The sequence below is a fragment of the Pseudomonas sp. RGM 3321 genome, from assembly GCF_022836805.1.
Classification (GTDB): domain Bacteria; phylum Pseudomonadota; class Gammaproteobacteria; order Pseudomonadales; family Pseudomonadaceae; genus Aquipseudomonas.
This window is the reverse complement of sequence record NZ_JALHBH010000103.1, coordinates 1-56,704: the sequence shown is the minus strand read 5'-3', so window position 1 is coordinate 56,704 and position 56,704 is coordinate 1. Positions and strand designations below refer to the sequence as shown.

Here is a 56,704-nt window from a genome sequence, read left to right as displayed (position 1 = left end):
TGTCGGCAATTGCACTACTGCTGATTATCTGCAGCGACCTGAGCAATGGACGTATCAACAAGGCAGGCGACATCATGCGCGCCATCGAAAGCCGCAAGTCCCTGCGCCTGACCATCGCTGCCTACCTGCTCGGCTGCTCGATGGTCGCATCCGTGACCGTGCTGATCTACCGCCTGGTCGGGCACTGGTAAAATCCATTCAGCGCCGCTTGCAATGCTTCGACATGACGGGTAGCATAGCCGCCGTTAGTACCAAGCTGAAAATCAATTCCGGTCGACAAGTCCCCCGACAGACACTCCTCCATGCGACGAGAATGTTGGCAACAAGGGATCGACCACCTCGATGGTTTCCAGACATGAACCTTTCGCGCTGATGCACCATTTGGGGTGACAGTGCAGTCATGGCTCTCATGGCCTGCTTCAACCAGCCTGCAATTGATCAGGATCTTCACCCGGAGCGTCGAACCTTTGCTCCTGTTGTGTTGCCTGCCCTCCTAAGTACCTACCGGTCAGCCAGAGCGCCATACGATAAAGCGCGCTTTAACTGCCTGTCTCTATTCCAGTCAGGTTCTCCGCCCAGCCAGGCTTTTGTATCAAATGTCGGCCCGCGTTTACTGGAATCTTTATTTATGCACGGTATTGTTCCGTGTTGTTTCAGGAAACACCTTGAATATGAATACTCAAACCCAACACGCAATTCACACATTGACCAACGCTTTTGCCCCGATGAACTGCCTGATCATGGCCGCTCGCAAAGGCTGCTTCAGTTTCACCATCGTCAACGAACACGGCATCGCCCGCCACAGCGAACGCCTGTACCCCGATCAGTACGCCAGCGCCGAACCGCTGCAGGCCGTGATCGAGCGTACCCGTCAGGCCCTCATCGCCTGACGAAAACGCTGCACCGCAAGCCGAAAGCCCCGCACTGCAAAGGCGGGGCTTTTTTTATGCGCGCTTTATAACGGCGGCATTACGCAAGGATAAGGCTCTGGGCCTGCGCTAATTCGCAGGTCCTACTCCTGCGGCGGGATTGTCCTACAAGAATAGCTCTAAATCGGGCTCCTCAGCCTATAGCGCGCCATCGAAAATGTTGGTAATTTTCGAGCGGTGAACAACAAGGAGTTCTAATAATGAAAATAATGACAAAAGCACTGAACCGGACAACGCTTGGACTCGCACTGGGTCTGGCTTCTTCTCAACTGCTCGCTGCCGGCTTTGCCCTCAACGAACAAAGCATCAGCGGCATGGGCACCGGCTTTGCAGGTCGCTCCTCGTCAGCCGATGACGCAAGCACCGTATTCGGCAACCCTGCCGGTATGTCCCGCCTCAAACGTGAACAAATCAGCGTGGGTGCAGCTGCCGTGATCGCCAAGACCGATATCGACAACGGTCGTGGCACATTCGGCGGCAGCAGCGACGGCGACATGGTTCCAGTGGTCGGCGTGCCAATGGGCTATTACGTCAAACCTATCGATGATCACTGGGCATTTGGTCTGGGCGTGTACGTCCCGTTCGGCCTGGTCACTGATTACGAAAAAGGCTTCGCCGGCCGCTACTGGGGCGACAAGAGTCACGTCCAGGTCGTGACCTTCCAGCCGACTGTCAGCTATGCATTCAATGACAAGGTTTCCATCGGTTTCGGCCCGACCATCAACCGTATCGACGGTGAACTGACCTCGGCAACATTGAACGCCGAAACACCGGGCCGCAATGACGGCAAGGTGAAGATCGAAGGCGATGACACCGCAATCGGCTTCAATGCCGGCATTCTGGTGCAGGCTACCGACACCACTCGTCTGGGCCTGACTTACCACTCCAAGGTCGATTACAAGCTCAAGGGCAAGACCAAGATCGAAGGCTCGGGCTTCGGTCCGTTCGGCGGCCAGAAGTACGATGCTTCGCTGGACATCTCCACGCCTGAGTCGGTGGACTTCTCTATCACCCAGCAACTCGACGAGAACTGGACTGTTTACGCAGGCAGTACCTGGACTCGCTGGAGCCGTCTGCAAGACATCACCGTCAACAACGATGGCGTCCCTGCCCTGCTGGGCGGCTCTGCCGGCCCGATCGGCACCATCACCGAAGAACAGAACTGGCACGACACCTGGGCGCACGCCATCGGTGCTTCGTACAAGGTCAATAAAGAGTGGACCCTGCGCACAGGTTTCTCCGTTGATCAGTCGCCGACCAACAACGTCAACCGCTCCCCACGCATCCCGACCGGCGATCGCAAGATCATCAGCTTCGGTGCAGGCTGGAGCCCGACCGACGACCTGACCATCGACGTGGCGTACTCGTACCTGCGTGAAGACGAAACCAAGATCCGCGACTTCAGCACGAGCAAAGGCTCGTACAGCGCCGACTACCGTAACACCGCTCACGGCCTGGGCACTTCGGTTACCTATCGCTTCTGATAAGCGACTGCCAGGCTGAAAAAAAGCCCGCAACCCGTAATGGCCGCGGGCTTTTTATTGCGCGCCTTGAGCTCTCAGACCTGCATTGATTGACTAGCGTGCAGATACTCCGCGTTATTGACTGACTATCGTGCCGACGCTCCGCGTCGGCATGCAGTTCTGGGCGCTCTGCGCCCTCTATGTGGCGCTCCGCGTCACACAAGGCTTCTGCGATGTCAGGTAGATTCAGATAAGCCCGCCCTAAGGCTTCGACGCAATCGCCTTTTCAATGGCTGCGATCAGCTCAGGATCATCCGGCGCGGTCATGCTAGAGAAATTGGCGACAACCTTGCCATGCCGGTCCACCACATACTTGTAAAAATTCCAGCGCGGCGCACTGCTCTGTTCGGCCAGCACCTTGAACAAATGGATCGCATCATCGCCGCGTACGGCCTGCGGCTCGGTCATGGTGAAGGTCACGCCGTAATTGACGTAGCAGACCTTGGCGGTCTCCTCACCATCCTTGGCTTCCTGTTTGAAGTCTTTGGACGGCACACCCAACACCTCAAGCCCCTGCCCCTTGTAGCGCTTACTCAACTCTTCAAGGCCTTTGAACTGCGGAGCAAAGCCACAGAAACTGGCGGTATTGACCACCACCAGCGGCTTGCCAGCAAAGCGTTTGCACAGGTCGATGTTTTCCTTGGCACGCAGCTTGGGCAATTCGCCTTGCAACAACGGCGGACAGTCGGCGGCCAATGCAGCGCCACTCATGGCCAGCAGCAGAAGAGGAATCGAAACAAAGCGAATGTTCATCATGGCGGCCCTGGATAGTGTTGTCGTTTGTCGACACGCTACCCCATGCCAGGCTGTCTGCCTAACAAGCGCCCATTCCCAGTTGCAACGCGGCCAGCCCAACGTGCTGCCAGGCCCACCAGACCAGCCCCAACACCACCGAGCCTGCCAGCAACGCCGCCAGCAGAGGCCAGCGACGGCTCATGCCAGACTGCCCTGCGCCTGCAACCTGGCCACCGGGCGCTCACGCACCGGCCAGTTCAACGCGGCGGCCAGCAGACTCAGCAGTATCGAGACTTGCCAGACGAGGTCGTAGTTGCCGGTGCGGTCATACACCAGCCCGCCCAACCAGCCGCCGAGGAATGCGCCTAATTGGTGAAACAGGAAGACGATACCGCCCAGCATCGACAGGTTGCGCACGCCAAACAGTGTCGCGACCGTGCCGTTGGTCAGCGGCACGGTGGACAGCCACAGCAGGCCCATTGCCACGCCGAACAGATAGGCAGTGGTCTGGCTCAAAGGAACCCAGAGAAACAACACGATCACCACCGCGCGCAACAGATAAAGCGTGGTCAACAATCGAGGTTTGGACATGCGCCCGCCCAGCCAGCCAGCGGTGTAGGTGCCGAAGATATTGAACAACCCGATCAAGGCCAGCACTGTTGTACCGACCTTGGCAGGCAAGTGTTGATCCACCAGATAGGCTGGCAGGTGCACCCCGATGAACACCACTTGAAAGCCACAGACGAAGAAACCCAGTGCCAGCAGCCAGAACCCCGAATGCGAGCAGGCTTCACGCAGCGCCTCGCCCAGCGTCAGCTCGATACCGGTAGACACGCTCGGCGTATCCTTGAGCATGCCCACCAAGGGCAGGATCAACGCCACCATCACGCCCAGCACCAGCAAGGCACCGGACCAGCCCAACCAGCTGATCAAGCCCAATGTGCCGGGCAACATGGCAAACTGGCCGAATGAACCCGCCGCGCTGGCGATACCCATGCCCATGCTGCGTTTTTCAGCAGGCAGTGCACGCCCCACGACACCCAGAATGACCGAAAAAGACGTGCCGGACAGACCAATACCGATCAGCAAGCCAGCACTCAGGGAAAGACTGAGAGACGAGTCAGCCATACTCATGCACATTAGCCCTACGGCATACAGCACACCGCCGACGAAGACGACTTTGGCCGCGCCAAACCGATCTGCCAGCGCCCCGGCAAACGGCTGCGCCAGGCCCCACATCAGGTTTTGCAAGGCGATGGCAAAGGCAAAGACCTCACGCCCCCAGCCAAAATCCGCGCTCATGGGCGCCAGAAACAGGCCGAAACCGTGCCGCGTTCCCAGCGAAAGCGCAAGGATCAACGCGCTGCCTAGCAGAACCCAGCCGCTGGTACGCCAGATCGATGTCATGGTTAAGCTCCCTGCACTTTGCTACATGGTTTTACCTGCGAATCGCGAAACTACGCGCTGCCGGTAAAAGCTGTCAACAAAGCATTGGTAAGGCTGTTAAAGCAGCGCGAGCGTCAGCAGAACTGCCAGCTCCAACAGTTCGAGCAGCGCCCCGGCGGTGTCGCCCGTGCTACCGCCCAGACGGCGCATCATTATGTGCCGCAACCACAAGAAACACGCCGCACAGACCAGCAGCGCCGCTACGCCTGACCAACCGGCCAGCAGCACACACGCTAGCGCACTGGCCAACAACGCCTTACGCGCGGGGCCATGCGGCAGATGATCTGCAAGAGCCTGCCCCAGTCCGCCGGAACGCACGTAAGGTGTGCCCAGAAAAAGCCCAAGCATGGCCGCGCGTCCGATCAGCGGCGCTAACAGCAGCCCGATACTGCTGTGACTTTCGATCAGCGCAAGAATCGCTGCAAACTTGAGCAGCAGTACCAGCACCAGCGTGACAACGGCAATAGGCCCGCTACGCGGGTCCTTCATGATCTGCAAGGTGCGTTCGCGATCACCAAAACCGCCCAGCCAGGCGTCGGCACTGTCGGCCAGACCGTCCAGATGCAGGCCGCCACTAAGCAGCACCCAGACACTGAGCACCAGCGCGGCATGCAGCATGAGCGGCGTACCATTGAGTAGCGCACTGAAACCCAGCAGCAGCGTGCCGAATACCACTCCTACCAGTGGGTAGAACAATAACGAACGCCCAAGCTCTTCCGGGCGCGGCATGCCGGGCAGACGAATCGGCAGGCTGCCGAGAAATTGCAGGGCGATCCAGAACGGCAGCATCTCAGACCTCCGTGAGTACGCCATCAGCGGCGACCTGAATCGACAGCAGTGCACCATGGCCGACCACTACCTGCAACAATTGCTCACGCGGTAGACCACGCGCCTGCGCCAGCAGCAGGCGCATCACACCGCCGTGACTGACCAGCAACACGCGCTCACCGGCATACGCCTGATGCAGACGCTCCACGGCATTCAGTACCCGTGTCGAAAAGTCGCTCACAGGCTCCCCATTGGGCGGCGTGAAGGCGTAGGGATCAGCCCAGAACAGGCCCAAGCCTTCGGCATCGGTCTCCATGAGCTGCGCAGGGCTGTGGCCCTCCCAGTCGCCGAAGTGTAGCTCCTGCAAACCCGGCTCCAGTTGCATGGGCAGCGACAGGCGCTGCGCCAGCTCTTCGGAAAAACGTGCACAGCGCTGCAAGGGCGAGCTGACAATCCGTTCCCAGGGACCGCCATCGGTCACCGCCGCACGCATCTGCTGCCAGCCGAGTTCGGTCAGAGCATCGTCGAGACTGCCGCGCAGACCACCTCCCAGTTCTGTTTCGCCATGGCGCAGCAAGTCCAGACGCAAGGTCATGCGGGGCGATCCGCCACTGCCGCTTCGGCAAACGTTGCCATGCCGTTGTGCAGCTCGCAGGCCAGACGCACCAGCGGCACCGCCAGCGCTGCGCCACTGCCCTCGCCCAGACGCAAGCCAAGGTCGAGCAATGGTTCGGCCTGTAGCGTTTCCAGCAAGTGCCGGTGGCCCGGTTCGGCGCCACGGTGGCCGAACAACAGCCAGTTGCGGCAAGACGGATTCAGACGCACCGCCACCAGCGCGGCCACGCTGCAAATGAAACCGTCGACCAGCGCCACGATGCCTTCCTGCGCACAGGCCAGATAAGCGCCGGTCAGCGCGGCAATCTCGAAACCACCCAGGCAGAACAGGCTGTGTAGCGGGTCGCCGGCCTGCTCGGCATGCAGCGCCAGTGCGCGCTCGATGACACGGGTCTTGTGCTCGATACCTTCAGCGTTCAACCCGGTGCCGGGCCCGACCAGCAACGGCGCGGCACATTCCAGTACCGAGCAGGCGACGGCGCTGGCCGCCGTGGTATTACCGATGCCCATCTCGCCACCGATGAACAGCTCGGTGCCGACTGCCTTGGCGCGCAACACGCTGTCGCGCCCGGCCTGCAGAGCAGCAAGCCCCTGTTCAGCGCTCATGGCTGGCCCGTGGGCGAAATTGGCGGTGCCCGCGCCGATACGCAAATGACGCACGCCTGGCAAATCCAGAGGCGACACGGTACCCAGATCCACCACGTCCAGCTGCGCCGAGAGCTGGCGCGCCAGCACGCTGATCGCTGCGCCGCCGTTGACGAAGTTATGCAGCATCTGGCCAGTGACTTCCTGTGGATAGGCCGATACACCTTCGGCCACCACACCATGATCGCCGGCAAAGATCGCGATCCACAGCTTGTCGGCAGCCGGACGCTCGCGCCCTTGCAGGCCGGCGAGCTGCACCGCCAGCCGCTCCAGTTGCGCCAGCGAACCCGCAGGCTTGGTCAACTGTTGCTGACGGGCCAGTGCCGCCTCGCGCATTGGTACATCGATAGCCTGTGCGGGCTTGAGCCACCAGGAATTACTCATAGCGCGGTTCCTTTCAAAGTCAGGGGCAAGCCGGCAACGGTCAACACGACACGCTGGCAACGCTCGGCCAGCGCTTGATGCAACAGACCGGCTTCGTCGACATAGCGGCGCGTCAGTTCACCCAGGGGCACGACGCCAAGCCCGGTTTCGTTACTGACAAAAATGATTTCGCCCGGCAAACCGGCCAGGCTGTCGAGCAGGGCTTCTCGCTCCTGAAGCAGACGCTCGGGGTCGTCGAGCATCAACAGGTTAGTGAGCCACAGGGTCAGGCAATCGACCAGCAGGCAGCGGTCTGGCCCAGCATTTTCGTGCAGCACCCGCGCCAGCTCGAGCGGTTCTTCGACCAGCCCCCAGTGCTCGGGACGACGGGCGCGATGGCTGGCCACGCGCTGGTTCATTTCGCCATCGAGAGGCTGGCTGGTGGCAATGTAGATCACCTTCAGCGCTGAGTCGGCGGCCAGTTTCTCAGCCAGTCGACTCTTGCCGGAACGTGCGCCGCCAAGGATTAGTTGCAGCATTTCAGTTTGCCTCCAGGCCACACAGTTCGCGAAGCAATGGGCCGTCCAGGTGCTTTTCCACCAGGTCCGCCAGACGCTCAATGTCGCGCTCGCGCAGGGCGTGATAGTCCACCGACTGAACGTTTTCAAGCCCCGCCCAGCGCAACAAGGCGCTGCAGGCGGCGGGCGCTTCGAACAGGCCATGCAGGTAAGTCCCCAGAATCTGTCCGTCGGCACTTTGCGCGCCATCGCAACGCCCATCGTCCAGTTGAACGACAGCCCGTTCCAGCGCCACCCCTGTTGTCACACCGGCATGAATCTCGTAACCGCTGACCTCGGCGTCTTCCAGGGTCAGACGGCCGCGTACGTTGCGCAGTTGTTTTTCCGCCTCCAGCACCGTGCTCATCGCCAGCAGACCAAGACCAGGACTTGAACCGGCTGCACCTTCCAGCCCCAGCGGGTCGTGCACCTGCTCGCCGAGCATTTGCAGGCCGCCGCATATACCCAGCAGCTTGCCGCCGTAACGCAAATGCCGCTCGATGGCGATGCGCCAGCCGTTGCTGCGCAGGTACTTCAGGTCGCTGCGTACGCTTTTCGAGCCGGGCAGAATGATCAGGTCAGCATGAGGAATGTCCTGACCGGGGCCGACGAATTGCAGGTTGACCTGGGGATGCAGGCGCAACGGGTCGAAATCGGTGTGATTGCTGATGCGCGGCAGCACTGGCACCACCACGTTCAGGACCTGCTCGACCTTGTCGGTCTGGCGCTGATCGAGACCGTCTTCGGCCTCCAGGTGCAGATCCATTACGTAAGGCAACACGCCAACCACCGGTTTGCCGGTTCGCGCCTCCAGCCAGTCCAGGCCCGGTTGCAGCAAGGCGATGTCGCCGCGAAAACGGTTGATGATGAACCCCTTGACCCGCGCCTGTTCGCTGGGCGACAGCAACTCCAGCGTGCCGACCAGATGGGCAAAGACCCCGCCGCGATTGATGTCGGCAATCAACAGCACCGGGCAGTCGACCGCCTCGGCAAAGCCCATGTTGGCGATATCGTTGGCGCGCAGGTTGATCTCGGCCGGAGACCCCGCGCCTTCGACCATAATCACCGGATAGCTCAGGCCCAGCCGTCGATGCGACTCCAGCACCGCCTGCATGGCAATCTCTTTATAGCCGTGGTAAGCCACCGCGTTCATGGTGGTGACGGCGCGACCGTGAATGATCACCTGCGCACCTGTATCACTGTTGGGCTTGAGCAGCACCGGGTTCATGTCGGTGTGCGGCTCCAGAAAGCACGCCTGCGCCTGCACGGCCTGAGCGCGGCCGATCTCGCCGCCGTCTGCCGTCACCGCGCTGTTGAGCGCCATGTTCTGCGGTTTGAATGGCACCACCTTGACGCCCTGTCGGGTCAGCCAGCGGCACAGCGCCGTCACCAGTGTGCTTTTGCCGGCGTCGGAGGTGGTGCCTTGTACCATCAGCGTGGTCATGGGTATTCCTTGCGGTATTCAAGCAGGACAGTGTGCAGGCGCAGCCAGTCGGCCTCGTCGCGGGGCAGACCGAAGCGCAGACTGGCGGACTCGGGTGTGCCACCCTGAAACAGACGCAACAATACGCCACGTCGCGCACAGAACTCATAGAGCGTTTGCGCTTCAGGGGTCATCCGCCACTGAAACAGCGCACAGCCACCCTGCGGGCTCAGACCGTACTGGTCGAGCGAGGCCACCAGACGCTCGCGAGCCTGCTCGCTGCGTTCACGCTGACGGGCCTGCCCTTCCTGATCATTGAGGCACACCTGACCGATAATCCGTGTTGGCCCGCTAACCGACCAAGGGCCGATTTCCTGCGCCAGCATCCTCAGCAATACCGGTTCGGCCATGACAAAACCGAGCCTGACACCGGCCAGGCCAAAAAACTTGCCGAACGAGCGCAGCACAATTAGCCCGGTGCGCCACGTCTCGGCAGCCAGGCTCAGGCCCGGCGTGTTATCCATGAAAGCTTCATCGACGACCAGCCAGCCACCGCGCTCGGCCAGTCGCGCATGCCATTCCAGCAGGCGCTCGGCGCTCAGGTGCAGACCGGTTGGATTGTTCGGGTTGACCACCACCAGCACATCAAGAGTGTCGAGAAAGTATTCGACCTCCTGCTCGCTGACCTCACGGACCACGAAGCCGTTCTTGCGCCATGCGTGTGCATGCTCGGCGTAGCATGGCGACAGCACGCCAACCCGACCTCCGCTGCGTACCCGCGGCAACGCTTGAATTGCGGCCTGCGAGCCGGACACCGGCAATAAGCGAGGCACGCCGTAATAACGGCACGCCGCTGCTTCCAGGCCATCATCGGTCTCGGGCAACCGCGCCCAGGCGTGCATCGGGATCTGCGGTATAGGCCACGACCAGGGTGCAATGCCCGTGGACAGGTCCAGCCAGTCGGCCAGTTCGATACCGTAATGCTGCGCTGCGGCGCGCAACCGACCGCCGTGCTCAAGCATAGAATTCAGCTACCACGCAAATGACCAGCAACCATAACCAGACGCCGCGCTGCACCAGTTGCCAGCCGCGATCAATGGAGTCTGCATCGGCAGGCGCACCTTCACCCAGCTGCGGACGCTGATGCAACTCGCCGTGATAGATCGCCGCCCCGCCCAGTTCGACACCCAGCGCGCCTGCGCCAGCGGCCATCACCGGACCGGCGTTGGGGCTGTCCCAGGTTGGCCCTTGGGTACGCCAGCAGCGCAGCGCCAGCCGGGTCTTGCCCAGCAACGCGTAAGTCAACGCCACAAGGCGTGCAGGAAGGTAATTGAGCACATCGTCGATCTTCGCCGCAGCCCAGCCGAAACGCTCGAAGCGCTCGTTACGGTAGCCCCACATGGCGTCCAGCGTGTTGCTCAGCCGGTACAGCACCACGCCGGGCGCACCGGCCACGACAAACCAGAACAGCGCGGCGAACACCGCATCACTGCCGTTCTCCAGCACTGATTCGGTCGCCGCGCGAGCCACTTCGGTGGCATCCAGTTCGCTGGTCTGGCGACTGACCAGATAACCGACCCGCTGGCGCGCCTCGACCAGATCGTCACTGCGCAGCGCTTGCGCCACCGGCTGAACATGCTCGCCCAGGCTGCGCATGCCCAGTGCGCAATACAGCGCCAGAACCTCGACCAGCCAGCCAATACCGGGCAACCAGCTCAGTAGCGTGGCCAACAGCGTCAACGGCACGACGGTGATAACCCAGGCGGTAACGCCATGACTGCGCCAGCCACGGCCACCGCTGTTGAAACGCTGCTCGACCCGACTGGCAAAGCGTCCGAACGCCACCAGCGGATGCCATCGTTTCGGTTCACCGAGCAACGCGTCCAGCGCCACACCGGCGACGCTCAACAGCGCCACACTCATTGACTCACTCCCCATTGATTCTCATACAGCAACTCATGCAGCGGACGCGTCTGCGCCCAGCCTTCCATGACCAGCATGGGCGCAGGATAAAATTCCTTGACCGGCCCCAGACAGATGATCGCCAATGGCTTGGCCCCGTCGGGCATGCCCAGCAGTTCGGCCAGAGCCTCCGGGTCGAACAGCGACACCCAGCCCATACCAAGCCCCTCGGCACGCGACGCCAGCCACAGATTCTGGATGGCGCAGGACAACGAGGCCATGTCCATTTCCGGCAAGGTGCGGCGGCCGAAAATATGCTGTTCACGCCCTTCCATCAGTGCGGCGACCAGCACCTCTGCGCAGTCATTGATCCCTTCGACCTTGAGCTTCATGAACTCGTCGGTGCGCTCGCCCAGTGCCTGAGCAGTGCGGATACGTTCTTCTTCTACCTGCGCCTGCATTTTTCCGCGCAACACCGGATCGCTGATGCGAATGAAGCGCCACGGCTGCATCAGCCCGACACTGGGTGCCTGGTGTGCGGCTTCCAGCAAGCGCGCCAGCAACTCGGGGGCCACCGTGCCGCCGACGAAGTGGCGCATGTCGCGACGCTCGGCGATGGCCCGGTACACCGCAGCCCGCTCTTCAGGGCTGAACGCTTGTTCGGTCATGGTTTGAACAGCGCCGCAATCGCCTGAGGGCAGGAAGGGAAATAGAAATGCACGTAGGACGCGGTCAGACGACCCAGGCGATAGACTGCCTCTGCGCCACGCCCGCCGTTGGGGCTGACGCCACGGGCAATCGGCTGTAACTCGGTGCTGGTCAGCGAATGGTGATACGTGTGGCCATGCAGCGTGCCCTCGGGCAGCTCAACCGCTTGCAAGGCCAGCGCCGCCAGACGCTTCTGCATGACCGCCTCACCGGACAGCAAGCCGACCAGTTCGGCGCGCACGCCCTCTACATCGGTCAGGGCTTCGAGTAAATAAAGCATGCCGCCGCACTCGGCCAGAATCGGCTTGCCAGCAATATGGTGCGCCCTGATCGACGCCTGCATCGTCAGGTTTTCCGCCAGCGCAACGTGGTGCAGCTCCGGGTAGCCACCCGGCAGGTACAGGCTGTCGGCGTCGGGAAGCTCGCGGTCATGGATCGGCGAGAAGAAACTCAGCTCAGCGCCCATGTTCCTCAGCAGGTCCAGGCTCGCGCCGTACAGAAAGGCAAAGGCCTCGTCGCGGGCAATGGCGATGCGCACACCTCTGAGTAAAGGCTCGACCTGAACCGGGTCAGGCGCGGTGAAGGTTACGGCTGGCGGCAAGGCCACTTCGCAGGTACTGGCCAGCGCGGCGGCAGCCATGTCCAGCCGCACGTCCAGATCGTTGAGTTCGCTGGCCTGAACCAGTCCCAGATGGCGGCTGGGCAATTCGAAACCGACTTCCCGGGACAGTGCGCCATACCAGCGCAGGCCCTCGGTCAGGCTGTTTTCCAGCAACTGCGCGTGTCGTACCGTGCCAACCCGGTTGGCCAGCACGCCGGCAAACGGTAGATCAGGCTGATAACGCGCCAGCCCGAGCGCCAGCGCGCCAAACGTCTGCGCCATCGCCGTGCCGTCGATCACCCCCAACACCGGTACGCCAAAGTGGCGGGCCAGATCAGCGCTGGACGGTGTACCGTCGAACAGCCCCATGACGCCTTCGATCAGGATCAGGTCTGCCTCATCTGCGGCTTCCCACAACAGGCGACGGCTTTCGTCGGCACCAACCATCCACATGTCCAGCTGGTAGACCGGTGCGCCGCTGGCCCGCTCGAGAATCATCGGGTCGAGAAAATCCGGGCCGCACTTGAACACTCGGACTCTGCGCCCTTGATTGCGGTGCAAACGCGCCAGTGCAGCGGTCACCGTGGTTTTGCCTTGCCCGGAGGCAGGCGCAGCGATCAATACCGCCGGACAATCACGCGGGGCTCTCATTGCGATGCGCTCAATAATGAAGGGTTCACAGCTCGATACCTTTCTGCGCACGAATACCGGCCTGAAACGCGTGCTTGACCACGCCGATCTCGGAAACCGTATCAGCCAGGTCGATCAATTCGGGTTTGGCACCGCGGCCGGTCACCAGCACATGCTGCATCGGCGGGCGGGCCTGCAAATCACTCAGCACCTGTTCAAGGTCGAGGTAGCCATGTTTGAGAGCGATGTTCAGTTCGTCGAGCACCACCAGACCAATGGCCGGATCGCGAAGCATTTCCTGAGACACGGCCCAGGCGGCCTCAGCGGCGGCGATGTCACGCTGGCGATCCTGGGTTTCCCAGGTGAAGCCCTCGCCCATCACGTGATAGCGCACCTGCTCGGGGAAACGGCGGAAAAACATTTCTTCGCCAGTGCTGTTGCGGCCCTTGATGAACTGCACCACGCCGCACTGCATGTCGTGGCCCATGGCCCTGGCAAGCATGCCGAATGCCGAGCTGCTCTTGCCCTTGCCGTTGCCGGTCAAGACCAGCAGCAGGCCGCACTCGTTGGGTGAGCTGGCAATGCGCTCGTCCATCACGGCTTTCTTGCGCAGCATGCGCGCCAGATGGCGTTCGTCGCGTTCGGGGGATTCGTTCATCCGGGTTCTCCGCTCGTGGCAGTCGACAACAGACGGAAGGACAGCACTGGACAGCACGGCAACGCCCTGCACAGAGCACCACCCTCCGTGATGCCATTGAGTGGTTCAGGCCGGTCTCCGGGCTCATGAGCGGGTTACCCCGGCTGCGCGCCTTCCCATGTCGAAACACAGTGGCGTCAGGCACAGCCTTGACTCATTTACCGTTGCGGGGGCAGCGCCGGGATCGGATCTGTCAACCCACACCGGCTTCCCTGTTTCACCCTGCCAATCGAGGATTGCAGAGCACCTGAAACAAACCGCGAAGGGTAGAGTGTTGGGCTGGGAGCGTCAATCGACACCGTCGCCGCGGAACGTGATTGAACCTAGCGGGTTGGCGGTGCCTCTATCAATTATCGGACCACGCCCTTGTTTATGGAGATTCACCATGTTCAGACTCAGACCCCACTACGCAGTGTTGCTTCTGGTTGCCGGTGGCCTTGCTGCCTGCGGCGAGTCTTCGACCCTGCAAGTCTCGGATGGAACAGGCCCCTCGCCCAAACTGCCGGAGCCCAACAAGACGCTCATCCCGACCGTCAACATCGCCCCTGCCATCGGCTGGGAAAAAGGCGCCAAACCGGTGGCCGCACCCGGCACTCAGGTGGCGGCCTTCGCTGAAGGCCTCGACCACCCGCGCTGGCTGTATGTATTACCCAATGGCGACGTGCTGGTGGCGGAAACCAATTCGCCGGCCAAACCGGATGATTCCAAGGGTATTCGCGGCTGGGTAATGGAAAAAGTCATGGGCCGCGCCGGTGCGGGCGTGCCAAGCGCCAACCGCATTACTCTGCTGCGCGACGTGGACAAGGACGGCGTCGCGGAGACCCGCACGGTTTTCCTGCAAAACCTCAATTCTCCGTTTGGCATGACCCTGGTGGGCAACAAGCTGTATGTCGCCGACACCGACCGCCTGATCAGCTTCCCCTATGAAGCGGGCCAGACCTCGATCAGCGCGCAAGCGACCAAGGTCGTCGACCTGCCGGGCGGTACGCTCAATCACCACTGGACCAAGAACGTCATCGCCAGCAAGGATGGCAGCAAGCTGTACGTAACCGTGGGCTCCAACAGCAACGTGGCCGAGAACGGCATGGACAAGGAAGAAGGTCGTGCAGCCATCTGGGAAGTGGACGCTGCCACCGGCAACCACCGCATTTTCGCCTCTGGCCTGCGCAACCCCAACGGCATGGACTGGGAGCCCAAAACCGGCAAACTGTGGACGGCAGTCAACGAGCGAGATGAAATCGGCAGCGACCTGGTGCCTGACTACGTGACCTCGGTGCAGGATGGCGCTTTCTACGGCTGGCCCTACAGCTATTACGGCCAGCACGTCGACGAGCGCGTCAAGCCACAGAACCCGGCACTGGTCGCCAAGGCGATTGCCCCGGATTACGCAGTCGGTCCGCACACCGCTTCGCTGGGCCTGGTGTTCGCCGACGGCAAGACACTGGCTGCACCGTTCAACGAAGGCTTGTTCATTGGCCAGCACGGCTCCTGGAACCGCAAACCGCACAGCGGCTACAAGGTGGTGTTCATTCCATTCAGCGGCGGCAAACCCAACGGCACCCCGGTCGATGTGTTGACCGGCTTCCTCAACAAGGATGAAAAAGCCATGGGTCGCCCGGTTGGCGTGGTCAATGACCAGCGCGGCGGATTGCTGGTGGCCGACGACGTCGGCAACAAGATCTGGCGCGTGACATCCGCCAAGGCTGCTCAGTAACGCCGAGCCTAGAGGTTTGACGCAGAGCGTTGCACGATAGTTGAGATCATCGTTCCCTACGCTCCAACACTCGGCGTTACACACAAGTCCTGAAGAGCCCGGAATACGTGCCTTTCAGGGTTCTGCCCGAAGGGCGTAGGAGCGAACTTGTTCGCGAAGGCGGTGTTTCAGAAGATGCATTTTCGGCGATCATACAAGCCCTTTCGCGAACAAGTTCGCTCCTACGGCCTGCGGCCAGAATCTAAAGTAAAGTTGAGCGCTCCGCGTGGGCGTGGGCATGCAGTTCTGGACGCTCTTGAGTGCGCGCAGAGCAATCAGCGCGAAGCGCTTAAGGCCGATTCTGCGCCAGGCTGGACGGCTGAATCACGCGTTTGGCGTTGAGATAGGCTTTCTGCCAGTAAGGCTTGTCGAGGCTGTCGAGCTTGACCGTGCCGCCGCTGGCCGGCGCATGCACGAAGCGGCCTTCGCCGACGTAGATGCCCGCGTGGGACACCTGCGAGCCGCCCGAGGTGGCGAAGAACACCAGATCCCCTGACTGCAATTGCTCGCGACGGATATTCGGCACGCCCATCACGATCATCTCGCGCGTGGAACGCGGTAGGGAAATGCCCGCTGCATCACGATAGACATAACCTATAAGACCGCTGCAATCAAAACCGGAGTCAGGCGTGTTGCCGCCCCAGCGATAAGGCGTGCCAACCAGCCCCAACGCACGAAACAGCACGTCTTCGGCAGCCGGAGAAAGAATCTGAGGGGGAGCAGTGACCACCGGACGCTGAACGATCCGGGGTGCTTTGGGCGGTGGCGGCGCGCTGGCGCAAGCCCCCAGCAACGCAGCAACAGAGATGACTATCAGGCGCAACGCAATCGACATAACCACAACAACCTATCCGGATGCGGCTTACGCTGCCGAGAAGCTCAAAAACGCAGAAAGACCCGAAGGTCTTGTTCTGCGCGTTCTATTTTATTTACGCCGCTTGGGCGCGGTCTTGACTGTAGTCGAAGTCATCGCCGTTGTCTGCGTTACTTCAGGTGTCGATTTTACTGCAACAGTACCCGGGGCCATCGCCAGAGGCCGCTTGGCCTCGATGAAGGTCTTGCTCCAGTAGGCGTCATCGAGGCTGTCGATGCGCACACCGCCGCTGCGGCGACTGCTGGAGTGGATGAACTGCCGATTACCGGCGTAGATCGCTGCATGGCTGACCTGACCGCGACCGCGAGTACTGAAGAACAGCACATCGCCCGGCTGAAGCTTGTTGCGCGCCACCAGAGGTGCGTTGACGTTGATCATTTCACGCGTGGAACGTGGCAGGCTCATGCCGGCCTCTTCGCGAAACAGATAACCGATGAAGCCGCTGCAATCGAAACCCGAAGAAGTCGACGTGCCGCCGAACTTGTAGCGTGTGCCGATCAGCGACTTGCCACGCTCCAGGATGCTGTCGGCCAGGGCCGGCAGTTGGTAAGACTTGTTATCAGCGAACTGGGACAGTTCGTCTTCGGTAGCGAGCTCGTCCTGCAGGACTGCCGCGTCGGCGCGACGGGCTGCGGACTGGGCATTTGCATTGATTGCGCTCTGATAGCGTGGAACTGGCTGGACCTGTTCCTGCTGTGCGACCGGCATATTGGCCGAGCAACCGAAGAGGAATGTAACGAGTGCGAGAGGCACGAGGGGTGCAAAGCGAACAACCTGCATGGGCACAACCGTGGCTGACTAGTTAAGATGGCGAGACTATGCCTTTTATGAAGGTGATTTGCAAATTCAATCGAACTAGATGTGACTTATGAGTTCCGCCATGACATGTGCTGCACGGCATTGCAAAAAGACGTCCATCTGCGCGCTGTGATCGGTCGGCTGCGGATTGATTTCCGCCGTAAAACCCCCGGAAACTCTGGTGCGAATGACCGGTTCGTGAATGTAGGGGAAGCTTGCCGTGGTACCAATACTCAGGACTGCGTCATAGCCTTTAGCCAGTTGTTCATACAGTGTTTCCAGTGCCCTTTCAGGGAGCATTTCCTGAAAAAGAACGACGGGCGGTCGCATAACGCCACTACATGCCGGGCATAAAGGGGGCAAAGGACGCTGCAAGTGCTCACTCAATTGCGGATCTTCAGCGCCGCAGGATTGGCAAAACAGTGGCGAGAGCTGCCCGTGAATTTCGATCAGGCGCTCCGGCGGGCTGCCAGCGGCGCGATGATAGCCGTCGACATTCTGGGTCAGCACCCAGCACTCGGGCTTGATGCGCTGCAACTGCGCGATGGCGTAATGCGCGACGTTGGGCTCACCTCCCAGGCAGGCCTTGCCCAGCTCGGCAATATATTTCCAGCACAGCTCGGGGTCACGGCGCAGCATCGGCCCGGACAGGGCCATTTCGATAGGCAAGCCATCGTCGGTCTTGCCGTTGTACAGCCCGCCAACGCCGCGATAGGTCGGCAAGCCCGAATCAGCCGACAGTCCTGCCCCGGTGATCACCAGAATCCGTTGTGCATGGCGCAAGGCTGCCGCCGTTTGCATCAACAGCGCCTGATCTACCACCCCAGCGTCTCTTTAAGGAAGGGAATGGTCAGCTTGCGCTTTTCCTGGAGTGACGCCTGATCAAGGCGCTCAAGCAATTCGAACAGCGCGCTCATGCTGCGTGTACCACGCGTCAGGATGAAATGGCCTACCTCATCGGTAAGGTGCAGGCCGCGCCGTGACGCACGCAGTTGCAGCGCACGCAGCTTGTCTTCGTCGGAAAGACCACGCATCTGGAATACCAGGGCCATGGTCAGACGGGATTTCAGATCGGGGAGCTTGACCGGCAGTTCGCGGGGCGATTTGGACGCTGCAATAAGCAGACGACGCCCGCTGTCACGCAAACGGTTGAACAGGTGAAACAGGGCTTCTTCCCACTCCGGCTTGCCGACAATGGCTTGCAGGTCATCCAGGCACACCAGTTCGTACTGTTCAAGATGGTCGAACAGCTCGATACCTTCATCGATGACTTCGGCAAGCGGCAGATACACCGCTGGCTCGCCCAGTTGCTCGAAACGCAGGCACGCAGCCTGAAGCAGGTGCGTGCGCCCTACTCCATCCTTGCCCCACAGATAGATGAGGCTTTCCGTCCACCCAGCGTCGGCTTCGCACAGCCGCTCGACATAGCCGAGTGCAGCGGCATTGGCGCCTGGATAGTAATTGACGAAAGTGGCGTCATCACGCAGACGCACACTCAGGGGCAGCTGAATCGGTTTCATGCTGACTAACGGCTCATGCAAACCGTCAAGGGCCTCTGTGTAAAGAGCGCAAAGTTTATACCCGTGAAGCGGGTCGCACAATGCGACAGACCTCAAGCAAAATCAAAGGTTTGCGTCAGGGTGCGTAAAGCGCAGGTCGAGAAAGGGCGTTTTGACGTGACGCATGCATTGCCTGGACAAGCCTCTTCACCGGGCAGTGAAGAGGCGTGCGTACGCCTACAGCTCTGGATCTTCCGCACCGGCATAGATTTCCGAGTCTTTATAAACGTCATGCATGTGCCGCACCAGCACCATGATCACCGCAGCGACCGGCAACGCCAGCAGAATGCCGGTGAAGCCGAACAGCTCGCCACCCGCCAGAATCGCAAAGATCACCGCCACCGGGTGCAGACCGATGCGATCCCCTACCAGTAATGGCGTCAGCACCATACCTTCGAGTGCCTGACCGATCATGAATACGGCAACGATGCCCATCATCGGGTACAGGTCACCACCAAACTGGAACAACCCGGCGACCAGTGCCGAACCAATGCCGATCACAAAGCCCATATAAGGCACGATGGCAGCCAGACCGGCGATCACTCCGATCAACAGGCCCAGCTCCAGCCCGACCAGCATCAGACCGGCCGCGTAGATCACTCCGAGACCGACCATGACCAGCAGTTGCCCGCGTATGAACGCGCCCAGCACCTCGTGACACTCGCCCGCCAGCTTGACGATTTGACCTTCACGCTGACGTGGCAGCAGACCGCGGATCTTGCCGGTCATGATGTCCCAGTCACGCAACAGGTAGAAACACACCACCGGGATCAGCACCAGATTGGTCAGCCAGCCGATCAGCGCCAGGCTCGACGCCGTAGCCTGGGACAGCACGACAGAGACGATATCCCCGGCCTGCCCCATGTGTTCGGAGATGGCTGCCTTGATCTTGTCGAACTTCCAGAACCCGTCTGCCAGACCGAACTTGGCCTGCACCCACGGCAACGCCGAGTGTTGCAGCCAGTCGAGGATCTGCGGGGCCAACTCATAGAGACGAAACAACTGTTTGGCCAGCATCGGCACCAGCACCAGCAGCAAGGCCATCAGCACCAGTATGAACAGACCGAACACCGCCACCACGCTCAAGGTTCTGGACAGCCCGGCACGCTCCAGACGATCCACCAGCGGATCGCCCATGTAGGCCAGCAGCAGCGCTACCAGAAAAGGGGTGAGGATCGTGTGCAACAGCACCACGAATGCGACCAGCAAGGCCAGGCCGCCGATCCAGAACCAACGCCGTGTATCAGTCATCAACATCCCTCAACCCAATGGAAAAGCGCTTTGCCGGATTACCAGCGGAAATAAAGCTGTGGCGCGGACGCCGGAACAATCATCGGTGCGGGCGCAGGTGCCGGAACAGCAGCAGCTCCATTGGCTGGCGCAACCGGCGCAGTCGCATCGACAGGCGCAGCAGGCGGTGTTGGGGCAGCGGCTGCCTCGGCTGCGGGCACTTCCTGCAATTTGGCCAGCGACAACTGCGAGCGTAGCTGGTCGGTGCTGCCACTGACCTCAAACACCACTTTGTCGCCGTCAACAGAACTCAGACGCACGTCGAACGGATCAAGTAACTGAAGCAGTTGTGCATAGCGCTCCAGTGTCATGCCCTGAACCTGCACCAACAGGCCCGTCGAGGCACCGGGCTTGGCGACAAAACGCGGGGCCAGACGCTGGCTGACCGACAGCAACACCGCATCGGCCAACGCTTCGGAACTAGCCCCGGTCGCGGTGCCCTGCTCGCGCTGATCGCCCAGCCACAAGCGCCATTTGCCCTGCCACTGGCCTGCATCTTCCTTGGCGTGCACCGCCAGTATCGCGTCAGCACCGTAACGCTCGGAAGCTTCCTTGAGCGGCGCGGCATCAGTGCCTTCAAGTGTCTTGGCGTTACCGATGCCCTGCTCGCTCAAATCCGCCAGCGGCAGACGCAGCGGCAAACCGCGGTGTTGCGCAGCGCGGCGCAGTGGTTCAGCGGCGGCCTGACCGTCACCGACCAGATTCGAGCCTTCGACCGAGTCGTTCAGCCACCAGCCGAGGATCGACGGGCGATTACTGCCCCAGATCGACAGGCCGGCATCACGCAACGCACGGTCGGTGGTCGCTGGATCGAAGTCCACCAGCAGGGTTTCCGGCGGACCGGCCTCATAGCCGTACTGGCTGATGATTTGCTGCGGGTCTTTGCGCAGCGCGGCGATGGCCGAACCCTGCGCGGCCTTGGCGTCGCCGGTCAGGCGCAGCACCAGCGTTTCGACCGCGGCCTGGGTAGCCCGTGTGCGCTCATCGGGCGACTGGCCAGTAACCGGCTCGCGGACCTGATAAAGGTTGCTGACTGTTTCGGCAAGGCTGGGGAGGCTGATCAGGGACAGGCAGCCGACTAAAAGAATTCTGGAAAAACGCATGGACAGTTCCCGAACGGAAAAAAGTAAAAAGAAGCTGTTTCAGGAGGTGTACAAGTCTGGGACAGCCTTGAACCACCAATCATTCAATTTGCGCATAAAGTACACCTTAAACGGCGGCACTCGCACTGACGGGAGGCGCCGGATCAGGTTTATTTGGCGCAACACCGCCCTGTTGTCGGCGCAAGGATGGCCCCTGGGGAGCAAGCCTGATAAAATCGCGCGCCTTCGCAGACCGGCAATCGCCACGGCCCAACATTACCATCGCATGACAGCGCGGTGCTGAACGGGTCCCAACGCAGCGGTCGATACCTCCGAATCCCCCCTAAAGGCCTGGATTTTCTATGAGCAAGCAACCCTCCCTGAGCTATAAAGACGCCGGTGTAGACATCGACGCCGGTGAAGCATTGGTCGAACGCATCAAGAGCGTCGCCAAGCGCACCAAGCGTCCGGAAGTCATGGGCGGCCTGGGAGGCTTCGGCGCCCTCTGCGAAATCCCGGCTGGCTACAAGCAACCGGTCCTGGTTTCCGGCACCGACGGCGTGGGCACCAAGCTGCGTCTGGCCCTGAACCTGAACAAGCACGACACCATCGGCATCGATCTGGTCGCCATGTGCGTCAATGACCTGGTGGTCTGCGGTGCAGAGCCGCTGTTCTTCCTCGATTACTACGCCACCGGCAAGCTGAACGTCGACACCGCTGCCCAGGTCGTCACCGGTATCGGTGCTGGCTGCGAACTGGCTGGCTGCTCGCTGGTCGGCGGCGAAACCGCTGAAATGCCGGGCATGTACGAAGGCGAAGACTACGATCTGGCTGGCTTCTGCGTCGGCGTCGTGGAAAAGGCCGAGATCATCGACGGTTCGAAAGTCGCTGCCGGTGATGCCCTGCTCGCCCTGCCATCGTCCGGCCCGCACTCCAACGGTTATTCGCTGATCCGCAAGATCATCGAAGTGGCCGGTGCCGATATCGAAAGCATCCAGCTGGACGGCAAGCCATTGACCGAGCTGCTGATGGCGCCAACCCGCATCTACGTCAAGCCGCTGCTCAAGCTGATCAAGGAAACCGGCGCGGTCAAGGCCATGGCCCACATCACCGGTGGCGGCCTGCTCGACAACATCCCGCGTGTTCTGCCGCAAGGCGCTCAGGCCGTTGTCGACGTCGCCAGCTGGCAGCGTCCGGCCGTGTTCGACTGGCTGCAGCAGCAAGGCAACGTCGCAGAAAACGAAATGCACCGCGTGCTGAACTGCGGCGTCGGCATGGTTATCTGCGTTGCTCAGGAACACGTTGAAGCCGCGCTGAAGGTTCTGCGCGAAGCTGGCGAGCAGCCATGGGTGATCGGTCAGATCGCTACCGCTGCCGAAGGTGCGGCACAAGTCGAGCTGAAAAACCTCAAGGCGCATTGATGCCAGCCACCTGCGATGTCGTGGTGCTGCTGTCCGGCACCGGCGGCAACCTGCAAGCGATGATCGACAGTTTCAAGGACGGGGCCAGCCCGGTCCGCATCCGCGCGGTGATTTCCAACCGCGCAGATGCGTTCGGCCTGCAACGCGCCAGAGACGCAGGCATCGAAGCCTGCGCGCTGGATCACACTGTTTATGAAGGCCGTGAAGCCTTCGATGCAGCGCTGATCGAACTGATCGACACTTTCCAGCCACAGTTGGTGGTACTGGCCGGGTTCATGCGCATTCTCAGCGCAGGCTTCGTGCGCCATTTCCATGGCCGTCTTCTGAATATTCACCCTTCCCTGCTGCCGCGGTATAAAGGCTTGCACACGCACAAGCGTGCGCTGGAAGCTGGTGACACCGAGCATGGCTGCAGCGTGCATTTCGTCACCGAGGAACTCGATGGCGGCCCACTGGTCGTACAGGCAGTTATTTCGGTACAGTTGCACGACACGCCCACAACGCTCGCGCAACGGGTTCATGTTCAAGAGCACCGTATTTACCCACTGGCCATTCGCTGGTTTGCCGAGGGCCGACTGAGCCTTGGTGAACAAGGTGCGTTACTGGATAGCCAGTTACTCCCGGCCAGCGGCCATCTGATTCGACATTAGGAGATATTATGCGTCGCGCTCTGCTCTTCGCTTTCGCTCTGCTCGCATTGCCTGCCGTACAGGCCGCAGAACTTCAACCCTTCTCCGCCAGCTATACCGCCGACTGGAAACAGCTGCCCATGAGCGGCACGGCTGAACGCAGCCTGGAAGCCGGAGCCAATGGCACCTGGACCCTGAGCTTCAAGGCCTCGATGATGATTGCCAGTCTGACTGAAGTCAGCACACTGAAGGTCGACAAGGAAACCTTGCTGCCTCAGACCTACAGCTTCGAGCGCAGCGGCCTGGGCAAATCCAAGAAGGTTGATCTGGCGTTCGACTGGAACACCAAGTTCGTCACCGGCACCGACCGTGGCGATGCGATCAAGCTGCCGCTCAACCGTGGCATCCTCGATAAGTCCACGTATCAGCTGGCGTTGCAACACGACATCGCTGATGGCAAGAAGAGCATGAGCTACCAGGTGGTCGACGGTGATGAAGTAGACACCTACGACTTCCGCGTACTGGGCTCGGAAAAGGTCACCACCAAGACTGGCCAGGTCGATGCGATCAAGGTCGAGCGCGTACGTGACCCGACACAAAGCAAGCGCACCACTGTGCTGTGGTTCGCCAAGGACTGGGATTACCTGCTGGTCCGCCTGCAACAGGTCGAAACCGACGGCAAGGAATACAACATCGTCTTGCTGGACGGCACCGTCAACGGCAAGGCCGTCAAAGGCAGCTGATTGCCCTGACCGCCCGCACCACAGAGCCCCGCTTTTTAGCGGGGCTTTTTATTGGCTGAAGGCATGCGACGCACGATAGTTACGATCATCGTTCCTCACGCTCCAGCGTGGGAATGCAGGTCTCGACGCTCTGCGTCGTCAATGAGGACGCGGAGCGTCCAGAAAGGCATGCGACGCGGAGCGTCGCACGATAGTTGCGATGATCGTTCCGCACGCTCCAGCGTGGGAATGCAGGTCTCGACGCTCTGCGTCGCAAAAGAGGACGCGGAGCGTCCGGAAAGGCATGCGACGCGGAGCGCCGCACGATAGTCAGGTTGATCGTTCCTCACGCTCCAGCGTGGGAATGCAGTTCTCGACGCTCTGCGTCGTCAAGAGGACGCGGAGCGTCTGGAACGGCGTTTACACGCGCATTCGGACAGGCTAGAAGCACATGAAACATCCTTCATTTTGCCACCATTGCGCTGTAAGCCTCGTCGTGCAAGGGCTGCAGAGGATCGATCAGTTTATGACCACCGGGGAACCTGAACAGGCTATTTACTTAGGCAGCTAACAAATTCTATAAAAGAGTCCTGCGACACATCGCCGCAGTATCCAGAGGCCTAACCACTCAGGCCATCAAAGTCAGGAGCTTACTACTATGACTGTCAGAGTTACTGAACGCGACGACGCCCACCTCTCTCACGAAGCCGTTGCCGACGGCATCCAGATCTGGGACGTGCATCAACAGGACCAACTTGTAGGCATGTTCCACGTAGAGTCCGATGCTCTACGCTACAAGGAAGAGCTGGAAGCACTGGAAAGTCAGGGCAACCACTAAGGTTCCTGAACCGCAACCACCCAGAACAATAAACGACAAAACCCGCTGAATGCGGGTTTTGTTTTGAGCGGTCAGCGAGTTACCACATCAGGTCATCAGGCACCTGATACGCAGCGTACGGATCGTCGGCATCCGGCGCTTCGGTCGGGGTGTTGAGCAACACGATACGGCGCGGGTCGCGCTCCTGAATCTTCAGCGCAGCCTCACGCGGAATGATCTCGTAACCGCCGCCGTGGTGAACGATGGCCAGAGAACCGCTGCTGAGCTTGTTGCGCACCAGCGCGTTGACCGAGATCCGCTTGACCTTCTTGTCGTCAACGAAGTTGTAGTAATCCTCGGTAATCAGCTTGGGCAGACGCGACACTTCGATCAGTTGTTTGACCTGAGCGGTACGGGCCTTCTGCTCGACCTTCTCCTGCTGCTGACGGTTGAGCTCCTGGTCACGCTTGGCCTTCTCGGCCATCGCTTCCTGAGCCGCACGTTTTTGCGAGTCGTCGGCCTGAGCCTGACCCTTGTGCACCAGACGCTGCTCTTTCTGCTTTTCTTTGCCGACCTGCTTGGCCTGCTTTTGGTTGACCAGACCTGCCTTGAGCAACTGATCGCGAAGGGAAAGGCTCATTGTCTACTCACTTATACCGTTACCGCACACTCAGCCGCAGCCGGGCGTGCTCTTTTCCTGACGTTTGGCTTCGCCCCACAATGCGTCCATTTCTTCGAGCGTGCACTCTTCAATAGGTCGCTGGATGTGGCGCAATGCCTGTTCAATGAATCGGAAGCGTCTGTCGAACTTGCTATTGGCCGAGCGTAGCGCAGTTTCCGGGTCAACTTTAAGGTGCCGGGCCAGGTTCACGACGCTGAACAGCAAATCGCCGACTTCCTCGGCAATGCCCTCGGCGTCATTGTCGACCATGGCCTCGAGAATTTCATCGAGTTCTTCACGCACCTTGTCGACCACCGGCAATGCCGCAGGCCAGTCGAAACCCACCTGCGCTGCACGCTTCTGCAGTTTGGCCGCACGACTCAACGCGGGCAAGGCCCTCGGCACGTCGTCGAGCAACGACAACTGCTCGGGCACACCGGCCTTTTCGGCACGCTCCTCGGCCTTGATTTCGTCCCAACGAAGGTTGACCTGCTCGTCGGTCAGGCGCGGCGTTTCTGCCGGCGCGTACAGCTCGCCGGTCGGAAACACGTGCGGATGGCGACGCAGCAACTTGCGGGTAATGCCGTCGATGACGTCGTCGAATTCAAACCGGCCTTCTTCCTTGGCCAACTGGGCATAGAAGACCACCTGAAACAGCAGGTCTCCCAGCTCGCCCTTCAGATGGTCGAGGTCGCCCTGCTCAATGGCATCGGCCACCTCGTAGGCTTCTTCCAGCGTATGCGGCACGATGCTGGCGTAGGTCTGCTTCAGGTCCCACGGGCAACCAGACTGCGGATCACGCAGCCGGGCCATAAGGTTCAGCAGGTCTTGAACTGTATACATGGGGCTCCCTGTGAGCGCAGGCAACGCTTATGGCGTCCTGTTCCTGCGCGTTTCAATGATGTTCGGCAACTGGGAAATACGCCCCAGCAACCGTCCCAGCGCGTCCAGACCCGGAATCTCGATGGTCAGCGACATGAGCGCTGTGTTGTCTTCCTTGTTCGAGCGGGTGTTGACCGCCAGTACGTTGATGCGCTCGTTGAGCAGCACCTGGGTGACGTCACGCAGCAGGCCGGAACGGTCGTAGGCGCGGATGATGATGTCCACCGGGTACGTGAGCACCGGCACCGGCCCCCAGCTGACCTGAATGATCCGCTCGGGCTCGCGACCTCCCAGTTGCAGCACTGAAGCGCAATCCTGACGGTGAATGCTGACGCCACGGCCCTGGGTGATGTAACCGACAATTGCATCGCCCGGCAGCGGCTGGCAGCAACCGGCCATCTGTGTCATCAGGTTGCCGACGCCCTGAATCTGAATATCGCCACGCTTGCCAGGCTTGTAGCCCGTAGCCTTGCGCGGGATCAGTTCCAGCTGTTCATTGACGCGATCAGGTTCAACCTGCTGCTGAGCCAGATTGACCAGCTGCGCCAGACGCAGATCACCCGCGCCCAGGGCGGCAAACATGTCGTCGGCGGTCTTGTGATTGGCCTTGTCCGCCAGCTTGTCGAAGTCGACCTGCGGCAATGCCAGGCGCGCCAGCTCACGCTCGATAAGGGTTTTACCGGCCGCAACGTTCTGGTCGCGGGCCTGCAATTTGAACCAGTGAACAATCTTCGCCCGCGCCCGCGAGGTGGTGATGTAACCGAGGTTGGAGTTCAGCCAGTCGCGGCTCGGCGTACCGTGCTTGCTGGTGATGATCTCGACCTGTTCGCCGGTCTGCAGGCTGTAGTTGAGCGGTACGATGCGGCCGTTGATCTTCGCACCACGGCAGTTATGGCCGATTTCGGTGTGCACTCGATAGGCAAAGTCCAGCGGTGTCGCGCCCTTGGGCAGATCGATGGCGTGGCCGTCAGGGGTGAAGACGTAGACGCGGTCAGGCTCGATATCAACCCGCAGTTGGTCTGCCAGACCACCGATGTCACCCAGCTCTTCATGCCACTCAAGCACCTGACGCAGCCAGGAAATTTTCTCTTCGTAATGATTGGAGCCAGATTTGACGTCAGTGCCTTTATAGCGCCAGTGCGCGCAAACGCCAAGTTCGGCCTCTTCGTGCATGGCGTGGGTGCGGATCTGCACTTCCAGCACCTTGCCTTCCGGCCCGATGACCGCTGTATGCAGCGAGCGATAGCCGTTTTCCTTGGGGTTGGCGATGTAATCGTCGAACTCTTTGGGAATATGCCGCCACAAGGTGTGCACAATGCCCAGCGCGGTGTAGCAGTCGCGCATTTCCGGGACCAGTACACGCAACGCACGCACGTCGTAGATCTGGCTGAATGCCAGGCCTTTGCGCTGCATTTTGCGCCAGATGGAATAGATATGCTTGGCTCGGCCACTAATGTCAGCCGTCACGCCGGTGGCTTGCAGTTCGTTGTCGAGCTGGGACATGACGTCGCTGATGAAGCGCTCGCGGTCCAGCCGGCGCTCGTGCAGCAGCTTGGCGATCTGCTTGTACTGATCAGGCTCCAGGTAGCGGAAAGACAGGTCTTCCAGCTCCCACTTGATATGCCCGATACCCAGGCGGTGGGCCAGCGGTGCGTAGATGTCGAAGACTTCCCGGGCCACACGGTTGCGTTTCTCGTCGTCGGCGTTCTTTACCGCACGAATCGCGCAGGTGCGCTCGGCCAGTTTGATCAGCGCAACGCGAACGTCGTCTACCATCGCCACGAGCATCTTGCGCAGGTTTTCAACCTGCGCCTGACTGCCCAGCACCAGAGATTGACGAGGGCTGAGACTGGCGCTGATCGCGGCCATGCGCAGCACGCCGTCGATCAGTTTGGCAACCGTCGCGCCGAAACGCTGCTCGACCTCCGGCAAAGGGATGACGCCTTCACGCACGCCGCGGTAAATGACCGCCGCAACCAGCGAGTCCTGATCCAGCTTGAGGTCAGCCAGGATCTCCGCGATTTCCAGACCGGTCTGGAAACTGGAGGTGCCCTCTGCCCAGTGATTCTTGTGGACCTTGTCGTTCTGCTCGGCTTGCCGGGCGAATTCACAGGCCTGTTTCATGACTTCCCGGTCCAGGACCAGGTCGACGCTGACAATATGATCGAGCCACGCGTCGAGATTGATACTGCCGTCTGTGTTTATCGGCTGGTTCGCTCTCACCTGTACCATGCTGCTTACCTTCCCTACGGCGCGATGAATAGCGCCATCAGTCGCCAGCCTTCTGAACGAATGCCACTTGCCGGGCAAGCAAGGACCGGCATTCGCGGGCCAGTCGGATTAAATGAGGTTCCTTGTCAGCAGCGACCTCGATCCAATGAACGCTGCTCACTTACTCATTTCAAATAAAGCCATCGCCTCGACATGCGCCGTCTGTGGAAACATATCGAGGATTCCGGCACGTTTTAATCGGTAGCCCTGACTGATCAGTTCGACCGTGTCACGAGCCAAAGTTGCCGGGTTGCATGAAACATAAAGCAGTCGCCGGGCACCCGTTTTTCTGATCTGGCGAACCACTTCAAAGGCCCCGTCACGCGGTGGGTCCAAGAGTACCGCAGAAAACCCTTCCGCCGCCCAGTCTGCGTGTGTCAGCGGCTGGGAAAGATCCGCCTGAAAAAACTGCACATTGTGCAGATCATTACTCATTGCGTTGACGGCTGCACGATCGACCATGGTCGCAACGCCTTCGACCGCCACCACTTCCTTCGCCAGACCCGCCAGCGGCAAGGCAAAATTGCCCAGACCACAAAACAGGTCCATTACCCGTTCATCTTTGGCAGGCGCCAGCCATTGCAGGGCCTGCTCGATCATCGCGGTATTGACCGCCGCGTTGACCTGAATGAAATCTCCCGGTCGCCAGGCCAGTTGCAGGTTCCACGGCTCCAGCCGGTAACCCAGCGTATCGCCAGGGCTGGCCGGTTGGGGCTCGCCCTCGCCGTGCAGCCACAGCTGCGCGCGGTGCTTCGAGCAAAACGCCTGCAACAGCGTCAGGTCGGCCTCGGCAAGCGGCGCGGTGTGGCGCAACAACACGGCAGTCGCAACCCCACTGAATAACTCGACGTGACCCAGCGCCTGCGGTTTGCTGAAGTTTTTCAGCATGCCAGGCAACTCATTCATGATGGGTTGCAAGGCCTGTACCAGCACCGGACAGTGTTCGATACTGACGATGTCCTGACTGGCGGCTGCGCGGAACCCAACGTCCAGCCTTTTGGCCTTGGCATCCCAGCGAACCGCGACCCGCGCGCGTCGGCGATAGGCCAGTTCGGCACCGCTCAAAGGCGCAGCCCATTCATCCGGCACCACGTTCGCTACCCGCAACAATTGCTCGGCGAGCATGCGCTGTTTCAGGGCAAGCTGTTCTTCGTGGGGCACATGCTGAACACTGCAGCCGCCACAGCGACCGAAATACTCACAGGCCGGAGTGCGACGCATGGTGCTGGCGGTGAAGACCCGCTCGGTGCGCGCCTCGACGACCTTGCCGCGCGCATTGAGCACGCGCGCCTCGACCTCCTCGCCCGCCAGACTGCCGGCGACAAACCAGGTCTTGCCGTCGAGAAAAGCGATACCGCGACCGTCATCGGACAGACGCTCGATAGTCAGCCACTGTTTTTTACCGGCAGGAATCTGCACGGTCTTGACGCCGCCCGTGGGCTGAAAGCGCAGACCTCGTTCATGCTTGGCCATCAGTTGGGCGAATCGTAGATGCCGGTCGACAGGTAGCGGTCGCCTCGGTCACAGATGATCGCCACAATCACGGCGTTTTCGACTTCACGGGAAATGCGCAGTGCTCCAGCGACCGAGCCGCCGGACGACACGCCACAGAAGATACCTTCTTCGCGCGCCAGTCGGCGCATGGTGTCTTCGGCCTCGGTCTGGCCCATGTCGATAATGCGATCGACACGGTCCGACTGGTAAATCTTCGGCAGGTATTCGTGCGGCCAGCGGCGAATGCCGGGGATCGAAGCACCCTCCATCGGCTGCAGACCGACGATTTGCACCTCGGGATTCTGCTCCTTGAGGTAGCGCGAGGTGCCCATGATGGTGCCCGTGGTGCCCATTGAGCTGACGAAATGGGTGATGGTGCCCGCCGTCTGCTGCCAGATTTCCGGACCGGTGGACGTATAGTGAGCCTCGGGGTTGTCGCCATTGGCGAATTGATCGAGCACCTTGCCGCGGCCTTCGGCCTGCATGCGCTCGGCCAGATCACGGGCACCTTCCATGCCCTCGTCCTTGCTGACCGAAATCAGCTCGGCACCGTAGGCGGTCATCGCCGCCTTGCGTTCGGCACTGGAGTTGTCCGGCATGATCAGAATCATCCGGTAACCCTTTATCGCTGCGGCCATGGCCAGTGCGATCCCGGTATTGCCGGAGGTGGCTTCGATCAGCGTGTCACCCGGATGGATCTGGCCGCGCAACTCGGCACGGGTGATCATCGACAGTGCCGGACGGTCTTTTACCGAGCCAGCGGGGTTATTACCTTCAAGCTTCAACAGGAGGGTATTGCTGGTATTACCCGCCATGCGTTGCAGACGCACCAGCGGAGTGTTGCCGACGCAATCGGCAATGGTTTGATACTGCAGGGTCATGGCGTCTTCGCAATCCAGACTGCGGGGGGTGCCTATCATAACGGCAAACGCCCAAAGCCCATATCACGCAAAGTGCGCTTATTATTCCCAAAAAGAATAAGCCCTTACATTTTCACTACAGCCCTCTTTCGCGCCGTATGGAGAGTTATGTGTCATCCCCACGGTAAATGGCTAAACTCAACCCCTTGTGCCGATACAGCCAGGCAGCCGATGCCTGTTATCGACGGACTGATACGTGTTGCCGGAGAACGAGCGTGCTGACCAAGCTGGGTATAAAAGGCCGTGTGCTGCTACTGACTATTTTGCCTGCCAGCCTGATGGCCGCAATGCTCGGTGGTTATTTCACCTGGATGCAGTTGAGCGAACTGCAAAGCCAGTTGCTGCAACGCGGCGAAATGATCGCCCAGGATCTGGCGCCATTGGCCGCCAACGCATTGGGGCGCAAGGACAAGGTCTTGCTGAGCCGCATCGCGACCCAGACCCTGGAGCAGACCGACGTGCGCGCCGTATCGTTTCTCGACGTCGATCGCACGCCACTGGCCCACGCCGGACCGACCATGATCAGCCCGTCGCCCATCGGCAGCGGCTCGCAGTTGCTCAATTCGACCGGCACCGACGCCACGCGTTATTTGCTCCCGGTATTCGGCAATCAACGCCACCTGACCAGCCCGATCATTCCGGCCGAAGCCGACACCCTGCTGGGCTGGGTCGAACTTGAAATATCCCATAACGGCACGCTGTTGCGCGGCTATCGAAGCTTGTTTGCCAGTCTGCTGCTGATCCTGACCGGGCTGGCCTGCACCGCGACTCTTGCGGTACGCATGAGCCGCACCATCAACGGACCGATGAGCCAGATCAAGCAGGCGGTATCACAGCTCAAGGACGGCAACCTCGAAATCCGCCTGCCGCCGCTGGGCAGTCGGGAGCTGGACGAGCTGGCATCGGGCATCAATCGCATGGCGGCGACCTTGCAGAACGCGCAGGAAGAGCTGCAACTGAGCATCGATCAGGCGACCGAGGATGTACGGCAGAATCTGGAAACCATCGAGATCCAGAACATCGAGCTGGACCTGGCCCGCAAGGAAGCCCTTGAAGCAAGCCGGATCAAGTCCGAATTCCTGGCCAACATGAGCCACGAAATCCGCACGCCGCTCAATGGCATTCTGGGTTTCACCCATTTGCTGCAAAAAAGCGAGCTCACGCCGCGCCAGTTCGACTACCTGGGCACCATCGAGAAGTCCGCTGACAACCTGTTGAGCATCATCAACGAGATTCTCGACTTTTCGAAGATCGAGGCTGGCAAGCTGGTGCTCGATAACATCCCGTTCAACCTGCGCGACCTGTTGCAGGACACCTTGACCATCCTCGCCCCGGCGGCGCACGCCAAACAGCTGGAACTGGTCAGCCTGGTGTACCGCGATACACCACTGGCGCTGTCCGGCGACCCGCTGCGCCTGCGGCAGATTCTGACCAACCTCGTCAGCAACGCAATCAAATTCACCCGCGAAGGCACCATCGTCGCCCGCGCCATGCTTGAAGACGAAACCGAAGAGCACGCGCAATTGCGCATCAGCGTGCAGGACACCGGCATCGGCCTGTCCAGTCAGGATGTGCGGGCGCTGTTCCAGGCGTTCAGCCAGGCCGACAATTCGCTCTCCCGCCAGCCGGGCGGTACGGGTCTGGGCCTGGTGATTTCCAAGCGCCTGATCGAACAGATGGGCGGCGAAATCGGTGTCGACAGCACGCCGGGCGAAGGCTCGGAATTCTGGATCAGCCTGAAACTGCCAAAGGCTCGCGAAGACAAGGAAGAATCGTTCAATATCCCGCTGGAAGGGCTACGCGCAGCAGTGCTTGAACACCATGACCTGGCGCGGCAAGCGCTGGAGCATCAGTTGGAAGACTGCGGCCTGCAAACCATCGTGTTCAACAACCTGGAAAACCTGCTCAATGGGGTGACGGCGGCGCACGAGACCCCGTTGGCTATCGATCTGGCGGTACTCGGCGTGACGGCGCTGGAAATATCCCCGGAACGGCTGCGCCAGCACATCTGGGACCTGGAAAACCTCAATTGTAAAGTCATGGTGCTGTGCCCGACCACCGAACACGCGCTGTTCCAGTTGGCGGTCCACGATGTCTACACGCAACTGCAGGCCAAGCCCGCCTGTACCCGCAAACTGCAAAAAGCCCTGTCCGAACTGATCGCGCCACGAGCGATCCGCGCCGACGTTGGCCCGCCGCTGTCGAGCCGCGCGCCGCGGGTGCTGTGCGTGGATGACAACCCGGCCAACCTGCTGCTGGTGCAGACCCTGCTTGAAGACATGGGCGCAGAAGTCGTGGCCGTCGAGGGCGGCTATGCAGCGGTCAACTCGGTGCAGCAGGAAGCGTTCGACCTGGTATTGATGGACGTGCAGATGCCCGGTATGGACGGGCGTCAGGCCACCGAGGCGATTCGTGCCTGGGAAGCCGAACGCAACCAGAGCTCTCTGCCAATCGTGGCGCTTACCGCCCACGCGATGGCCAATGAAAAACGTTCGCTGCTGCAAAGTGGCATGGATGACTACCTGACCAAACCGATCAGCGAACGGCAACTGGCGCAGGTGGTGCTCAAGTGGACGGGGCTGGCACTGCGTAATCCTGCGCCGGAACGCCAGAACGAAGCACCTGACGTGCACGTCGGGCCGCTGGTGCTCGATCATGAGGAAGGGCTGCGCCTGGCTGCGGGCAAGGCGGACCTCGCCACCGACATGCTGGCCATGCTGCTCGCCTCGCTGGCCGCCGACCGCGAGGCCATCCGTGTGGCGCGGGCCAACCAGGATGTACAGGCGTTGATCGAGCGCATTCACCGTCTGCACGGCGCAACGCGCTACTGCGGCGTCCCGCAACTGCGCACCGCCTGTCAACGCGCCGAGACCCTGCTTAAGCAGAACGCCGCGCACACCGAAGCGGCTCTGGACGATCTGGACAAAGCCATCATTCGTCTGGAAGCCGAGGCGCGGGTGACCGCGTGATGGCACCGCTTGCTCCTCACACTCCAGCGCAGCAATGCCGGTGCGGGTGCCCGGCGTCCGATCCTGAAGGCGTGGAGCATGATAGGATGCGCGCAATTTTGGAGGACCCATGGTCGAACACGATTTTCGCTACAGCATGCTCAACCCGCAGCACACATTGACCGAATGCCGCACTTTGGCACCCGGTCGCTATCAAGTCACCGGTAACGGCGGCTCGATTCATGACAACGACCAGTTGCTGGTGACGATCAAAGGCAGCAAAAGCCTGCACATGCGCCTGACCGTCGAAAAAGTCCGGCACCTGATCAACCCGCCGGGCCAATGGATTGCAGTAGCCAAAGGGCCGGTGTTCGATGAGTTGGCGATTCATCAGTGGAAAGTGAATTGCGACAGCTGCGCCGCCGAACTGAACTTCGAGTTCATGGTAGAGAGCAAGCTGGGCGTCAAGGCGCAGAAACCTGCCGCCATCGCGCGCATCGCGCAGCTGGGCTGGAAAACCGAAGGCGAGAAGCACCTCTGCAAGAAGTGCCAGGAGAAAGCGGCATGAAACAGTTTGCGCTCCTGAGCCTGATCGGCGGCGCGCTGCTGGCCGGTTGTACCGCTGACCCGCTGCCGATCCGTCAGGACCACAGCTACGTAATGGAATGGATTGGCGAACGTCCGCTGATCGACAACAGCCGTCTGACCATGACCCTGGGCGCCGATGGCCGCGCGTATGGCAATGCTGGCTGCAACCACTGGTTCGCGCCGTATACGCTTAACGACCACAGCATCAGCTTCGGCCCTGTGGGCAAAACCCGCAAAATGTGCGCCCCCGCGCTGATGGAGCAGGAACAGCGCTTCATCAAAGCCATCAGCAGCGTGCAACGCTGGGACATCTCGCCCATCGAACAACTGCGCCTGTGGCCAGCCCAAGGCAAGCCACTGCGCTTCTGGCTGGAAGATAGCTGATTGTAACTATCGTGCGACGCTCCGCGTAACTTGCGACGCAGAGCGTCTAGAACTGCGTTCCCACGCTGGAGCGTAGGGAACGATAATCCCGACTATCGTGCGATGTTCCGCGCAACGCCTGGACCGCAGCCGACTGCTCGCGCATTTTACTATCGCGCGGCGCTCCGCGTCGCATGCCGTTCTGGACGCTCCGCGTCCTCGTTGCGGCGCAGAGCGTCGAAAATCGATCCGATCACCCCTCCCCACGCAACGCCTTGAGCTTCTGGATCACCGTCGCTGCCGACTGCTCACCGAGCAGTTGTTCGCGCATTTTGCCCTTGTCGTCGATGATATAGGTCACCGGCAGCGCCTCGGAGGGCGGCAGGCTGTACTGCTCGGCAGGGTCCTGAGCCAGCACGGTGAATTTGATCCCCAGTGCGTTGGCAGCGTTTTTCAGCTCGTCGCCCTGCAGATTGTCAAAGTTGACACCCAGCACCGTGACCTTCTTGTCCTTGAGCTGTTCGGACAATGCATTGAATTCCGGCACCTCGGTACGGCACGGGCCACACCACTCCGCCCAGTAGTTAACCACCAGCCAATGCCCCTTGATTCGCTCACTGGCCACCTTCTGGCCGTTCTGGTCATTGCCCAGGTCCACGCCACATCCGCTGAGCAGCAAGCTGCCGAAAAGTATCACCGCTGCTGTTAATCGCCTTGCCATTTGCTTCCTTCCTCGCCCCGTTCAACCTGCAATCACTTATATCCAGGCTACGACTATTGACCATTCGATATGTCGGACAGTGCCATCGCTGGTTAGAATACGCCACCCCACACAAGATGCGACGCGCAAATGACCGATCTGACGCTGTATCACAACCCGCGCTGCAGCAAATCCCGAGGCGCGCTGGAACTGCTTCAGGCCCGCGGCCTGACGCCCGATATCGTCCTGTACCTGGAAACCCCGCCCGACGCAGAGCGTTTGCGCGACCTGCTCGGCAAGCTGGGCATCACTGCCCGGCAACTGTTGCGTACCGGCGAAGACGATTACAAGCAACTCAACCTGGCTGACCCGAGCCTGAGCGACGAGCAACTGATCGCCGCCATGGCCGCGCACCCCAAACTGATCGAGCGGCCGATTCTGGTCGCTGGCGACAAGGCTGTGATTGGCCGCCCACCCGAGAACATCCTGGAGCTGCTGCCGTGAGCACACCTTACATTCTGGTCCTCTATTACAGCCGCAACGGTTCCACCAGCGAAATGGCCCGGCAGATTGCCCGCGGTATCGAGCTGGGCGGTATGGAAGCACGACTGCGCACCGTTCCCGTTGTTTCCGCCGACTGCGAAGCGACCGCCCCTGAGATCCCGGAAAACGGCGCGCTGTACGCGACCCTCGACGACCTGAAAAACTGCTCAGGCCTGGCGCTGGGCAGCCCGACGCGCTTCGGCAACATGGCCGCCCCGCTGAAATACTTTCTCGACGGCACCAGCAACCTGTGGCTGACCGGCGCGCTGGTCGGCAAACCCGCAGGCGTCTTCACCTCCACTGCCAGCCTGCACGGTGGTCAGGAAACTACGCTGATGTCGATGCTGCTGCCGTTGCTGCACCACGGCATGCTGATCATGGGGCTGCCCTACAGCGAATCGGCGCTGCTGGAAACCGCTGGAGGTGGCACGCCTTATGGTGCCAGTCATCACGCCGGTGCCGATGGCAAGCGCGCGCTGGACCGTCATGAAACCGACCTGTGCCGCGCACTGGGCCAGCGTCTGGCCAAAACCGCCTTGCAACTGGACACAGCCCGCAGCTGAATCGGCAGGGCGTGGTCTGACGCTTTCAGTTAAATCGCAAACTTGCAGCGCAAGGGTCGGTCTGAACCCTTGACCTGCCTGTTGAATTTCTTTGGAGAACCGATGCAAGACTACAAATGGCTGAACGAGTATTGCCTGAATCGATTCGGCTCCGCCAAAGCACTGGAAGCCCACCTGCCCACCCCGAAGACACCGAAACAACTGCAAGCCATCAGTGCCGACCGCTATCTGTCGACCATGGCGCTGCGCGTGTTTCGCGCAGGCCTGAAACACAGTCTGGTGGACTCTAAATGGCCGGCGTTCGAGGAAGTCTTCTTCCGCTTCGACCCGGAAAAAGTCGTGCTGATGGGTGCTGATCACCTGGAGCGGCTGATGCAGGATGCGCGCATCATCCGCCACCTGGGCAAACTCAAGAGCGTGCCGCGCAATGCGCAGCTGGTTCTGGACATCGAACAGGAGCACGGCAGTTTCGGCAAGTTCATCGCCGAGTGGCCGGTCGATAACATTACAGGCTTGTGGCAGTATCTGGCCAAACACGGCAACCAGATGGGCGGCCTGTCAGCGCCACGCTTTCTGCGCATGGTCGGCAAGGACACCTTCATTCCGACCTGGGACGTGGTGGCCGCGCTGAACGCGCAGGATATTGTCGACCGCGTGCCCACCAGCAAACGCGATCAGGCTATTGTGCAGGACGTCTTCAACCAGTGGCACGCAGAAAGCGGTCGGCCGATGTGCCAGCTGTCAGCCATGCTGGCGTTCACGGTCAACCACTGACGGCTGTCAGATATTCACCACATTGACGAACCGCGACACAGCGGTTTCGTCGATGCGCAGGTTGCTGAAGTCGAACAGGTTGCGGTCAGCCAATTGTGAGGGCTGTACGTTCTGCAGGGCGCGGAAGATGCTTTCCGTGCGACCCGGAGTCTTGCGCTCCCAGTCGATAAGCATGTCCTTGACCACTTGACGTTGCAGGTTCTCCTGAGAGCCGCAGAGGTTGCACGGGATGATCGGAAACTGTTTCAGGTCTGAATAGGCCTGAATGTCCTTTTCATGGCAATACGCCAATGGACGAATCACCACGTTACGGCCATCGTCGGCACGCAGCTTGGGTGGCATGGCCTTGAGCGAGCCGTTGAAAAACATGTTTAGGAAGAACGTCTCGACGATATCGTCGCGATGGTGCCCCAGTGCCATCTTGGTAGCACCTATTTCATCAGCAAAGGTATACAGCGTGCCTCGCCGCAGCCGTGAACACAGCGAGCAGGTGGTCTTGCCTTCAGGAATCAATTCCTTGACCACTGAATAGGTGTCTTTCTCGACGATGTGGTACTCGATACCCAGCTCTTTCAGATACGCAGGCAGCACGTGCTCAGGAAAGCCGGGCTGCTTCTGGTCCATGTTGACGGCCACGATGTCGAATTTGATCGGCGCGACTTTCTGCAAGTGCATCAGCACATCGAGCATGGTGTAACTGTCCTTGCCGCCGGACAGGCAGACCATGACCTTGTCACCCTCTTCGATCATGTTGAAGTCGGCAACCGCCTCGCCGGCCAGCCGACGCAGACGTTTCTGCAGTTTGTTCTGATTGACTGAAAGGGTGCCCATTTATGGAAATATCCGCTGACGGTAGCTTGAGAAAAGCCGGGCATTTTACCTATAACCGACCTTTGGTTAAATATGCTGCGTTCGTGCTGTTCAGGCTGGCAATCGCCCTTGATCAAAAACGACCACCGGGCGGCCGGCATTTTCAGAGCGTAGCCACATTGCGGCATACTTGGCGCACTGGAGAACCCTAAAGCATGCCCGACCAACTCAATTCACGCGTTGAAACCTGTTACCAACAAGCCGAAACTTTCTTCAAGCGCACCTTCAAACGCCCGGTGGTCAGTTTCCAGTTGCGCGGCCAGAAGGCTGGTGTCGCTCACCTGCACGAAAACCTGCTGCGCTTCAATCCGCAACTCTACAAGGAAAACGCCGAAGACTTCCTGCGCCAGACCGTGCCGCACGAAGTCGCGCACCTGATTGCCCATCAGCTGTTTGGCGGCAGCATCCAGCCGCATGGCGAGGAATGGCAGCTGATCATGCGCGGCGTTTATGAACTGCCGCCCAACCGCTGCCACACCTACGCCGTCAAGCGGCGCAGCGTGATCCGCTACATCTACCGCTGCCCTTGCCCGGACAGCGACTTTCCGTTCACGGCCCAGCGCCACAGCATGGTTCGCAAGGGCCGGCGCTACCTGTGCCGCCGCTGCCGCGAACCATTGGTGTTCAGCGGCGAGACGCGCACGGAATAACCCCAAGGCAAACGACAGGCATAAAAAAACCCATCCGAAGATGGGTTTTTTATGGCCTGACGGTTAATCAGACGGGTTTGGTGGTATTCACCGCATTGGCCGGAGTCGGGCCTTCGGCAACGCCGAGGTCGTCTTCAGGACGGGTTTCCAGGATGGCACTGCCACCGGAAGCCAGCTCGGATTGCAGCTTGTCGGTGTCCAGCTCGCCGACCCACTTGGCAACCACAACGGTTGCAACCGCGTTACCTACCAGGTTGGTCAGGGCGCGGGCTTCGGACATGAAGCGGTCGATACCCAGAATCAGCGCCAGACCGGCAACCGGCAGGTGGCCGACAGCCGACAGGGTTGCAGCCAGAACGATGAAGCCGCTACCGGTTACGCCAGCAGCACCCTTGGACGACAGCAGCAACACCAGCAACAGAGTGATCTGGTGGGTGATGTCCATATGGGTGTTGGTCGCCTGAGCGATGAACACGGCAGCCATGGTCAGGTAGATCGACGTACCGTCGAGGTTGAACGAGTAACCCGTCGGGATAACCAGACCCACGACAGATTTCTTGGCGCCCAGACGCTCCATCTTGATCAGCATGCGTGGCAGGGCCGATTCCGACGAGGAAGTACCCAGTACAATCAACAGCTCTTCACGGATGTAACGAATCAGCTTGAAGACACTGAAACCGTGAGCGCGGCAGATTGCGCCCAGCACCAGCACCACGAACAGCACGCAGGTGATGTAGAAGCAGATCATCAACTGACCCAACTGCACCAGCGAACTTACGCCGTAGGCACCGATGGTGAAGGCCATGGCACCGAACGCACCGATCGGCGCCAGCTTCATGATCATGTTGATGATGTTGAACATCACGTGGGCGAAGCGATCGATGAAGTCCAGAACCGGCTTGCCGTACGAACCCAGACGATGCAGGGCGAAACCGAAGATCACCGAGAACATCAGGACTTGCAGGATATCGCCGTTGGCAAACGCGCCGACGATGGTGTTCGGAATCACGTTGAGGATGAAGCCGACAATGCTCTGATCCTGACCGGCAGTGACGTAAACCGCGATCTTGGAAGCGTCTAGCGTGCTGACGTCGATGTTCATGCCGGCACCCGGCTGAACCACGTTGACCACGATCAGACCGATCAGCAGGGCAATGGTCGAAACGATCTCGAAGTACAGCAGCGCATAACCGCCGGTCTTGCCGACCGACTTCATGTTCTGCATGCCGGCGATGCCGCTGACGACGGTACAGAAGATGATCGGCGCGATAACCATCTTGATCAGTTTGATAAACCCATCACCCAGCGGCTTTAGAGCCTTGCCGGTGTCCGGGTAGAAGTGACCGATCAGGATACCGATGACAATCGCAACGATTACCTGAAAATAGAGGGATTTGTAGATGGGCTGACGAGTCGTCATTGCAGTTTTCCTCAAGGGCGTCGTCGGCATCTTCACCTGATGCACGCGAGCCTATAAAGCGCTAACCCTCCTGCACTGGAGGGATTTGTTTTGTCGAGCTGCGCAAGGCAGGCCTCTGCCATGTAGATAGCAATAGGCGTGCCATAGAGTCATTTTGATATCAAAACCCCGTAATACAAGGCGCACACTGGTAACGGTAGTCGGAATTCGACAGGAGAGGTGGCGGTTTTCCGCCGCATGCTGGAAAAAATGGGCACACAGTGGCGGGTATCCGCCGTCCTTCTGTGGTGACTGGAGTGCTCGGTGACGCGCAGAGGTGTGACGCAGAGCGTCACGAACGGCATTCCCACGCTGGAGCGTGAGGAACGACAGGTGTGATAACACTATCGTGCCAATGCTCCGCGTTGGCATGCCGTTCTGGACGCTCTGCGTCCGCTCTTGAAACTGGGGCGAACACACCCTCACTGCGCCAGAAAATGAATCCTGAACGCCGCGCCACCCAGTGGGGAATCGCCCAGCGTCAGTTGTGCGCCGTAGCTTTCGATGATGTCCTTGACCACCGCCAGACCAATGCCCTGTCCGGGGTTCTGGCGGTCCAGCCGTTCGCCGCGTTCAAGAATGCGGGCACGCTGGCTCTGCGGGACGCCGGGGCCGTCGTCTTCGACGCACAGTTCATCGCCGGTCGTCGAGCGCGTGAAGCTGACGCGCACTTCACTCAGGCACAGCCGATAGGCGTTTTCCAGCAGGTTGCCGAGCATTTCCAGCAACGCACCCTCTTCCATGTGCACCTGACAATGTTCCGGCAGGTCCAGCGTGGCCTTGACCTGTTTGTCGCGATACACCTTGTCGAGCGTGTTGCACAGGCTTTCGACCACAGGCCGCAGCATGACGTGATGGCGCACCAGACCGCTCTTGCGCAGGCTGGCCCGTTGCAGTTGATAGCCAATCTGTTGGCTCATGCGCTCGATCTGCGATTGCAGCACCCACGCCTGTTCGACATCCTCTGGGCGCTTGGCGATGTTCTCGCTCACGCCTTGCAATACCGCCAGCGGTGTTTTCAGGCTGTGGGCCAGGTCATCCAGCGAATCGCGGTAACGAATCCGCTGCTCACGCTCGCTGCGCAGCAGTCGGTTCAGCGAGTCGGTCAGGCGCAGCAGTTCGCTGGGATGCTCTTCGCTCAGGCTGTCGCGCACACCGGCTTCCACCTGATCCAGTTCCTGGCTCAAGCCGCGCAAGGCACGCAGCCCCCAGGTCAGGCCCATCCACAGCAACCCGAGCAGCACCGCCAGTGCTGCGCCAAAGCCCAGATAGAGCTTGCGGCGCAAACCGTCGATGGTTTCCTGATAGCCGCGCAAGGGCTGCACGGCAACGATACTGAACGCGGCATTGCGCCCGCCGAGCAGCCGGATCTCGACGTCATAGACGAAATACTCATCGCCATTGATTTCCTTGATCTTGGTGAACTCGCTGCCCTGCCCGTCGTATTGCGGGCGGTAGTCGATGTTCTCGCCTTCGGTCGACAACGAGCGCCAGACCATCTGCCCCTGGCGGTTATAGATGTAGCCCAGCAGACGGCTGCCCGGCAGGTTGAACTGTTCGCCCGGCAGCACGGACGGCATCAATAGATGATCGTCTTCGACGCGCGCCGCCGAAATCATGGTGGTCACGTCGGAAGCCAGGCGTTGCTCTATCGCCCCGCGCAGCGCCAGGCTGAATGCCCCCTGCAAAGCAGGCAGCATCAGCAGCATGAAGATCACCGCCAGAGTGGCGGCACCCAGCATCAGGCGCAGGCGAAGCGAACGAATCACGTACAGCGCTCATTGAACAGATAGCCCATGCCGCGCACGGTTTCGATAGGTTTGAACGCCACGTTGCTGTCCAGCTTGCGACGAAGGCGGCCGACCAGCACTTCGATCACGTTTGGGTCGCGCTCGTCGTCATCAGGATACAGCTGTTCCATCAGGCGCTCTTTGGGCACTACTTGCTGGTGGTGGAGCATCAGGTATTCGAGGATGCGGTATTCGTAGGCGGTCAGCGCCAGCGGTTGTTCAGCCAGCGCGGCGTGCTTGCGATTGAGGTCCAGCAGCAGCGGGCCAGCCGTGATGGTGGACTGAATGAAGCCGCTGGAACGCCGCAACAAGGCATTGAGCCGCGCTTCCAGTTCTTCGAACTGGAAGGGTTTGACCACGTAGTCGTCAGCGCCGGCCGCCAGCCCTTCGACCTTGTCCTGCCAATTGCCGCGCGCGGTCAGGATCAGAATCGGAAACGCTTTACCCACTGTGCGCAACTGCCGAATCAGGTCCAGCCCACCGATGCCCGGCAAGCCCAGATCGATCACGGCCAGGTCGTGATTGAATTGCGTGACCTGATACAACGCTTCCTCAGCGTTGGCCACCGCCTCAACCACATGGCCCGCTTCGGTCAGACGCGTTCGCAAGTGATGACGCAGCAGCGCTTCATCCTCAACTACCAACAACTTCATGCAGCTCTCCCAGGCACAATCGCAGCCTCAAGACAAAGAATGAAACGACATCGTCGCATCAGTACTCAACAGGCGGGCGCTGACGGGCACATGTTGTGTCACATCATAGCTGCCCAGCAGGATTTCGCGGCTGACAGGCACACCATTGTGAGTGCCTGTCAGAGTGCCGTAAACCGGCGGTGAATAAAGCGTGCCCACAGAAACATTGGTATGTGCCTGCTCCCCGAGCGCATGCCCCCAGCTGTTGGCGTCATCAAGCCTTTCGCTGGTCTTGCCGAACTCGATACGAGCCACGTCAAGCCGACCATCGCCCGCCTGCGCTGCGGCGCTGCCACCCAGAAAAGCCAAGGCCAGGAAAAACTTGTTGAGATTCAACATATCGACTCCTTTTGCGCTCGGGGACGCTGTCAAGGTACGGCCCAACAGTAATCGCGTCGGGCTGAACCCCGACTGAACACGCCATGAACCGCCGCTGAACAGTCATCTACATCAGATGCAGCGGAATCGGCTATGGTTGTTTGCGACCTCAAACTATCAAAAGGAGCTGACCATGCGTGTGTGGATTGCAATGATCATGATGGGCCTGACCGGACTCGCTCAGGCAGCTATCAAGACCGAGCAGATCGATTACAAGAGTGCCGACGGAACAAAGCTGGTGGGTTACTACGCTTACGACGACGCGGTAAAAGGTCCACGCCCCGGTGTTCTGGTGGTTCACGAGTGGTGGGGCCTGAACGACTACGCCAAGCGCCGTGCCCGCGACCTGGCCGCCCTGGGCTACAGCGCCATGGCTATCGACATGTACGGCGAAGGCAAGAATACCGAGCACCCGAAGGACGCGATGGCGTTCATGCAGGCTGCGCTCAAGGACAGTGATGCGGCCGACAAGCGCTTTGATGCCGGGCTGGAGCAATTGAAGAAGCAACCTCAGACCGACCCGAAAAAAATTGCAGCGATCGGTTACTGCTTCGGCGGCAAGATCGTGCTGGACGCGGCGCGGCGCGGTGAGCCGTTGCTGGGCGTAGTGAGCTTCCACGGCGCCCTGGTCACCAATACCCCGGCCAAACCGGGCATCAAAGTGCCGATGCTGGTCGAGCACGGCGCCAAGGACAGCATGGTCACCCCTGAAAACGTTGCTGCGTTCAAGAAAGAAATGGACGACGCCAAGGCCGACTACAAATTCGTCAGCATCGACGGCGCCAAGCACGGCTTCACCAACCCCGACGCCGACCGCCTGAGCCACGGCGAACACGGCGGCCCGGACATCGGCTACGACAAGGCTGCCGACCAGAGCTCATGGTCAGACATGCAGGTGTTCTTCAAGAAGATATTTGGTTGAGTAGCAGATGCTCCTTCTGCACGGAGCGTCGCACGATAGTTGAGATGATCGTTCCGCACGCTCTGTGTCGCAACAATTCGTTAATACCAGCGCTGAATATCGATCAAACCGCGCTGCCCCTCATAATCGCGAGCGCTGGAGTATCTCCAGTGCTCACCGACATCCACATAACCCCTCTTTACCGGGTTATGGTGAATGTAATCAAGCTTCTGACGCATCACCGCTTCATTCCACACCAGCTCCGCATGAGCCCCTTCCTGCCAGACCTGATAAACCCTGTCACTCTTGTGCAGGCGCTTGACGAATCGCAGAAGCTCCAGCGTGCTCTCGGCGTTGGCGTTCTCAAGTGCTTCGATTATCTGTCGAGCCGTAAACGACTTGAAACTACTCACACATTTGTCCAGAGCGGGCGCTTGGGCCACGAAGTGCAAATGGTTTTCCAGTACGACATACCCGAAGAGCTGCAGTCCTTGATGAGCCTGTTGATAGCGCCAGGCATTCAACAGAATGTCCACCAGAACAGGCCGGGTAAAAAGCGGCATCCACTCCACCACTGTGCAGGTCAGGAAGTGAGGCTTTTCAGGTTCGGTGATGGTGTACCGGCTTCGGCCCATGAGTTCATCCTTGAATCATCAGAGGCCCGAACGGTACATCCCGACTGAGTGGGTGGGAATGATGAAAGTGTGACCAGCTTTTTTGCGCTGCCTGGCAAAGAGGACGCAGAGCGTCCAGAAAAGCATGCGACGCGGAGCGCCGCACGATAGTTGAGATCATCGTTCCGCACGCTCCAGCGTGGGAATGCAGTTCTCGACGCTCTGCGTCGTCAAGAGGACGCAGAACGTCCAGAAAGGCATGCGACGCAGAGCGACGCACGATAGTTGAGATTATCGTTCCGCACGCTCCAGCGTGGGAATGCAGTTCTCGACGCTCTGCGTCGTCAAGAGGACGCAGAACGTCCAGAAAGGCATGCGACGCAGAGCGACGCACGATAGTTGAGTTATCGTTCCGCACGCTCCAGCGTGGGAATGCAGTTCTCGACGCTCTGCGTCGTCAAGAGGACGCAGAGCGTCCGGAAAGGCATGCGACGCGGAGCGGCGCACGATAGTTGCGATGATCGTTCCGCACGCCAGCGTGGGAATGCAGGTCTCGACGCTCTGCGTCGTCAAGAGGACGCGGAGCGTCCGGAAAGGCATGCGACGCAGAGCGACGCACGATAGTTGCGATGATCGTTCCGCACGCTCCAGCGTGGGAATGCAGGTCTCGACGCTCTGCGTCGTCAAGAGGACGCAGAGCGTCCGGAAAGGCATGCGACTCGGAGCGGCGCACGATAGTTGCGATGATCGTTCCGCACGCTCCAGCGTGGGAATGCAGTTCTCGACGCTCTGCGTCGCAAAGAGGACGCGGATGTTACCAGTGCCCTTCCCTCAAACCCGTTCCCCCGGCAAAATGCCGCCCATGACTCAATTACACGACCTTCCCGTCTGCTGTCCCGAACTCGTTCAGCACTGGCCGTTGCCGCATGCGCTGCCGGGCGCGGAGCTGGTCAGTGGGCGGTTCGATCCGCTCAAGCTGGTGGACGGCGACTTTCAGCGCGGTGCGGTGCAGATGCCTGCGAGCATTCAGCGCTCGGTCGCCAAGCGTCAGGCCGAATTTCTCGCCGGTCGGCTTTGTGCCCGCGAAGCCATGCGCCAACTGGATGGCCGTCTGCATGTTCCTGCTGTGGGTGAAGACCGCGCGCCAGTCTGGCCCGCTGATGTCTGTGGCTCGATCACCCACAGCACCGGCTGGGCCGCCGCTGTGGTGGCGCACAAGCCGCAATGGCGCGGGCTGGGGCTGGACACGGAGAACCTGCTGAGCAATGACCGTGCCTCGCGACTGGCCGGGGAAATCCTGACGGCTGCCGAGCTGGCCGACATGGCGGCAGGCCCGCAGGAACAGATCGCGTTGCGCGTGACCCTGACCTTTTCGATCAAGGAAGCGCTGTTCAAGGCGCTCTACCCCATCGTGCAAAAGCGCTTCTATTTTGAAGACGCGCAACTGCTGGAGTGGTCCGCCGACGGCAGTGCCCGCTTGCGCCTGCTGATCGATCTGTCCAGTGAATGGCACGCAGGCAAGGAACTCGACGGCCAGTTCAGTGTGCTGGGCGATCATCTGTTGAGTCTGGTCGCAGTCGAAGGCTAATCAGCCGGGCAGCGGACAATGCTCGCAACGCCCCGCCCACTCCACCCGATGACTCAGGCAGCACACACGCCGTTGCCTGCGCGGTTCACCACCCTGTGGCTGCGGAACATAACGTACCGCCTGAAACAGAGGATTAGCCCGTCCATCCGGCCTTTTCCTCTCGCCCAACAGCGCCAGCCCTGGCAACAATTGCATATTGCTGCATGTGGCCAGTTGCACAAGACAGCCTTCCAGATAATCTCCGGCGCTGCTCCACAACACCGCGCAGGGTAGCCCGCCATAGGCGCTCAATGCGGCAATAAAGGGTTGCAGATTGTCATCCAGCAACCCGGCAAACCGGTGAAACGGATCAGCCGGAATACCCCGCCAGACGTCTCCCTCACCCGAGAACCGAACACCATTCGGCAGGCCACGTTCATCCAGTGCCAGTGCGACCTGCTCAAGCGCCAACGGCCAATGCCAGCCATGCACCAGACTGGCAACCAGCACCGGCGGAACAATCTGCATGAAGTAAAACTTGGCCCATTGCGACACCAGCACCGGCAATTGGCTGGGCATCAACTGCGGCCCGTAAATGCTCAGCAGTAACTGGTCAAGCCGCTCGGCGCGCAGCAGATCAGGCAACGCCACTACAGGGCGCGAATCAGGGCGCGAATCATCTGCCGCCAGCACCGTCTGCCCGAAGCGCTCAAGCGGACCACTGAACAGCTGAGCACTCAACGCGGCACCTGCGTACGCGGCCAGGACAGGCTGAAACACGCGCCACTCAGGCTCGCGCTGCGGCCGATCAGCGCGCGACCTTCGTGCCAATGGATGATCCGCCGCACAATCGACAGGCCCAGCCCATGCCCGCCTGACGCTCGGGTGCGGCTGTCATCGATACGCATGAACGGCGTAAAAATCTGCTCCCAGGCTTCTTCCGGAACGCCGGGACCGTCATCGTCCACATCGATACGGCACTGCTGCGCCTCCAGTCGATAACTGATACGCACCTCGTTTTCTGCATGGCGCATCGCATTGCTCACCAGGTTCTGTACCGCACGATGCAGATAACGCGGCTCTGCCTCGACCCAGGCGACCTCGCCCTTTTCAAATATCAAACATTCGCCTCGGGACACCCGCACATCGGCGCGTAAGGGTGCCAGTTCGGCGATCACCTGATCGATCAGCGCATCCAGATCGACACGCTGGAAATTCAGGGTCGGCGCGCCTTGCTCAAGGCGCGCGTAAGTGAGCATTTCATCGACCAGCTTGTCGAGGTCCTGAATGTCGCTGTCCATGCCGCGCATGTATTTGCGCCGCGCCTCGGGAGTGGTGGCGTCGCTGACCATCTCCAGACCGAAACGCAGACGCGCCACCGGCGTGCGCAATTCGTGGGACACCGCGCGCACCAGCTCGCGCTGGATCATCAGCGAGCGCTGCAGATGCTCAGCCATGCTGTTGAACGCCGCCGCCACACGCCCCACCGAGTCGGAGCCCTCGGTCGGCACGCGGGTTTGCAGGCTGCCCTGGGCGATCTGCGTCGCCGCAGCTTCCAGCTCCAGCACGCGCCGCTCCAGACGCCGCACCAGCAAATACACCACCAGACCGATGAAACACAGGCCCATCAAGGCGATCACCAGCAGCCAGTGCAGCGGATAGGGGTTCATCTGGTACAGAGGGCCGATTTCCAGCACCCAGTTGGTGTCGACGATTCCGGCCAGCACGCGGATCGAGTCACCGCCCTTGCCCAGCGCCATCACCGTGTCGCCTTCATAGATGCGGCGGCGCTGGTCATCGTCCAGGTCAGCTTGGTCCAGCGCCAGCAGATGCAAGTCGAAACCAAAGCCCTTGTCGATGCGCAAGGCTTGCAGGCGCGCCGGTTGCTCATCAACCGGAAAGCGCACCAACTCGTCGATCAGCAGGTAAATAGTGGCTCGCGCCAATTGCTCGGTGATCTGCTGCACCTCGCCACTCAGCAGCAGCGGTTCCTTGTCACTCAACTGACGATAGACCCTGGCGGCGTGCGGGCCGATCTGCTCGACCACCACCTGCCCACGCGCCAGACGACCGCGCGCGCCGCTGTCCAGTCCAGCCTGCTCGATGCTTTGCAGGCTGAGGGGAATCCCCAGCAAGCGCTCCCAGATCGCCAGGGCGCGGCGGCGCTCGATGTCGTTGAGCGGCACAAGGTTATCGGCCATCACCGTAAAGGTGCCGTGGGCCAGACGTTCGCGGTATTGCTCGCCGCGCGACTGATTGAGCACGTGCAGGGCGAACACGCCAAGCAGCGCGACCAGCACCAGTACGCCGAGCATGCCACCGTAGATCCGCAGAAAGATCGAGTTCATAAGGTCAGCCGCTGAACACGTGGCCGCTCATGTCCTGCGCCGCTTCGGGCACAAACAGATAGCCCTTGCTGCGCACGGTCTTGATCAGACGCGGGTGGATGGGGTCGTCGCCGATTTTCGGGCGGATGCGCGAGATACGCACATCGATAGAGCGATCCTGACCGTCATAACCCACACCGCGCAGCGCAGTGAAGATTTCCTCGCGGGACAGCGTGCGCCCGGCATTGGCCACCAGCAGCCACAGCAGGTCAAACTCGGCGCCGGTCAACTCGATGCTCTGCTCGCGCAGCCAGGCCTCGCGCAGGGCGTTGTCCACCACCAGCGGGCCGAACACCAGCCGCCGCAGCTCTGCAGCAGGCACCTGTGGCGCTTCACTGCGGCGCAGCAAGGCATGAATACGCGCCAGCAGCACGCGCGGATGCACCGGTTTGCAGACGAAATCGTCAGCCCCGGTATCGAGCCCCTGAATATGATCGGTGTCATCGGTACGCGCGGTGAGCATCAGGATCGGCCCGTCGTAACGGTCACGTACCGAGCGACAGATACTGAAACCGTCCTCGCCGGGCAGCATCAGGTCGAGAATCACCAGATCCGGCTGCTCGGCGATGATCCGCGCCGCCGCCAGCGCACCATTGCCCTCAATACTCACGCGCAGGCCGTTGTTGTGCAGGTAATCGCTGGTCAGCTCGGCCAGTCGCTGGTCATCTTCGACAATCAGTACATGCCAGGTGTGTGGCTCCAAAGCAATCTCCCCTTGTTGTGGTTGACCCATTGTTGTTATTCAAAACAAGGGTTGCGGCACCGCGTCGCAGGCGAGTGTAGCAACCGCCGCCCACCTCGCACGACACCCGACGCGGCTTAGCACATCACATGCCAGACAGGTCTTGCAGCAGCGTTTTTTTGTGATAGGGTTCGCGCCCTCAAAAATCAGCAACCTGTCGCCAGCACCTACAGAAATCGGTGACAAACGGTCACGATCCAGTAGTTATGCGGCCTACACGCATGGTGTGCGATTCATACACAAACTACACACACTTTATCCACAGGCGGTGCGTTGCAATTCATGTCCAAAACGCATTATCTTGTAGCCCGGCGACGAGACACACCCTACATGTGGGGTTTTGCGCAAAAACACCAGCACAACTCAAATGGGAAATTCAAGCATTTTTGTTGCGTCTGAGGGGTTGAACTTCAAGCCGGTTTAGGCACCCAAGCCGCTCGCGCTTGAGCCAGAGCCATCCCGTACACGTTTTGCAACATCGAACACGCATTCTTCATCAGATTTTCAAAGGATCGGGCATAGCCCGGTCCTTTTTGGCTTCAAAACCTGGAAGCGGCTGCACCTCCCGCTTTCACCTTCGTTTTGGAGCCCTTGAGTCGCCTTTTGCGACTTACTGCTCAAAACGAAACGGTGGGCAGCAATGCCCGAACAAACTTAAAGGAACGTGGAGTCACACATGCAAACAGACACAACTCGCGAGAACTCGCCGACCGGCGCGCCGCAGGCCAGCCAGACCCCACAGGACCTGTCTGCCACTGCTCCCGGTCAACTGCGCGTGATCAAGCGTAACGGCACTGTCGTTCCTTACACGGATGACAAGATCACCGTTGCCATCACCAAGGCGTTTCTTGCAGTTGAGGGCGGCAACGCTGCCGCCTCGTCGCGCATCCACGACACCGTTGCACGCCTGACCGAACAGGTCAGCGCTACGTTCAAACGGCGCATGCCTTCGGGCGGCACCATCCACATCGAAGAAATCCAGGACCAGGTCGAACTGGCGCTGATGCGTGCCGGCGAGCAGAAAGTGGCTCGCGACTACGTCATCTACCGTGATTCGCGCGCCAAGGAGCGTGCCGTTCGCGCCCCCGAAGATCAGGTCCAGGCGCACCCGTCGATCCGCATCACCCTCGCCGACGGCAGCTTTGCGCCGCTGGACATGGGTCGCCTGAACACCATCGTCACCGAAGCGTGCGAAGGCCTGGCTGAAGTCGACGCCAACCTGATCCAGACCGAAACCCTGAAAAACCTGTACGACGGCGTGGCGCTGAAAGACGTCAACACCGCACTGGTCATGACCGCACGTACCCTGGTCGAGCGTGAGCCGAACTACTCGTTCGTCACCGCCCGCCTGCTGATGGACACCCTGCGCGCCGAAGGCCTGGGTTTCCTCGGTGTCGCCGACAGCGCCACCCACCACGAAATGGCCGACCTGTACGCCAAGGCGCTGCCTGCCTACGTCGCCACCGGTATCAAGTTCGAACTGCTCAACCCTGTGCTGGCCGAATTCGACCTCGAAAAACTCGGCAAGGCGATCAACCACGAGCGCGACCAGCAGTTCACCTACCTTGGCCTGCAAACCCTGTATGACCGTTACTTCATCCACAAGGATGGCGTGCGTTTCGAACTGCCGCAGATCTTCTTCATGCGCGTGGCCATGGGCCTGGCGATCGAAGAGAAAGCACGTGAAGACCGCGCCATCGAGTTCTACAACCTGCTGTCGTCGTTCGACTACATGTCGTCGACCCCGACGCTGTTCAACGCCGGTACCCTGCGTCCACAGCTGTCCAGCTGCTACCTGACCACCGTGCCGGATGACCTGTCGGGTATCTACCACGCGATCCACGACAACGCCATGCTGTCCAAATTCGCAGGCGGCCTGGGCAACGACTGGACGCCGGTTCGTGCGCTGGGCTCGTACATCAAGGGCACCAACGGCAAGTCGCAAGGCGTCGTACCGTTCCTGAAAGTGGTCAACGACACCGCCGTTGCGGTCAACCAGGGCGGCAAGCGCAAGGGCGCTGTCTGTGCCTACCTGGAAACCTGGCACATGGACATCGAAGAGTTCATCGAGCTGCGCAAGAACACCGGTGATGATCGTCGTCGTACCCACGACATGAACACCGCCAACTGGATCCCGGACCTGTTCATGAAGCGCGTCTTCGACGACGGCCCGTGGACCCTGTTCTCGCCATCCGAAGTACCGGACCTGCACGACCTGACCGGCAAGGCCTTCCAGGAGCGTTACGAGTACTACGAAGCGCTGACCGAATACCCAGGCAAGGTCAAACTGTTCAAGACCATCCAGGCCAAGGATCTGTGGCGCAAGATGCTCTCGATGCTGTTCGAAACCGGCCACCCATGGCTGACCTTCAAGGACCCGTGCAACCTGCGCAGCCCGCAGCAGCACGTGGGCGTGGTTCACAGCTCGAACCTGTGCACCGAGATTACCCTGAACACCAACAAGGACGAGATCGCGGTCTGCAACCTGGGCTCGATCAACCTGCCGAACCACATCGTCAACGGCAAGCTGGACACCGACAAGCTCAAGCGCACCGTCGATGTAGCGGTACGCATGCTCGATAACGTTATCGACATCAACTACTACTCCGTGCCGCAGGCCAAGAACTCCAACCTGCGCCACCGTCCGGTCGGCCTCGGTATCATGGGCTTCCAGGACGCGCTGTACCTGCAACACATCCCGTACGGTTCCGATGCTGCGGTGCAGTTCGCCGACACCTCCATGGAGGCGGTCAGCTACTACGCCATCCAGGCGTCCTGCGACCTGGCCGACGAGCGCGGTGCCTACGAGACGTTCCAGGGTTCGCTGTGGTCCAAAGGCATCCTGCCGCTGGATTCGCAACAGATCCTGATCGAGCAGCGTGGCGAGAAGTACATCGATGTCGACCTGAAGGAAACCCTGGACTGGGCACCGGTTCGTGCCCGTGTGCAGAAAGGTATCCGTAACTCGAACATCATGGCCATCGCACCGACCGCCACCATCGCCAACATCACTGGCGTGTCGCAGTCGATCGAACCGACCTATCAGAACCTGTATGTGAAATCGAACCTGTCCGGCGAATTCACCGTGATCAACCCGTACCTGGTTCGCGACCTCAAGGCTCGCGACCTGTGGGACTCGGTCATGATCAACGACCTGAAGTACTACGACGGTTCGGTGCAACAGATCGAGCGCATCCCGCAGGAGCTCAAGGAGCTTTACGCGACTGCCTTCGAAGTGGACACCAAGTGGATCGTCGACGCGGCAAGCCGTCGTCAGAAGTGGATCGATCAGGCTCAGTCGCTGAACCTGTACATCGCTGGCGCCTCGGGCAAGAAGCTGGACGTGACCTACCGCATGGCCTGGTACCGTGGTCTGAAAACCACCTACTACCTCCGTGCCCTGGCCGCGACCAGCACCGAGAAATCCACCGTCAACACCGGCAAGCTCAACGCAGTATCGAGCGGCGGCCACGGCCCGGACGACTCGGCGATCACCGCCCCACGTCCAACCGAAGCAGCACCCGCCGGCCCGGCCCCAGTGCCAAAGGCCTGCGCGATTGACGAGCCGGATTGTGAGGCTTGCCAGTAAGGCAACCCACCTCGCCCCCACAGGAGAAACACACCCCTGTGGGAGCGAGAGGCCAACAAGCCTGACGCTGTACCTGTAGGAGCGGACTTGTCCGCGCAGAGGCCGGCAAGGACACACATCCCCTTGCCACCCTCCTCCTCACCCAAAGGCCCCGAAAGCCAAAAATTCATGTTCCTTGCGCGCCACACCTTAAAAGCAAGCAACACCCCCTCTAGATCCAACAGGCCAGTCCACCCGACTGACCCTCAAGCAGGAGAATTACACCATGCTGAGCTGGGACGAATTCGATAAAGAAGACGGCGAAGTAGTCGCCAAAGCGACCAACGCCGGTCACGCCAACGAAGCCAACATGGACCGCCTCGACAGCGCCGGTGGCCTGGCTGCACAGGAAGCCCGCGCCGTGACCGCCGCCGACTCCGCTGCCCTGATCCGCGCCAAGAAAGCGTTGGACGCACTGGATGTCGCTGAAGGCCTGGCCGAGCTCGAAGGCGCCAGCGCCCGCGTCGCCGTTGACGAAAAAATGATGATCAACTGCCGCGCCGACCTCAACCAGCTCGTGCCTTTCAAGTACGACTGGGCCTGGCAGAAGTACCTGGACGGTTGCGCAAACCACTGGATGCCGCAAGAAGTCAACATGACCGCCGACATCGCCCTCTGGAAAAACCCGGAAGGCCTGACCGACGACGAGCGCCGCATCGTCATGCGTAACCTGGGCTTCTTCTCCACTGCCGACTCGCTGGTTGCCAACAACCTGGTATTGGCCGTGTATCGCTTGATCACCAACCCGGAGTGCCGCCAGTACATCCTGCGCCAGGCCTTCGAAGAGGCGATCCACACCCACGCCTACCAGTACTGCATCGAATCGCTGGCCATGGATGAAGGCGAGATCTTCAACATGTACCACGAGATCCCATCGGTCGCTAAAAAAGCAGCCTGGGGCCTGAAGTACACCCGTTCGATCTCCGATCCGAAGTTCGAAACCGGCACCGTCGAAACCGACAAAGAGCTGCTGCGCAACCTGATCGCCTACTACTGCGTACTGGAAGGCATCTTCTTCTATTGCGGCTTCACCCAGATCCTCTCCATGGGCCGCCGCAACAAAATGACCGGCGTTGCCGAGCAGTTCCAGTACATCCTGCGCGACGAGTCCATGCACCTGAACTTCGGCATCGACGTGATCAACCAGATCAAAATCGAAAACCCGCACCTGTGGGATGCCGAGATGAAAGAAGAAGCCACGCAGATGATCCTGCAAGGCACCCAGCTGGAAATCGAATACGCCCGCGACACCATGCCCCGCGGCGTACTCGGCATGAACGCGGCGATGATGGAGGACTATCTGAAGTTTATCGCTAACCGCCGCCTGAGCCAGATTGGCTTGAAGGAAGAATATCCAGGGACGACCAACCCGTTCCCTTGGATGAGCGAGATCATGGACTTGAAGAAAGAGAAGAATTTCTTTGAGACTCGGGTTATTGAGTATCAGACGGGTGGGGCTTTGAGCTGGGATTGATAGGGTCGGTTTAGAAAAGCCAGGAAGTAAAGGCTTCCTGGCTTTTTAGTCAAAACGTATCAATGACCGACTTAACCAAAGCCAATCAGATTTTGCGTGAATCCAACTCACTCTCTAAAACTCTTATTCTTTCTTGCAACTTTTCATTTTCACTTTGAAGAACACTTCTAGACTTCTTATCAGGGTTACTGTACTTGGGAATCTCAAACACCAACTCCAACTCATCTTTGTAAGGCATCACGGGTTGATACAGCTGATAAAATGCCCTGCCCACCGCGCCGCGAAACAGCTCTAATACCGGCCTATCAATACCAACCGAAATCACGTGATCAGTAGCTATCCCTGGATAAGGATCAATAAAAAATATCTTTTTTATACCTAGCTGATAGGCTTTCTTTGCACACAACTCACAAGGGCTAGCAGTGGTAAACAATATACCACCCGATACCTTCTGCCCCCCGTGCTTTGATATCTGAAGAAAAGCATTTTCTTCCGCATGCAACGAACGAGTATGAACTTGATTTTTTTCGCCTTCAATCTCATTCTGGACACTTTTAAAACAATATGCCAAATTACGACCATCATCTTTAGCAATCAAGCTAATATTTTTATATTTGAGCTCCATAGCACTATGAAAAACCTTATCATTCAATTCGTAATCACTGTAATCCTCTGGATTAACTCGATCAAGAAGATCACTTGCACTTCGAAGTAGACAGGGAGTTTGCCCCTGAGGAGTGCTATTCCAACCAACCGCCTTAATACTGTAACTGGCATCAGTTACTACAGCACCAACCTGTCTAGATATACAACCAGAGCTATGTTTAGCGGAGTATGCTATCTGCATGCAATTTTCCGCCGAAGTAGGCATGACTAATCCCGGATGAATCATCAACGTAACATACCAAGCCAGCTGGCTAACTAGATCATTATGAGTAAAATTACTGACCTTGGAGTTATGGATATGTATATCTGAGTTCTCGATACATTCTTGTATATTTTGAGCTATAAACCTATTGGCACCCGAAAGCTTCTGGGGGTACTCTTTTTCATCCAGTTCTTTTATCTGAGCATCAGAAAAACCTCTTACGGCCCTCAAACTAAGAAGGCGCTGAGAGTTATCGGTATTTATAGAAACCAAATAGAAATTTGCATACCTACGCTTCAGATAGAAAGCCTCGTATGGATTTCTAATCGCGTCTATTACAACCCTGCACTCAACTTTCCGTAGTCTTGCATGTGCGTGTGCTACTTTTATTATTAAGTTTATATGCTTAGGAAAGTTAAAAATCTCTGCCGAATTGAAAACATTGTCATTGGCACGGCCCGACGAGCGAATATTATCACCCGTCTTCTGATATAGCTTTGTAAATTCCGAGTCTGTTAACATCTGTCTAAAGCTGCTCGTAACTGCAGGAATATCTTGAAAATACAGGCGATACCAATCCGTTGCAAAATCAGCTACAAAAGTGTACCCATGTGACATACGCTCGACAACGGCTTTGCGCACTTCTGAAAATTTAACACTGAATAACTCTGATATCTTAACTACCGAAGCATCCGTCAAAAACACTTCGCGCAAGTAACTATTCAGTTCCACATCAGAAAGCAGCAGGAGATGAAATGTTATTAAGCCACTTACCTCCAACTTATAGAAAGGCGTCCAACTTATAGAATCGATATACTTCTTTATTATTTTGTGCTTTTTAATTTCATTTATTGAAAGCCCATCATATCCATCAGATGGAATACCGAAACTGGGAGATGCTAATTTCTGGGCGGCAGTGGTACAGCCTGAGCCAGTTCTACCAGTCAGCCCGACTATTAAAAACTCTTTAGTTTCGTGATAAATATTTTCTATCGCCAGCGTGGTAGCAGACATAATCTCTCCTTGAAATCGTCAAGTTTGCGCACTCAATATGAAAGCATATAGCCATCAAAAGGTCTATTTATATCATTTGACTTGTACGTCCTCCAAAACCATTCCCCCTATAATTTACATACTGAGCGCAAGAAAACTTATACGATACTCAGCTAATAGTTCCTTTAGCTTCATAAAACTCATTTTCATTGTCGTGTGATTTTCTCTATAACTATAGTTTTTTCAGAGATCAAATCAAACGGCACCACCCACAACCTCAACCCCTCCGAAAACTCAAAAACCGGCAACGCCTCCTGAAACGAAGCCCGCTTCGGATAAACCAGCACCAAATCCCCCTGCCCGCCTAGATATGACCTTGCCCCTGAAAAACGTATCCCTTGCCAGGTGCCTCAATAGCCGCAAGGATACGACATGACTAAGCTCAAGACAGACCGCGTTAAATACACCCTCGAGTTCAAGCTTGAGGCCGTGCGACT

54 protein-coding genes, 1 pseudogene and 1 riboswitch (1 of these 56 cut by a window edge) are annotated in these 56,704 nt (G+C 59.5%); of the genes and pseudogenes, 19 read left to right on the top strand and 36 right to left on the bottom strand.

What is annotated here, in order from left to right; genetic code table 11:
- The 3 genes from RGM3321_RS09855 to RGM3321_RS09845 all read left to right on the top strand — a co-directional run.
- On the top strand, window positions 1-191 hold the 3' portion of the coding sequence (locus RGM3321_RS09855) for a hypothetical protein (protein WP_058401259.1). Its footprint begins 115 nt before the window's first position; the window shows 191 of its 306 coding nt (coding positions 116-306); its start codon lies off the left edge, out of view; it ends in the stop codon at window positions 189-191.
- Between the two features lie 480 nt (window positions 192-671).
- Window positions 672-890, top strand: a complete 219-nt coding sequence (locus RGM3321_RS09850; RefSeq protein WP_002554588.1) for a hypothetical protein — start codon at window positions 672-674, stop codon at window positions 888-890.
- A 248-nt stretch (window positions 891-1,138) separates the two neighbouring features.
- Window positions 1,139-2,413, top strand: a complete 1,275-nt coding sequence (locus RGM3321_RS09845; RefSeq protein ID WP_244392962.1) for an outer membrane protein transport protein — start codon at window positions 1,139-1,141, stop codon at window positions 2,411-2,413.
- A 240-nt stretch (window positions 2,414-2,653) separates the two neighbouring features.
- Here the strand turns inward: RGM3321_RS09845 and RGM3321_RS09840 are convergent, their stop codons facing one another.
- From RGM3321_RS09840 to cobO, 13 genes are all read right to left on the bottom strand, one after another.
- Window positions 2,654-3,205: a glutathione peroxidase gene (locus RGM3321_RS09840; protein WP_244392961.1), complete on the bottom strand. Its 552-nt coding sequence runs from the start codon at window positions 3,203-3,205 to the stop codon at window positions 2,654-2,656.
- Between the two features lie 61 nt (window positions 3,206-3,266).
- Window positions 3,267-3,389, bottom strand: coding sequence for a hypothetical protein (locus RGM3321_RS28380; RefSeq protein WP_279613956.1), 123 nt, complete (start codon window positions 3,387-3,389; stop codon window positions 3,267-3,269).
- Complete coding sequence (locus RGM3321_RS09835) at window positions 3,386-4,585, bottom strand: MFS transporter (protein ID WP_244392960.1); 1,200 nt, start codon at window positions 4,583-4,585, stop codon at window positions 3,386-3,388. Before RGM3321_RS09835 ends, RGM3321_RS28380 begins: the two co-directional genes overlap by 4 nt.
- A gap of 105 nt (window positions 4,586-4,690) precedes the next feature.
- A complete protein-coding gene (locus RGM3321_RS09830; protein WP_244392904.1) occupies window positions 4,691-5,422 on the bottom strand; it encodes an adenosylcobinamide-GDP ribazoletransferase in 732 nt (243 codons plus the stop codon).
- 1 nt (window position 5,423) lies between these two features.
- Window positions 5,424-5,996, bottom strand: a complete 573-nt coding sequence (cobC, locus tag RGM3321_RS09825; protein ID WP_244392903.1) for an alpha-ribazole phosphatase family protein — start codon at window positions 5,994-5,996, stop codon at window positions 5,424-5,426.
- On the bottom strand, window positions 5,993-7,045 hold the full coding sequence (gene cobT / locus RGM3321_RS09820; RefSeq protein WP_244392902.1) for a nicotinate-nucleotide--dimethylbenzimidazole phosphoribosyltransferase: 1,053 nt from the start codon (window positions 7,043-7,045) through the stop codon (window positions 5,993-5,995). The genes cobC and cobT overlap by 4 nt, the downstream gene beginning before the upstream one ends.
- Window positions 7,042-7,563, bottom strand: a complete 522-nt coding sequence (gene cobU / locus RGM3321_RS09815; protein ID WP_244392901.1) for a bifunctional adenosylcobinamide kinase/adenosylcobinamide-phosphate guanylyltransferase — start codon at window positions 7,561-7,563, stop codon at window positions 7,042-7,044. Before cobU ends, cobT begins: the two co-directional genes overlap by 4 nt.
- Before the next feature lies 1 nt (window position 7,564).
- Window positions 7,565-9,025 carry a cobyric acid synthase gene (locus tag RGM3321_RS09810; protein WP_244392900.1) on the bottom strand — a complete coding sequence of 487 codons (1,461 nt, stop codon included), beginning with the start codon at window positions 9,023-9,025 and terminating at the stop codon, window positions 7,565-7,567.
- Window positions 9,022-10,026, bottom strand: coding sequence for a threonine-phosphate decarboxylase CobD (gene cobD / locus RGM3321_RS09805; RefSeq protein WP_244392899.1), 1,005 nt, complete (start codon window positions 10,024-10,026; stop codon window positions 9,022-9,024). Before cobD ends, RGM3321_RS09810 begins: the two co-directional genes overlap by 4 nt.
- Window positions 10,019-10,927, bottom strand: coding sequence for an adenosylcobinamide-phosphate synthase CbiB (gene cbiB / locus RGM3321_RS09800; RefSeq protein ID WP_244392897.1), 909 nt, complete (start codon window positions 10,925-10,927; stop codon window positions 10,019-10,021). Before cbiB ends, cobD begins: the two co-directional genes overlap by 8 nt.
- The gene (bluB, locus tag RGM3321_RS09795; protein ID WP_244392895.1) at window positions 10,924-11,574 is read right to left on the bottom strand and encodes a 5,6-dimethylbenzimidazole synthase; all 651 of its coding nucleotides are present in this window, start codon (window positions 11,572-11,574) and stop codon (window positions 10,924-10,926) included. The genes cbiB and bluB overlap by 4 nt, the downstream gene beginning before the upstream one ends.
- Window positions 11,571-12,866, bottom strand: coding sequence for a cobyrinate a,c-diamide synthase (locus tag RGM3321_RS09790; protein ID WP_244392894.1), 1,296 nt, complete (start codon window positions 12,864-12,866; stop codon window positions 11,571-11,573). The genes bluB and RGM3321_RS09790 overlap by 4 nt, the downstream gene beginning before the upstream one ends.
- Window positions 12,867-12,891: 25 nt before the next feature.
- The gene (cobO, locus tag RGM3321_RS09785) at window positions 12,892-13,503 is read right to left on the bottom strand and encodes a cob(I)yrinic acid a,c-diamide adenosyltransferase (RefSeq protein ID WP_244392893.1); all 612 of its coding nucleotides are present in this window, start codon (window positions 13,501-13,503) and stop codon (window positions 12,892-12,894) included.
- 90 nt (window positions 13,504-13,593) lie between these two features.
- A riboswitch (cobalamin riboswitch) is annotated at window positions 13,594-13,808 on the bottom strand.
- Between the two features lie 119 nt (window positions 13,809-13,927).
- Between cobO and RGM3321_RS09780 the strand changes: the two genes are divergently transcribed.
- Complete coding sequence (locus RGM3321_RS09780) at window positions 13,928-15,256, top strand: sorbosone dehydrogenase family protein (RefSeq protein WP_244392892.1); 1,329 nt, start codon at window positions 13,928-13,930, stop codon at window positions 15,254-15,256.
- A 328-nt stretch (window positions 15,257-15,584) separates the two neighbouring features.
- Here the strand turns inward: RGM3321_RS09780 and RGM3321_RS09775 are convergent, their stop codons facing one another.
- From RGM3321_RS09775 to RGM3321_RS09750, 6 genes are all read right to left on the bottom strand, one after another.
- The gene (locus RGM3321_RS09775) at window positions 15,585-16,130 is read right to left on the bottom strand and encodes a C40 family peptidase (RefSeq protein WP_244392890.1); all 546 of its coding nucleotides are present in this window, start codon (window positions 16,128-16,130) and stop codon (window positions 15,585-15,587) included.
- 90 nt (window positions 16,131-16,220) lie between these two features.
- Window positions 16,221-16,949, bottom strand: coding sequence for a C40 family peptidase (locus RGM3321_RS09770; protein ID WP_244392888.1), 729 nt, complete (start codon window positions 16,947-16,949; stop codon window positions 16,221-16,223).
- Window positions 16,950-17,024: 75 nt separating this feature from the next.
- Entirely contained in the window at window positions 17,025-17,789 is a 765-nt protein-coding gene (locus RGM3321_RS09765) for an NAD-dependent deacylase (RefSeq protein WP_005744733.1), read from the bottom strand.
- Window positions 17,783-18,487 (bottom strand): DnaA regulatory inactivator Hda, encoded by a 705-nt coding sequence (gene hda / locus RGM3321_RS09760; protein WP_002554607.1) that lies wholly within the window; start codon window positions 18,485-18,487, stop codon window positions 17,783-17,785. The genes RGM3321_RS09765 and hda overlap by 7 nt, the downstream gene beginning before the upstream one ends.
- Before the next feature lie 216 nt (window positions 18,488-18,703).
- On the bottom strand, window positions 18,704-19,777 hold the full coding sequence (locus tag RGM3321_RS09755; protein ID WP_244392887.1) for an AI-2E family transporter: 1,074 nt from the start codon (window positions 19,775-19,777) through the stop codon (window positions 18,704-18,706).
- A 38-nt stretch (window positions 19,778-19,815) separates the two neighbouring features.
- Window positions 19,816-20,919: a DUF2066 domain-containing protein gene (locus tag RGM3321_RS09750; protein WP_244392885.1), complete on the bottom strand. Its 1,104-nt coding sequence runs from the start codon at window positions 20,917-20,919 to the stop codon at window positions 19,816-19,818.
- Window positions 20,920-21,260: 341 nt separating this feature from the next.
- On the opposite strand from RGM3321_RS09750, the gene purM reads away from it, so the two are divergent.
- The 4 genes from purM to RGM3321_RS09730 all read left to right on the top strand — a co-directional run bounded on the left by purM (window position 21,261) and on the right by RGM3321_RS09730 (window position 24,508).
- Window positions 21,261-22,319, top strand: coding sequence for a phosphoribosylformylglycinamidine cyclo-ligase (gene purM / locus RGM3321_RS09745; protein WP_002554610.1), 1,059 nt, complete (start codon window positions 21,261-21,263; stop codon window positions 22,317-22,319).
- Window positions 22,319-22,969 (top strand): phosphoribosylglycinamide formyltransferase, encoded by a 651-nt coding sequence (gene purN, locus RGM3321_RS09740; protein WP_244392883.1) that lies wholly within the window; start codon window positions 22,319-22,321, stop codon window positions 22,967-22,969. The genes purM and purN overlap by 1 nt, the downstream gene beginning before the upstream one ends.
- Before the next feature lie 8 nt (window positions 22,970-22,977).
- A complete protein-coding gene (locus RGM3321_RS09735; protein WP_002554612.1) occupies window positions 22,978-23,691 on the top strand; it encodes a DUF3108 domain-containing protein in 714 nt (237 codons plus the stop codon).
- A 637-nt stretch (window positions 23,692-24,328) separates the two neighbouring features.
- Window positions 24,329-24,508, top strand: coding sequence for a hypothetical protein (locus RGM3321_RS09730; protein ID WP_002554613.1), 180 nt, complete (start codon window positions 24,329-24,331; stop codon window positions 24,506-24,508).
- Between the two features lie 79 nt (window positions 24,509-24,587).
- Here the strand turns inward: RGM3321_RS09730 and RGM3321_RS09725 are convergent, their stop codons facing one another.
- The 5 genes from RGM3321_RS09725 to cysM form a co-directional block, all read right to left on the bottom strand.
- The gene (locus RGM3321_RS09725) at window positions 24,588-25,127 is read right to left on the bottom strand and encodes a DUF2058 domain-containing protein (protein ID WP_005744739.1); all 540 of its coding nucleotides are present in this window, start codon (window positions 25,125-25,127) and stop codon (window positions 24,588-24,590) included.
- 30 nt (window positions 25,128-25,157) lie between these two features.
- Window positions 25,158-25,991 carry a nucleoside triphosphate pyrophosphohydrolase gene (mazG, locus tag RGM3321_RS09720; protein WP_244392881.1) on the bottom strand — a complete coding sequence of 278 codons (834 nt, stop codon included), beginning with the start codon at window positions 25,989-25,991 and terminating at the stop codon, window positions 25,158-25,160.
- Window positions 25,992-26,018: 27 nt separating this feature from the next.
- The gene (gene relA / locus RGM3321_RS09715; protein WP_058400182.1) at window positions 26,019-28,262 is read right to left on the bottom strand and encodes a GTP diphosphokinase; all 2,244 of its coding nucleotides are present in this window, start codon (window positions 28,260-28,262) and stop codon (window positions 26,019-26,021) included.
- A 156-nt stretch (window positions 28,263-28,418) separates the two neighbouring features.
- The gene (gene rlmD, locus RGM3321_RS09710) at window positions 28,419-29,774 is read right to left on the bottom strand and encodes a 23S rRNA (uracil(1939)-C(5))-methyltransferase RlmD (protein ID WP_244392879.1); all 1,356 of its coding nucleotides are present in this window, start codon (window positions 29,772-29,774) and stop codon (window positions 28,419-28,421) included.
- Window positions 29,774-30,676: a cysteine synthase CysM gene (gene cysM, locus RGM3321_RS09705; protein WP_057403460.1), complete on the bottom strand. Its 903-nt coding sequence runs from the start codon at window positions 30,674-30,676 to the stop codon at window positions 29,774-29,776. Before cysM ends, rlmD begins: the two co-directional genes overlap by 1 nt.
- A 254-nt stretch (window positions 30,677-30,930) precedes the next feature.
- Here cysM and RGM3321_RS09700 point away from each other — a divergent pair, with 254 nt between their 5' ends.
- The 3 genes from RGM3321_RS09700 (at window position 30,931) to RGM3321_RS09690 (ending at window position 34,635) form a co-directional block, all read left to right on the top strand.
- On the top strand, window positions 30,931-33,684 hold the full coding sequence (locus RGM3321_RS09700; RefSeq protein ID WP_244392877.1) for a response regulator: 2,754 nt from the start codon (window positions 30,931-30,933) through the stop codon (window positions 33,682-33,684).
- 109 nt (window positions 33,685-33,793) lie between these two features.
- Window positions 33,794-34,231, top strand: a complete 438-nt coding sequence (locus RGM3321_RS09695; RefSeq protein WP_244392875.1) for a hypothetical protein — start codon at window positions 33,794-33,796, stop codon at window positions 34,229-34,231.
- Complete coding sequence (locus RGM3321_RS09690; RefSeq protein ID WP_044319347.1) at window positions 34,228-34,635, top strand: META domain-containing protein; 408 nt, start codon at window positions 34,228-34,230, stop codon at window positions 34,633-34,635. Before RGM3321_RS09695 ends, RGM3321_RS09690 begins: the two co-directional genes overlap by 4 nt.
- A 232-nt stretch (window positions 34,636-34,867) precedes the next feature.
- On the opposite strand, the gene RGM3321_RS09685 is transcribed toward RGM3321_RS09690, so the two are convergent.
- Window positions 34,868-35,335, bottom strand: coding sequence for a TlpA disulfide reductase family protein (locus RGM3321_RS09685; protein WP_011169249.1), 468 nt, complete (start codon window positions 35,333-35,335; stop codon window positions 34,868-34,870).
- A gap of 129 nt (window positions 35,336-35,464) precedes the next feature.
- On the opposite strand from RGM3321_RS09685, the gene arsC reads away from it, so the two are divergent.
- From arsC to RGM3321_RS09670, 3 genes are all read left to right on the top strand, one after another.
- Window positions 35,465-35,818, top strand: a complete 354-nt coding sequence (gene arsC / locus RGM3321_RS09680; protein WP_002554622.1) for an arsenate reductase (glutaredoxin) — start codon at window positions 35,465-35,467, stop codon at window positions 35,816-35,818.
- Window positions 35,815-36,420 (top strand): NAD(P)H:quinone oxidoreductase, encoded by a 606-nt coding sequence (gene wrbA / locus RGM3321_RS09675; protein WP_244392873.1) that lies wholly within the window; start codon window positions 35,815-35,817, stop codon window positions 36,418-36,420. The genes arsC and wrbA overlap by 4 nt, the downstream gene beginning before the upstream one ends.
- 102 nt (window positions 36,421-36,522) lie before the next feature.
- A complete protein-coding gene (locus RGM3321_RS09670; protein WP_244392871.1) occupies window positions 36,523-37,194 on the top strand; it encodes a DNA-3-methyladenine glycosylase I in 672 nt (223 codons plus the stop codon).
- A 6-nt stretch (window positions 37,195-37,200) separates the two neighbouring features.
- Here the strand turns inward: RGM3321_RS09670 and ttcA are convergent, their stop codons facing one another.
- Window positions 37,201-38,025 carry a tRNA 2-thiocytidine(32) synthetase TtcA gene (ttcA, locus tag RGM3321_RS09665; RefSeq protein ID WP_244392869.1) on the bottom strand — a complete coding sequence of 275 codons (825 nt, stop codon included), beginning with the start codon at window positions 38,023-38,025 and terminating at the stop codon, window positions 37,201-37,203.
- 194 nt (window positions 38,026-38,219) lie between these two features.
- Between ttcA and RGM3321_RS09660 the strand changes: the two genes are divergently transcribed.
- Window positions 38,220-38,714, top strand: a complete 495-nt coding sequence (locus RGM3321_RS09660) for a SprT family zinc-dependent metalloprotease (RefSeq protein WP_002554626.1) — start codon at window positions 38,220-38,222, stop codon at window positions 38,712-38,714.
- Window positions 38,715-38,781: 67 nt separating this feature from the next.
- On the opposite strand, the gene RGM3321_RS09655 is transcribed toward RGM3321_RS09660, so the two are convergent.
- The 4 genes from RGM3321_RS09655 to RGM3321_RS09640 form a co-directional block, all read right to left on the bottom strand.
- Entirely contained in the window at window positions 38,782-40,134 is a 1,353-nt protein-coding gene (locus RGM3321_RS09655) for a dicarboxylate/amino acid:cation symporter (RefSeq protein WP_244392867.1), read from the bottom strand.
- 461 nt (window positions 40,135-40,595) lie between these two features.
- Window positions 40,596-41,942, bottom strand: a complete 1,347-nt coding sequence (locus tag RGM3321_RS09650) for an ATP-binding protein (protein WP_244392865.1) — start codon at window positions 41,940-41,942, stop codon at window positions 40,596-40,598.
- The gene (locus RGM3321_RS09645; protein WP_002554629.1) at window positions 41,939-42,616 is read right to left on the bottom strand and encodes a response regulator; all 678 of its coding nucleotides are present in this window, start codon (window positions 42,614-42,616) and stop codon (window positions 41,939-41,941) included. The genes RGM3321_RS09650 and RGM3321_RS09645 overlap by 4 nt, the downstream gene beginning before the upstream one ends.
- A 27-nt stretch (window positions 42,617-42,643) precedes the next feature.
- Window positions 42,644-42,994 (bottom strand): hypothetical protein, encoded by a 351-nt coding sequence (locus RGM3321_RS09640; RefSeq protein WP_002554630.1) that lies wholly within the window; start codon window positions 42,992-42,994, stop codon window positions 42,644-42,646.
- A 172-nt stretch (window positions 42,995-43,166) separates the two neighbouring features.
- Between RGM3321_RS09640 and RGM3321_RS09635 the strand changes: the two genes are divergently transcribed.
- On the top strand, window positions 43,167-43,955 hold the full coding sequence (locus tag RGM3321_RS09635; RefSeq protein ID WP_244392863.1) for a dienelactone hydrolase family protein: 789 nt from the start codon (window positions 43,167-43,169) through the stop codon (window positions 43,953-43,955).
- Between the two features lie 80 nt (window positions 43,956-44,035).
- Here RGM3321_RS09635 and RGM3321_RS09630 read toward each other — a convergent pair whose 3' ends face one another.
- The gene (locus RGM3321_RS09630) at window positions 44,036-44,569 is read right to left on the bottom strand and encodes a transposase (RefSeq protein WP_244392861.1); all 534 of its coding nucleotides are present in this window, start codon (window positions 44,567-44,569) and stop codon (window positions 44,036-44,038) included.
- An 841-nt stretch (window positions 44,570-45,410) separates the two neighbouring features.
- Between RGM3321_RS09630 and RGM3321_RS09625 the strand changes: the two genes are divergently transcribed.
- Window positions 45,411-46,136: a 4'-phosphopantetheinyl transferase superfamily protein gene (locus RGM3321_RS09625; RefSeq protein WP_244392860.1), complete on the top strand. Its 726-nt coding sequence runs from the start codon at window positions 45,411-45,413 to the stop codon at window positions 46,134-46,136.
- Here RGM3321_RS09625 and fhuF read toward each other — a convergent pair whose 3' ends face one another.
- From fhuF to RGM3321_RS09610, 3 genes are read right to left on the bottom strand one after another with little or no spacing between them, the layout of a single operon-like run.
- Window positions 46,137-46,895: a siderophore-iron reductase FhuF gene (gene fhuF / locus RGM3321_RS09620; RefSeq protein ID WP_244392858.1), complete on the bottom strand. Its 759-nt coding sequence runs from the start codon at window positions 46,893-46,895 to the stop codon at window positions 46,137-46,139.
- On the bottom strand, window positions 46,853-48,463 hold the full coding sequence (locus RGM3321_RS09615; RefSeq protein WP_244392856.1) for an ATP-binding protein: 1,611 nt from the start codon (window positions 48,461-48,463) through the stop codon (window positions 46,853-46,855). Before RGM3321_RS09615 ends, fhuF begins: the two co-directional genes overlap by 43 nt.
- A 4-nt stretch (window positions 48,464-48,467) precedes the next feature.
- Window positions 48,468-49,235, bottom strand: coding sequence for a response regulator transcription factor (locus RGM3321_RS09610; protein WP_161796206.1), 768 nt, complete (start codon window positions 49,233-49,235; stop codon window positions 48,468-48,470).
- A gap of 685 nt (window positions 49,236-49,920) precedes the next feature.
- On the opposite strand from RGM3321_RS09610, the gene RGM3321_RS09605 reads away from it, so the two are divergent.
- Both RGM3321_RS09605 and RGM3321_RS09600 read left to right on the top strand, forming a co-directional pair.
- Window positions 49,921-52,833 carry a ribonucleoside-diphosphate reductase subunit alpha gene (locus RGM3321_RS09605; protein WP_004657163.1) on the top strand — a complete coding sequence of 971 codons (2,913 nt, stop codon included), beginning with the start codon at window positions 49,921-49,923 and terminating at the stop codon, window positions 52,831-52,833.
- Window positions 52,834-53,098: 265 nt separating this feature from the next.
- Entirely contained in the window at window positions 53,099-54,346 is a 1,248-nt protein-coding gene (locus RGM3321_RS09600; RefSeq protein WP_002554639.1) for a ribonucleotide-diphosphate reductase subunit beta, read from the top strand.
- A gap of 85 nt (window positions 54,347-54,431) precedes the next feature.
- Here the strand turns inward: RGM3321_RS09600 and RGM3321_RS09595 are convergent, their stop codons facing one another.
- Both RGM3321_RS09595 and RGM3321_RS09590 read right to left on the bottom strand, forming a co-directional pair.
- Window positions 54,432-56,228, bottom strand: a complete 1,797-nt coding sequence (locus RGM3321_RS09595) for a hypothetical protein (RefSeq protein WP_244392853.1) — start codon at window positions 56,226-56,228, stop codon at window positions 54,432-54,434.
- A 185-nt stretch (window positions 56,229-56,413) separates the two neighbouring features.
- Window positions 56,414-56,596: pseudogene (locus tag RGM3321_RS09590) on the bottom strand (restriction endonuclease); the annotation flags it as partial.
- Window positions 56,597-56,704: the final 108 nt, after the last annotated feature.

Excerpts from the sequence above, each read along its gene's own strand:
- RGM3321_RS09635 (WP_244392863.1), top strand. The coding sequence starts at position 43,167 with ATGCGTGTGTGGATTGCAATGATCATGATGGGCCTGACCGGACTCGCT.
- RGM3321_RS09610 (WP_161796206.1), bottom strand. The coding sequence starts at position 49,235 with ATGGGTCAACCACAACAAGGGGAGATTGCTTTGGAGCCACACACCTGG.
- RGM3321_RS09685 (WP_011169249.1), bottom strand. The coding sequence starts at position 35,335 with ATGGCAAGGCGATTAACAGCAGCGGTGATACTTTTCGGCAGCTTGCTG.
- RGM3321_RS09615 (WP_244392856.1), bottom strand. The coding sequence starts at position 48,463 with ATGAACTCGATCTTTCTGCGGATCTACGGTGGCATGCTCGGCGTACTG.
- purN (WP_244392883.1), top strand. The coding sequence starts at position 22,319 with ATGCCAGCCACCTGCGATGTCGTGGTGCTGCTGTCCGGCACCGGCGGC.
- cbiB (WP_244392897.1), bottom strand. The coding sequence starts at position 10,927 with ATGAGTGTGGCGCTGTTGAGCGTCGCCGGTGTGGCGCTGGACGCGTTG.
- RGM3321_RS09725 (WP_005744739.1), bottom strand. The coding sequence starts at position 25,127 with ATGAGCCTTTCCCTTCGCGATCAGTTGCTCAAGGCAGGTCTGGTCAAC.
- RGM3321_RS09640 (WP_002554630.1), bottom strand. The coding sequence starts at position 42,994 with ATGTTGAATCTCAACAAGTTTTTCCTGGCCTTGGCTTTTCTGGGTGGC.
- cobT (WP_244392902.1), bottom strand. The coding sequence starts at position 7,045 with ATGAGTAATTCCTGGTGGCTCAAGCCCGCACAGGCTATCGATGTACCA.
- RGM3321_RS09810 (WP_244392900.1), bottom strand. The coding sequence starts at position 9,025 with ATGACCACGCTGATGGTACAAGGCACCACCTCCGACGCCGGCAAAAGC.
- ttcA (WP_244392869.1), bottom strand. The coding sequence starts at position 38,025 with ATGGGCACCCTTTCAGTCAATCAGAACAAACTGCAGAAACGTCTGCGT.
- RGM3321_RS09830 (WP_244392904.1), bottom strand. The coding sequence starts at position 5,422 with ATGCTGCCGTTCTGGATCGCCCTGCAATTTCTCGGCAGCCTGCCGATT.
- RGM3321_RS09735 (WP_002554612.1), top strand. The coding sequence starts at position 22,978 with ATGCGTCGCGCTCTGCTCTTCGCTTTCGCTCTGCTCGCATTGCCTGCC.
- RGM3321_RS09770 (WP_244392888.1), bottom strand. The coding sequence starts at position 16,949 with ATGCAGGTTGTTCGCTTTGCACCCCTCGTGCCTCTCGCACTCGTTACA.
- RGM3321_RS09850 (WP_002554588.1), top strand. The coding sequence starts at position 672 with ATGAATACTCAAACCCAACACGCAATTCACACATTGACCAACGCTTTT.
- RGM3321_RS09630 (WP_244392861.1), bottom strand. The coding sequence starts at position 44,569 with ATGGGCCGAAGCCGGTACACCATCACCGAACCTGAAAAGCCTCACTTC.
- RGM3321_RS09655 (WP_244392867.1), bottom strand. The coding sequence starts at position 40,134 with ATGACGACTCGTCAGCCCATCTACAAATCCCTCTATTTTCAGGTAATC.
- mazG (WP_244392881.1), bottom strand. The coding sequence starts at position 25,991 with ATGTATACAGTTCAAGACCTGCTGAACCTTATGGCCCGGCTGCGTGAT.
- RGM3321_RS09730 (WP_002554613.1), top strand. The coding sequence starts at position 24,329 with ATGACTGTCAGAGTTACTGAACGCGACGACGCCCACCTCTCTCACGAA.
- RGM3321_RS09625 (WP_244392860.1), top strand. The coding sequence starts at position 45,411 with ATGACTCAATTACACGACCTTCCCGTCTGCTGTCCCGAACTCGTTCAG.
- RGM3321_RS09690 (WP_044319347.1), top strand. The coding sequence starts at position 34,228 with ATGAAACAGTTTGCGCTCCTGAGCCTGATCGGCGGCGCGCTGCTGGCC.
- RGM3321_RS09695 (WP_244392875.1), top strand. The coding sequence starts at position 33,794 with ATGGTCGAACACGATTTTCGCTACAGCATGCTCAACCCGCAGCACACA.
- relA (WP_058400182.1), bottom strand. The coding sequence starts at position 28,262 with ATGGTACAGGTGAGAGCGAACCAGCCGATAAACACAGACGGCAGTATC.
- cobO (WP_244392893.1), bottom strand. The coding sequence starts at position 13,503 with ATGAACGAATCCCCCGAACGCGACGAACGCCATCTGGCGCGCATGCTG.
- hda (WP_002554607.1), bottom strand. The coding sequence starts at position 18,487 with ATGAAACCGATTCAGCTGCCCCTGAGTGTGCGTCTGCGTGATGACGCC.
- cysM (WP_057403460.1), bottom strand. The coding sequence starts at position 30,676 with ATGACCCTGCAGTATCAAACCATTGCCGATTGCGTCGGCAACACTCCG.
- RGM3321_RS09755 (WP_244392887.1), bottom strand. The coding sequence starts at position 19,777 with ATGACTGATACACGGCGTTGGTTCTGGATCGGCGGCCTGGCCTTGCTG.
- RGM3321_RS09670 (WP_244392871.1), top strand. The coding sequence starts at position 36,523 with ATGCAAGACTACAAATGGCTGAACGAGTATTGCCTGAATCGATTCGGC.
- RGM3321_RS09775 (WP_244392890.1), bottom strand. The coding sequence starts at position 16,130 with ATGTCGATTGCGTTGCGCCTGATAGTCATCTCTGTTGCTGCGTTGCTG.
- cobU (WP_244392901.1), bottom strand. The coding sequence starts at position 7,563 with ATGCTGCAACTAATCCTTGGCGGCGCACGTTCCGGCAAGAGTCGACTG.
- RGM3321_RS28380 (WP_279613956.1), bottom strand. The coding sequence starts at position 3,389 with ATGAGCCGTCGCTGGCCTCTGCTGGCGGCGTTGCTGGCAGGCTCGGTG.
- RGM3321_RS09790 (WP_244392894.1), bottom strand. The coding sequence starts at position 12,866 with ATGAGAGCCCCGCGTGATTGTCCGGCGGTATTGATCGCTGCGCCTGCC.
- RGM3321_RS09595 (WP_244392853.1), bottom strand. The coding sequence starts at position 56,228 with ATGTCTGCTACCACGCTGGCGATAGAAAATATTTATCACGAAACTAAA.
- RGM3321_RS09780 (WP_244392892.1), top strand. The coding sequence starts at position 13,928 with ATGTTCAGACTCAGACCCCACTACGCAGTGTTGCTTCTGGTTGCCGGT.
- cobD (WP_244392899.1), bottom strand. The coding sequence starts at position 10,026 with ATGCTTGAGCACGGCGGTCGGTTGCGCGCCGCAGCGCAGCATTACGGT.
- RGM3321_RS09840 (WP_244392961.1), bottom strand. The coding sequence starts at position 3,205 with ATGAACATTCGCTTTGTTTCGATTCCTCTTCTGCTGCTGGCCATGAGT.
- RGM3321_RS09750 (WP_244392885.1), bottom strand. The coding sequence starts at position 20,919 with ATGCGTTTTTCCAGAATTCTTTTAGTCGGCTGCCTGTCCCTGATCAGC.
- RGM3321_RS09845 (WP_244392962.1), top strand. The coding sequence starts at position 1,139 with ATGACAAAAGCACTGAACCGGACAACGCTTGGACTCGCACTGGGTCTG.
- RGM3321_RS09660 (WP_002554626.1), top strand. The coding sequence starts at position 38,220 with ATGCCCGACCAACTCAATTCACGCGTTGAAACCTGTTACCAACAAGCC.
- cobC (WP_244392903.1), bottom strand. The coding sequence starts at position 5,996 with ATGACCTTGCGTCTGGACTTGCTGCGCCATGGCGAAACAGAACTGGGA.
- RGM3321_RS09645 (WP_002554629.1), bottom strand. The coding sequence starts at position 42,616 with ATGAAGTTGTTGGTAGTTGAGGATGAAGCGCTGCTGCGTCATCACTTG.
- arsC (WP_002554622.1), top strand. The coding sequence starts at position 35,465 with ATGACCGATCTGACGCTGTATCACAACCCGCGCTGCAGCAAATCCCGA.
- purM (WP_002554610.1), top strand. The coding sequence starts at position 21,261 with ATGAGCAAGCAACCCTCCCTGAGCTATAAAGACGCCGGTGTAGACATC.
- RGM3321_RS09600 (WP_002554639.1), top strand. The coding sequence starts at position 53,099 with ATGCTGAGCTGGGACGAATTCGATAAAGAAGACGGCGAAGTAGTCGCC.
- bluB (WP_244392895.1), bottom strand. The coding sequence starts at position 11,574 with ATGACCGAACAAGCGTTCAGCCCTGAAGAGCGGGCTGCGGTGTACCGG.
- RGM3321_RS09605 (WP_004657163.1), top strand. The coding sequence starts at position 49,921 with ATGCAAACAGACACAACTCGCGAGAACTCGCCGACCGGCGCGCCGCAG.
- rlmD (WP_244392879.1), bottom strand. The coding sequence starts at position 29,774 with ATGGCCAAGCATGAACGAGGTCTGCGCTTTCAGCCCACGGGCGGCGTC.